Below are 57671 nucleotides of genomic sequence, written 5' to 3'. Positions count from 1 at the left end.
GTCAATTTCGAAAACAACACCATTATAAGCTCCAGAATGAATAGCTTGATCTGTGGCATCACCAATTAACGAATTTGAACTCTCTGGCAATAATAACGGTAATTTTGCAGTTTGATTATACATTGCCTTATAACGCATTCTTAACCCTGGTGAAATTGCGCCTCCTAAATACTCATTATTTGCGTTTATAAAATCGTAAGTAATACAGGTTCCCGCATCTATAATTAACACGTTTTTATTCGGGTATTTTTCAACTGAAGCACAGACTAAAGCGATTCGATCTATACCCAATGTTTTTGGAGTCCTGTATAAATTTTTAAAAGGCAGTGGTGTTTCGTGATCTAAAATTAAAAGATCGAGGTCTTTTTTTAACGATTCGAAGTCGTTTAAATCCGTTTTTCCGACCGATGAAACGATTGCTTTGCTGATGTTTTTAAATTTTTTCTGAATTTCTTTAATTTTTTTAAAAATATTTTCAGATTCAACCTGAACCCGGAACAGTATTTTACCACCCTCAAAAACAGCGAGTTTAGTCTGAGTATTTCCTATATCGACAATTAAATTCATAGTGTAATTTGATAAAACACAAACTTACAAAACGAAATTTTATAAAATTTGTTTTGTAGATATTAAAATAGCTCTTATATTTGCAACCGCAATTAGCACTGGTGCCTTAGCTCAGTTGGTAGAGCAAAGGACTGAAAATCCTTGTGTCCCTGGTTCGATTCCTGGAGGCACCACCAGAAAACCCTGAAAACTTTGTTTTCGGGGTTTTTTAATTTTAAGCACTTTCAAACTTCTACTTTAATTCAACACCTCCCTTTCTTTAGGAACACGGAGCATCAACAGGAACGCCTTTAAATTTTAAGAAAATCATAACATAGTATCTACGTAAATAGTGATGGAGATAAGACTAATTGTAGTAGTTTTACTAAATTACATTTGATTTTTGAATTCATTAAATAACATAGAGCCCCCAACATCTAAAAAACGACGATTCCGATTTGTTCGCATCACGTTTCGTATACTTTTAGGCCTTATACTAGCACTATTTTTAATTATTTTATTTATAAGAAGCCCTTGGGGCCAACGCATAATCGTTGATAAAGCGGTAAATTACGTGTCCAACAAAACCGATACTGAAATCGCCATAAAAAAACTATTTATAACTTTCGATGGTAATATACAGCTAGACGGTTTGTATTTGGAAGACACCAAAGGAGATACCTTAGTGTATTCAAAAACTTTAGAAGCAAACATCCCGCTGTTTTCCATGATTAAAGGAGGCGCTTATGGAGTGGACCAATTACGTTGGGAAGGCTTACGCGCAAATATTATCAGAAGAGACACCGTAACTGGTTATAATTTTCAGTTTTTAATCGATGCATTTGCTCCTTCAGAAGAAACAGGCACTAAATCAGACTCTTTAAACTCCCAACCTTTAAATCTTACCTTAGGACAGTTTAAATTTAAAGCTATTGATATTGTTTTTGATGATGAAGTTGCTGGTATAAATAGCCATTTTACAATTGGTAGTCTCGATGCTACATTAAAAAAGACCTCTATTGAAACCATGTCTTTTGACGTCAAAGACATTACTTTAAAAGACGCTAATATTAAATTTACCCAGAAGCCTATTGCCATAGATACTACCACATCAAAAGTACCTTTACCTAAATTTTCTGTCGAAACCCTTCGTCTTCAAAATGTACTTGCGTATTACGAATCACACCCCGATCGCATTATAGCAAACCTTGCTATAGATGAGTTTTACACCGAAATCCCTCAAATTAATTTAGCAGATAACGCTATTCAGTTAAAAACTATTCAACTAAAAAACTCTTCAATTCTTATAAATACAGAGACTACAACTAACGGAATAACAGAATCTCTTAAAAACACGAAAGAAGACGCTAAAGCAGATATATTAACTTTTAATTGGCCACAACTAACGGTAAATATTGATACGATTGATTTAGAAAACAACAGTATCGATTACCGAGTTGGTAACGCAAAACCTACTAAAAACAACCTAAACCTTGATGCCGTTTCACTTAGTGATTTCACCCTAAAAGGGAATTCCATCTTCTTAAAGAACAAAAAGGCTGGAGCAAGCATCAAACAGTTGACAAGTAAAACATATTCTGGACTTAACTTAAAGCAGCTCGATTTTAATTTGCATGTAACAGACACGCAGTTACAATTAGAAGATTTTAATTTCAAACTTAATAACACAACTGTTTCAGGACTAGGAAGTCTATCTTACACTTCCCTTTCTCAGCTTATAACTACGCCAGAACCTACACAAATAAAAGTAGATATACCCGCGTATAGCATTGCTTTAAAGGACATATTCAAACTTCAGCCTGAGCTTAGAAAAAACCCATACCTCGACTCCTTAAGTAAAAAACAAATTAGCGGACACTTAAGAGCAAACGGCACTTTAGCAACCATCAAATTATCTAAAGCTAGATTAAACTGGGGAAAAAACACACAACTCTCGGCTAATGGCATTATAAAAAACAGCACGAGACCGGAATTACTACATTTGGATATCCCGAGTTTTTCGGTACAAACCAAACGTTCGGATATTACAACGTTTATAAATGAAAAAGAACTAGGGGTTAATTTACCTGAAGACGTGCTCTTAACAGGAAACGCTAAAGGCACTTTACAGGCTGTTCAAACCCAAATAAAACTTACTACCTCACAGGGGATTGCAAACCTTAGAGGGCAGATTGCCAACACAGACACGATTTCTTTTGATACAGATATCTCTATAGAACACTATAAAATCAACGAGCTCCTTAACAATCCTAATTTCGGTCCTTTAAGCTTAACCCTACAGTCTTCAGGAAACGGAAAAACCATAAACGCCTTAAATGGAAATCTAGACCTTACAATTTCTAGTTTCGCACTTAATAATTATACGATTGAAAACTTTAATATCAATTCAATAATTAAAGATGGTAAAGGTAAAATCGCTTCTAAATACAAGGATAAAAACTTAGACATCACCTTGGATTCATCGATAATTTTAGATTCTATATCCCCTGAAGCTACAGTTGAATTAGATATTAAAGGTGCTAATTTACAAGCCCTAGGCTTCATGGATCGCAACGTAAAAACGGGCATGAAAGTTTTTGCTAATTTTAAAGGAAACAGTACTAATTATGACGTTTCCACACACATAGATAATGGGGTTGTTATTTATGATAATAGAACGTATTTATTAGGTGACCTAAAAGCCATGGCACATGTAGACAAAGACACGACATCGGTTACTATAAACAATAAAATGCTGAATCTTATTTTACAATCAAACACCGACCCTAAAACATTTAGCACCTCATTAAGACGTCACGTGCTAAGTTATTTTTACGACGACGAACGAGCTCCAGATAGCATTTCACGTCCCGTAAATTTAAAACTTGAAGGACGAATTTCTGAATCCCCAGTGCTTAACGACGTGTTTTTAGTAAATGTCAAAGATTTAGACACTATCAATGTTTCTGTCCGCTATAACGAAAAAGCACGAACGCTTAACGCTAATATTACAGCGCCGCATATTAATTATAGCGACAATAAGTTAGACAGTTTAGCTTTTTCGATGTCTACAGACCCAAACAACTTTAAGTTTGACCTCGGGTTTAAAAACATCTCAGCCGGACCTTTAGAAGTGCCAAAAACCATAATTACTGGAGACCAAACTGACACCGGTTTCTTACTTAATTTTTTAGGCTATCACAACAAGAAAACGCTAATGAATGTTAATACTAAAATAACATCATATTCTAAAGGCTTGCGATTTACTGTGCTTCCAGACAGTCTGATATTAAATAAAAAGAAATGGATTATTCCCGATTCCAATGAAGTTATTATAACCGATAAAAATTTCGAATACAAGGATTTTAAAATTACTCACGGAGAGCAATCTATTGAAATCACAGATAAGCTAAACACCATTTCTAAAAGCCATATGGCGGTAGCATTTAATAATTTTAGCATCAGTGAATTTTTTAGTTATTTCAATCCCGAAGCACGTATTGCAAACGGACAATTAAACGGTGATTTTATTATTGTAGACCCTTTTAGAGATACCGGAATTATTGCCGATTTAAACATTCAGCAACTAGAAGTACTGCAAACGGATTTAGGCACCTTAAAAATTGACGCTAAATCGTTAGGAGACAGTAATTACGATTTTAATGCGACATTAAAAGAAGGAGACATCGACTTAGATTTGGTTGGTGATTATACGGTATCGAACAAAATCGCCAACTTAGATCTTAATCTAGACATTAACACCTTTAAAATGAAAGCCCTTAACACACTTTCAATGGGCGAAATAAAAGATACCGAGGGGCATTTTTCCGGCAATTTCAAGCTTACCGGAACGACATCTGATCCGCAATACAACGGTAATTTAACTTTTAAGGACGCCGGATTTAACATATCAAAATTAAATACCAAATTCACATTAGCGAATGAAAATTTAAAGGTCGATAACCACGGTCTTTCCATGTCCAACTTCACCATTTTGGACGCCAACAAAAACGCGCTCATAGTATCGGGGGAAATACTTACTGAGAACACACTAAACCCTTCATTTAATTTAGATATAAAAGCAAACAACTTCCAAGTTATAAACGCCACTAAGGAGGACAACAATATTTTATACGGCAAGGCTAATTTTGATGCCAATGCTAAATTAACTGGCGATTTACAAATCCCTAAACTAAGTGCAGATTTAACCTTAAGCTCAGACACAAACATCATCTATGTTATGCCTTCTGCATTGGCTAATATTGAAGAGCGCGATGGTGTTGTTGTATTTGTGAATCGTGAAAATCCAGACGATATTCTTTCTCAAACTGAAAAGCAAACAGCTACTGTTCGCGGCTTTAATATTGAAACACTTTTAAAAGTAGGTAAAAATGCTGCCGTTACTATAGTAATCGATGAGCAAACTGGAGATAACTTTAAAGTGTCTGGAGAAGGTGATTTTATATTTACTATGAAACCAAACGGAAGGATGACCCTTACCGGAGGCTATGAAATCACTAGCGGACATTATGAGTTAAACTTATACAACCTTGTAAACAGAAAGTTTTTAATCGCTCCAGGGAGCCGTGTCACGTGGTCGGGCGATCCTTTTGACGCGAAATTAAATGTTAGAGCTATCTATAATTTAGAAACCTCAGCGTCTGCTTTAATGGCTCCACAAATTTCTGGTGCCGACCCTTCAGTAAAAAACAAATACCGTCAAGTACTTCCCTTTAGCGTATATTTAAATATTGATGGCGAATTGCTACAACCAAAAATATCATTTGGCTTAGACATGCCCGAAGAACAGCAGGGCGCAATTAGCGGCCAAGTTTACGGGCGTGTGCAACAAGTCAACCAACAAGAGGGCGAGTTAAATCGCCAGGTATTCTCACTATTGGTTTTAAATCGTTTTTACCCAGACTCGCGAAGTGACGGTAGTTCTGGGGGATTTGCGACTATTGCTAGAGACAACCTTAACGATGCTGTTTCTGGACAGTTAAATGCATTTTCAGACAAAATCTTAGGAGGCTCGGGTATAGAGGTTGACTTCGGATTAAATAGTTATACCGATTACCAAGGAGACACACCTACCGATCGTACGCAGTTGGATATTGCTGCTCAAAAGAAATTATTTAACGACCGCCTAACCGTTCGAGTAGGAAGTGAAGTAGACCTTCAAGGTAGCAGTCCGGCAGGAGAGGAAGCTCCGATTATTGGGAATCTAAGCTTAGAATACACCTTAACGGAAGACGGAAGATACCGCTTTAAAGGGTTTAGGAAAAGTGAATTTGAAAATGTTATCGACGGACAAACCATAGTCAGTGGAATAGGGTTAATATTTACTCAAGAATTTAATCAGTTTAGTGAGCTTTGGGATGCTATTTTGCGGTCTCGAGAAGCAAGAAAAAGCAAACGCAACGCTAATAAAGACACCACGAAGAAACAGAACGAAGACGACGCTAAAACTTCAAAAAGTAAAGACCAAAAAAAATAAAATTTGAAAGCAGTTATAAAACATATCTCTTACATAGGACTATTAACTTTATTATTATACTCGTGCAGTATTAAAAAACACCTACCCGAAAACGAGCGCTTATACACTGGAGCTACTGTAGAAATAGAATCTAAAGAAGCGATTAAAGATAGAGAGCTCCTCGAGTCGGAGTTGGAAGGTGTAATACGACCTGAACCTAATTCTAAATTTTTAGGCATGTATTCAGGATTATATTACTACTACAAAATGCAAAAAGAAAACCCGGGTTTTATAAACAGATGGCTGTACAAGCGCATAGGTGAAAAGCCTGTATACCAGTCTGACGTAAAACCTTTCGAAGTTGAGGACATCTTAAGAAACCGCTTAGAAAATCACGGCTTTTTTTATAGTACAACAGCTTCAACTTTTCAGGAAAAAGATATTGAAGCCTCAGTAACCTACACCTTAAAAGTTCCTAAACCTTATACTCTAGCCCGCTATCAACTCGACTCGATGCCATCACCTGTCTATCAAGATGTTCAACGCGCATCAAAAAACACATCTCTTATAGAAGGGGTGCGTTTTAATCTAGAGCAGCTAAAGCTAGAACGCCAACGTATAGATTCTCAATTAAAAAAAATAGGGTATTATAATTTAAATCCAGATTTTTTCATTTTTGAATCTGATACCACGCAATATAATGACAAACGTTTTGATTTATTTTTAAAATTAAAAGAAAAAGTACCTAGCAAAGCCATAATTCCGTACGTTATACGAAAAGTTAACATCTATCCAGATTACGATTTACAGGACTCTATAACAAGACGTTCAGAACGATTTAATAATAAAACGTATTATCAGGATGATTTATTTTTTAAGCCACGGCATTTAGATAAGTTTATTACCATTAAAGAAAACGCTTATTATAGCCCAGAAACCTCAAGAAACACAGCTAGGCGACTTTCTAGCATTGGCGCTTATAAATACGTTAATATTCAGTATAAAGAAATAGACTCAACAACTACCGATCATTTAGGAGCCTTAGCGGCTAATATATATTTATCACCTTTAACAAAACGTGCGTTTCGTGCAGAATTGCAAGCCGTTACAAAGTCCAATAATTTTGCAGGCCCAAATTTAGCTTTAACCTATAGCAACCGGAATATTTTTAAAGGAGGAGAAACCTTTAATGTAAGTTCTAACATAGGTTACGAAACACAATTAGCTAGAGGAGACTACGCAGGTTTAAGCAGTCTTGAATTAGGACTTAAAGCCGAAATGATTTTTCCACGAGTGATTAGTCCTTTTAAAATAGATGAAGATTTCTTTGAATACTCTGTGCCAAAAACTAAAATGAGTTTAGGCACAAATTATTTAAACAGAAGCAAACTATACACCTTAATTTCTGGAACAGGTTTATTTGGTTATACATGGGACTCTAACCGCTACGTTACCTACCAATTCAATCCGATTTCTATTAGCTACACAAGCCTATCTAATACCACGCCTGAGTTTCAAGAGATTTTAGACAATAATCCGTTTTTAAAACGCAGTTTCGACCAACAGTTTATTTCGGGTCTCACATTTTCTTTCACCTATAATGGTATGGTTGACCCCGATAATTCTAGTCCGTTTTTCGCAAATACAACATTAGACATTGCAGGGAACTCTATAAGTCTTTTTGACAAAGAAACAGAAGCTGGCGAGCCCAATGCCTTTTTGGGCTTGCAATATGCGCAATACGCAAAAGCAGACATTGACTTAAGATTACATTTAAAGTTCGGGGAGCAAAGAGAGCAAACCTTAGCGACACGACTCTTTGCTGGTTACGGACTTCCTTATGGCAACTCGGACGTTATCCCATTTGTAAAGCAATATTTTTCCGGCGGCCCCTATAGTGTTCGCGCATTCCGAATCCGATCGCTAGGCCCAGGAACCTATAACGAAGGTAACGATACACAAAGTGACGGCACTTATTTTGACCAAACAGGAAATATTCGTTTGGAGGCTAATATAGAATACCGTTTTCCGATAGTCTCATTCTTTAAAGGCGCTGTATTTGCCGATGCTGGAAACGTATGGAATTCAAAGCCAAATCCTACTTTTGGAGGAAGTGATAAATTTACCTCTAACTTTATTAATGAATTAGGCATGGGAGCTGGTATTGGTTTACGTATCGATGTGCAAGGGTTTGTTATCCGATTTGACTTAGCAGCACCTTTTCACGACCCGTCTTTACCAGAAGCCGAACGCTATAATTTTAATATTGATGAAACGGTACTCAATTTTGCAATTGGCTATTCATTCTAAGGGTAATCTAACCGTCTTAATCTTTTCACAATTATCGAGAAAAGTTTTACAACTCCATACTAATTTATACTTTCGTTTAAAACCGAAACACAACACGTATAGATATATTATTTTATTGAATTTGAAACCCTATTTAAGCGCAATTACACGGTGGTTTTAAAATAATGCCAAATATATAACCTGTATTGTGTTAAGTATTATTTATCTTTTCGACTTACAACCTAGCAGCCTAGCAAGGCTCACATTTAAATACTCTTAAAATGCAAAAAACATATTACGATCCGGCAGACTTAAAAAAGTTTGGAAAAATTAGTGAATGGAATCAAGAACTTGGTGATAAATTTTTTGATTATTACAGTAAAGTTTTTGAAGAAGGCCACCTAACCGCTCGCGAGAAATCACTTATCGCTCTTGCTGTAGCACATACAGAGCAATGCCCTTACTGCATTGACGCTTATACAAAAGACGGTTTACAACGCGGTATCACCAAAGAGGAAATGATGGAAGCCTTACACGTAGGAGCAGCAATAAAAAGCGGAGCAACCTTAGTTCATGGGGTTCAAATGATGAATAAAGTAAATAAACTAGAAATGTAATTCCTGATTTTTTAAACATCGTTTTAAAAAATCAGCTTACATAACACACTATAAACACCCTTTTAATGAGCACACAATCCTTACAGAAAAGAGAAAGTGATTTAGCAAATAGCAACAGGCAACTTGATATTTTATCCGGTGGCATTTTTAAGACTGGCGAACTACCAACTTTTAAAGATAAAATCGCCGAAACCAATCAGTTTCCTTTAAAACCTAAGAAGCTAGAAATCCTTCAAATAAACTTAGGATATATGTGCAACCAAGTCTGCGAACATTGCCATGTCGATGCTGGTCCCGATCGCAAAGAGATTATGACGCGCGAAACGATGTTACAATGTCTTGAAGTTATTAAAAATACTGGGGCTCACACCTTGGACTTAACAGGTGGCGCCCCTGAAATGAACCCTGATTTTAAGTGGTTTGTTCACGAGGCCTCAAAAGCAGGTATTAAAGATTTTATCGTCCGTTCCAACCTAACAATTATTAGAGCTAATAAAAAATATCACGATCTGCCTGATTTCTTTAAAGAGCATAACGTTCACGTCATATCATCTATGCCTCATTATACCCGAGGAAAAACCGATAAACAACGTGGTAGTGGCGTTTTTGATAAATCAATTAAAGCCTTACAAGAACTTAACGCTCGTGGTTATGGTATGCCCGGAAGCGACTTGCGCTTGGATTTAGTTTACAACCCGTCGGGTGCATTTTTACCTGGAGATCAAACCGCTCTTGAAAAAGACTTTAAAAAGGCATTAAAAGAAGATTTTGATATCGAGTTCCATAATTTATTCGCGATAACCAATTTACCAATTGCGCGTTTCTTAGATTATCTTATCGCTTCAGAAAATTATGAAGATTATATGTACTCGCTAGTGGAAGCCTACAATCCTGCAGCCGTTAGTAATGTGATGTGTACCAATACCATTTCGATAAGTTGGGATGGTTGGTTATACGACTGCGACTTTAACCAAATGTTAGATTTAAAAGTAGCCAGTAAAGTGCAACACATTAGTGACTACAACGAAGCCTTACTAAACGACAGAAAAATTATCATTTCACAACATTGTTATGGTTGCACCGCAGGAGCAGGAAGCAGCTGTCAAGGTAGTGTTGCTTAGGGAAATTATAGCCAAGTTAGGACATGGAAGACTCAGCGTAGTTTATCTCATATTATGAAAAACAAAATTATATACCTACTACTAGGTCTTTCTAGTATAAGTTTTTCCCAAGAGTCACTTTCGGACGTATTGAATACATACAATTCGCATAGTGTACCGTATATTACAGTACACGAATTAGCAGAATCTGAAACATCAGCTCTAATTATGGATGCCAGGGAGTTTGAAGAATACGCCGTAAGTCATCTAAAAGACGCCATTCACATTGGATATAAGGAGTTCAATATCGCAAACATTCATCAAAAAATAACGAATAAAAACCAAGAGGTGGTTGTGTATTGCTCGTTAGGGGTACGCTCAGAAAAGATAGCTGAAAAACTAAAAAAATCAGGATATACAAACGTTAGAAACCTGTATGGTGGTATTTTCGAATGGAAAAACAACAATTATGATGTCTATAATAGAACTCACCAAACGACAGACAGTATCCATGCGTACAGCAAATCGTGGAGTCGCTACTTAAAAGCAGGTATTAAAGTCTACGGTACCCTTCAAAACGAAAACGAATAAAAACAGGACCTTTTGAAAACTAAGAATATCATTATTACCTTTACAAGAAATCCGAAATTAGGCCATTGTAAAACCCGATTAGCAAAAACTATAGGCGACGAAGCGGCGCTACGAGTGTACCGTTTTTTATTAGCACATACCGAATCGGTTTTACGGCAAGTGGAATGTGATAAGGCCGTATATTATTCTGAGGCTATTAGAAATAATGACCTTTGGGAGGCAAAACACTATCAAAAATACTTACAGAAGGGTTCGGATTTAGGTTTTAGAATGTTTAACGCTTTCGAAACTGCTTTTAAAGCGAATTATATGAAAGTAATTATTGTTGGTAGCGACTTATATGATCTTAAGCCCAAACACATTAATACCGCTTTTCAGGCCTTAGATTCTCATGATGCCGTAATAGGGCCGGCAGAAGACGGCGGCTATTATTTATTGGGACTAAAAACACTCATCCCTAAGCTGTTCAAAAATAAGGCATGGGGAACAGAAACCGTGTTTAATGACACAATAAAAGACTTAAAAAATCATAGTGTCCATCTCTTGGAATCCTTAAATGACATTGATGTTTACGAAGATTTGGCTCACAATAAAATATTAAAAAACATAATTGCACAAGATGATTAAACAGATAGAAAAAACAGTTGCTTACCTCCAAGAACGCGGTTTTAAAACACCCGAAGTAGGCATCATTTTAGGAACCGGATTAGGCCAGCTAATTGATGAGATAGAAATTATTGAAGAAGCCCCGTATAATCAAATTCCGAATTTCCCTACTGCAACCGTAGAGTTTCATAAAGGAAAATTAATCTATGGTCATTTAGAGGGCAAAAAAGTGATAGTCATGCAAGGCCGTTTTCATTTGTATGAAGGCTACTCTTTACAAGATGTAACTTACCCTGTACGAGTAATGGAGAAACTCGGCATAAAAACGCTATTAGTTTCTAATGCTTCGGGAGCCATTAACACCAATTTTAAAAAAGGAGAGCTCATGCTAATAGACGACCATATAAATCTTCAAGGGAGTTCTCCTTTGGCATTTAATGGCGTTGAAAAATTAGGAGAACGCTTTACAGACATGAGTGCCCCTTACGACCATACAATTAATGCAACTTTCGAAAACATAGCTAAAAAACACAACATCACTCTACATAAAGGCGTCTATGCCAGTGTTGTTGGTCCGCAATTAGAAACTCGTGCCGAATATAGAATGCTAAAAATTATTGGAGCCGATGCCGTTGGTATGAGCACTGTTCCTGAAATTATTGTTGCTAATCATTTAAAATTAAAAACAGCAGCCGTTTCTGTATTAACCGATGAGTGCGACCCCGACGATTTAAAACCGGTAAACATTAGTGAAATCATTGCTATGGCAGAAAAAGCAGAACCCCAAATGATCACCCTATTTAGGGAGTTAATAAGAACACTATAACGAGGTTTATAACCACAATCGTTTCCTAGTAATAGGTTAGTCACAGTTAATTTAAGATAAGGTTTTAAAGATTTAAATTTAAGCCTTAAATTCAATGTAGAGCTTTCAGTGTTTTTTGGTTCGATTCTTATCACTACCAAATGAACGGAAAGAAAAAAGATAATATTAAATAAAAAGATTCCTGCCCATGCAGGCATAAAAATATGAGTTACTTAGACACCACACACAACGTTTATAAAGATGCAGCACTTACACCAGATGTTGGTTTATGTTGCACAACAAATCCTATTTGGGAATTACCTGGTTTAAAAATTCCAAAAATCATGCAAGAAATGAACTACGGCTGTGGTTCTACGGTTCATGCTCGCGATTTAACCAATAATCCTAAAATGCTATATGTTGGTGTTGGCGGCGGTATGGAATTATTACAATTCGCTTATTTTAATCGTCAAAAAGGGGGCGTTATTGGTATTGATGTGGTCGACGAAATGCTTGATGCCTCACGTAAAAACTTTAAAGTAGCTGAAGAATTAAATCCTTGGTTTAAATCGGATTTTGTCGATTTAAAAAAAGGAGATGCTATGAATCTTCCTGTTGAAGACAACAGTATTGATGTTGCTGCACAAAATTGCTTATTCAACATTTTTAAAGCGGATGATTTAAAAAAGGCTATTGCTGAAATGTATCGCGTACTAAAGCCTCACGGACGTTTAGTTATGAGCGACCCAACTTGCGAACAACCAATGAATGAAGCACTTCGTAACGACGAAAGATTGCGTGCTTTATGTTTAAGTGGAAGCTTACCTATTGAAGAATATGTAAAGGCTTTAACTGATGCGGGATTTGGAACGATAGAAATTAGAGCAAGAAAGCCTTATAGAATCCTAGATCCAAAAAACTACCCTACAGATGAATTAATTTATATTGAATCAATAGAAGTTGCAGCAATCAAGGATCCTATGCCTGCAGATGGCCCGTGTATTTTCACAGGAAAAGCAGCTATATATTTTGGAGACAGCGACTATTTTGATGATAAGGCCGGACACGTTTTATTGAAAAATCAACCTTTAGCTATTTGCGATAAAACAGCTGGCGATTTAAAAGCATTAGGTAGAGATGATATTTTCATTTCAGAAAGCACCTATCACTATGATGGAGGTGGATGTTGTTAAACAATGCGCTTAATTAAATATTTAGAAAGAAATTGAACGCATTTCATTACTAATTAATAGTTCCGTTTTAATGGACACAATGATGGAAAAGTATATTGACATTATAAAAACTGCCTATTCCGATTATTGGAATTACATTAAACAATCTGTTTTAATGGAATTAAACTGGGAGAATTACTTCTATGGTTTAATTGCCATCTCACTAATTGTATGGGCTTTGGAAGCCATTTTTCCTTGGCGAAAAAACCAATCTTTATTCCGTAAAGATTTTTGGCTAGACACTTTTTATATGTTTTTTAATTTCTTTTTATTAAACCTTATTGTTTTAATAGCCTTATCGAATACTGCAGCCGCTCTGTTTAATGATATTTTAGGGTTAATAAATCTATCGGTTTCAAATTTTCAATTAATAGATATCAATACTCTGCCTTTCGGACTTCGTATTTTAATCTTTTTTATAGTTGTTGATTTTGTTCAATGGTGGACACATAGATTACTGCACAAGTCTGAATTTTTATGGAATTTCCACAAAGTGCATCACTCGGTTAAGGAAATGGGTTTTGCGGCTCATTTACGATATCATTGGATGGAGCCCGTAGTATACAACTCATTAAAATATATCCCTCTAGCCATTATTGGAGGGTTTTCAGCTCAAGATGTTGCTTTAGTACATTTTTTTAATATTACCATTGGTCATTTAAACCATGCGAATATTAGCTGGGATTACGGGTGGTTAAAATACATTTTAAACAACCCAAAAATGCATATATGGCATCACTCAAAAGCTTTACCTGAAGAAAGAAAATATGGTGTAAACTTCGGAATTACGCTAAGCCTATGGGATTATATATTTAAAACAAATTATATTCCTTACGACGGGAGAGATATCGAACTTGGTTTTGAAGGTGATGAAACTTTTCCTGAAGACTTTATTAGTCAAGAACTCTATCCCTTAAAAAAATGAAAACACTCACAACATGTATACTGTCCCTAATCGTTTTACTATCTTTTAAAGGTATAGAACCTGAAAAAAGCCAGAGGATTGCTACAGTACCTACCCAAACTTTCAATCACTCTATTTTTAATAATCTGCTTCAAAAGCATGTATCACAAGAGGGGAATGTCGATTATAAAGGGTTTAAAACGGATGCAAAAAAACTTAACGATTATATAAACGTACTACAAAGTAATCATCCTACAAACTCATGGGCTAAAAAAGACAAACTTGCCTATTGGATCAATGCATACAATGCCTTAACTATAGATTTAATTATCAGGAATTATCCTATAAAAAGTATAAAAGACCTTAAAAATCCATGGGGTCAACGGCTATGGAAATTGGGTGATACGTGGTACAACCTAGAGGATATAGAACATGAAATTTTACGAAAAATGAACGAACCGCGCATTCATTTTGCTATTGTATGCGCATCGTACTCTTGCCCTAAACTTCAAAACGAAGCCTTTACTACCGCTAGAATCGAAGACCAACTCACCAAAGCAACGAAGGAATTTTTATCAGATAAAACAAAGAACGAACTTTCCAAAGACGATATCAAAATATCTAAAATATTCAGATGGTTTAAAAAAGACTTTGAACACCATGGCAGTTTAATTGATTTTTTAAATCAGTATTCTGACATTAACATCTCAGCCAAGGCACGAATAGACTATTCTGATTATAATTGGAATTTAAATGATTAATTTTCAACTTTCGTAAACTCTCAATAAGAACAAATAAGACTATGCCTTACCAAATTTCAATAATAATTCCTGTATTGAATGAAGTCGAAATTATTGGAAATCTTTTGAGTTATTTATCAAACAATTCAACCGCAACAAATAGTACAGAAATCATAGTGGTTGATGGAGGAAGTACAGATGGAACTTTAGACCTTGTTCGAACTTTCAGTGTAATAGAAAACACTAAAAAAGCCGATTCTATTACAAAACCAGAATTTAAGCATCAACCAAACATTTTTCTAATTAATTCTCCAAAAGGGCGAGCAAAACAAATGAATCTTGGAGCGCAAGCGGCCACAGGAAACGTTTTATATTTTCTACATGCAGACTCTTTTCCGCCTAAAGATTTTGACCAATTAATAATTAATGAAGTTAATAGAGGAAATAACGCGGGCTGCTTTAGAATGCAATTTGATTCTAATCACTGGTGGTTGCGATTAGCAGGATGGCTAACGCAATTCTCTTGGCGCGCATCACGTGGTGGCGATCAAAGTCAATTTATTTCAAAAGAATTGTTTTTTGAATTGGGCGGATTCGACGAAAACTATACTATTTACGAAGACAACGATCTTATTAATAAGTTATATGCGAGAAAGCAATTTGTTGTTATTCAAGAATGGTTAACCACCTCAGCACGGCGCTATCAAGAGCATGGCATTTGGAAACTTCAATTTCACTTTTGGGCAATCTATGTCAAAAAATGGTTTGGTGCTTCAGCCAAGGACTTATTGGCTTATTATAATAAACATATTCGTTAGGTCAAGTCAAACATTATTTTCTATTCCGTCCCTGTTCATTCGGATACAAATCTATCAACTTATCACTCTGAAAAACCGCTTTGGTTCTCAAGTCAATTGCCGACAATGCTCCGGTAAAAGCGGCTCCAGTATCAATATTCCATACATTCAACGCGTTCATAGGTTGGTCTTGTTTATAGTTAATCGTCGGCGTATGTCCAATATAAATTTCCGAATACTGTTTCAATCGTTTAGGATAACTAGCGGCATCTTTCTTATTTCGTTTATCAGCGGTTAAGGCCATTTCCCAAAGGGTTCTATCAAAATAAAAGCTTCTTCTATCAACCTCTCTTTCAACCCCATGAATAGACGTAAATCCTGCATGAATAAAAAGGCGATTTTCAGAATCGATATAATAAGGCTCCATAGTTTCAAAGAAATCAATATGCTTGGATTTTTCCTCTTTGGTATAACCTTTATAACTTTCTATTGCACCCAATCCGCCATGTTCTAACCAAATTTCACTTTCAATTCCCGAGGCCAACCAATCCTCACACCAATAATCGTGATTGCCTTTTATAAAAACGCAGGAGTTAGTCTTTGAAAGTTCAATTAAATATGAAATTACCTGAGCCGACTCACTCCAACCATCGACATAATCCCCAAGAAAAATGAGATTATCACTAGCAGTCATACCCGCTCTTTCCAAAAGTTGAACCAAGCCTTTTAATCCGCCATGAATATCTCCAATTACTAATGTTCGCATTATTTAAATAGTTTATAATAAGTTCTAATCACCTCTTCCACAGGTTTATTTTGAGGTGTAAATTGCGTGTTTCCATTCCCTCCAGCACCTTTATGGTTATGAAACCACTTCCAAATAAATCCTCCAGCAAACCAGTCTTCATCCCAGAACGTCTCAAACAAAGCTTTAGTGGTTGCTATTTGTGCTTCATAATTAATAGCCGACTTACTCCTATCGGAAACCCAAGGAGTTTTTCCCGAAAAACCGACACTCCTATAGCCGAATTCGGTAAATAAAACAGGTTTATTATTTGCATTGGAAAGCGATTGTATTTCCTTCTTATAAGGCAGCCAATTTTGCAAGCAGTCTTCTACTGTCGGCGTTTTCAAATCACTCACCGGAAAATAGGCATCAATACCGATATAATCTAAAGCGCCCCAAAAAGGTGTTCGTTTGTACTCATCCCAATTTGCTGCATAGGTTAACTTCCCTGAATACGCCTTTCTAATCTCTGGAATTAATCGGTTCCAAAATTCCGGACGCTCCACAACAAAGTGTTCCAATTCCGTACCTATACAAAACAGGTCGGCTTCTATGGTTTCTGCAACACGCGCATACTCTAAAATAAAATGACGATAAGACGCCTCTAAAAGCAACCAATCGGCTTCTGTTTGCATAGCGATATCCCCAGTAAACTGCCCTCTAGACACCCAAAGTTGCGGTTTTACCATTAACTTGATATGCTTCGCTTTTAAAATTTCAGCATATTGTTCCATCCCTTCAGAAGTCTCCCCGTACCACTGTTGGTCACTATTAAAAATAATAGTCGGCGAGACTAAAGCTTTAATAAAACCAAATGGCATCAAAGCCGCATAATTGGCATGCAGTTTCACTAAAGGTGTTACGTGCTCCTCGGCAATAGAGGAATTAGCAGCAACAAAACTAACACCGTTAATTTTATTATCGCCTGTAAAACAAGATTGTAACACAAAACAACTCACTAATATATACACTATACCGTATTTCATCTTTTAGATTTCTATCAGATTAGGATTCTAAAAATAAGGTTAAAACTAAAACCATAACACTTATCACAAACTATTCTTCGTTATCTTTCCAATTCCTATTAAAAAATATCAAATTCTAAATTAAGGTTTGTCTGCATTTAACGACTTAAGACCAACACTACTAAATTATGGAGCACATTGTAATCATTGGCAACGGAATATCTGGCGTTACGGCAGCTAGACATATTAGAAAACAATCTGACAAAAAGATTACAATTGTTTCTGACGAAACCGACTACTTTTTCTCACGAACGGCATTGATGTACATTTATATGGGACACATGAAATTCGAGCATACACAGCCTTACGAAAACCATTTTTGGGAAAAAAATAGAATCGACTTAAAAAGAGGACGAGTAAAGACAGTAGAAACCACATCAAAAACACTAATTTTTGAAAATAACGAAAGCCTTACTTACGATACTTTAATTATTGCTACCGGTAGTAAGCCCAATAAATTTGGTTGGCCTGGGCAAGACTTAAAGGGTGCCCAAGGTTTGTATAGCAAACAAGATTTAGACACTTTAGAAGAGATGGCTCCAAATAATAAAAGTTGCCAAAGAGCAGTTATTGTTGGTGGCGGTCTCATCGGAATTGAATTAGCCGAAATGCTAAACTCCCGTGGCATTCCAGTAACATTTTTGGTTAGAGAAAACAGTTTTTGGAATGGTGTTTTACCACAAGGGGATAGTGAAATGATAAACAGGCATATTAAAAGTCACCATATAGACTTAAGATTAGCAACCAATTTAAAGTCGATACAAGACGATGGCAACGGTCGCGTAAAGTCGGTAATTATCGAAGAGACGGGAGAAGAAATACCGTGTAATGTGGTAGGTTTAACAGCAGGAGTTACGCCGAATATCGATTTCCTAAAATCATCAGCTATTGAGACTGATAAAGGTGTCCTTGTTAATCGGCAATTAGAAACAAACATAAAAGGCATTTATGCTATTGGCGATTGTGCTCAACAACGTGAAGCCATCGGTCAACGCAGATCCATTGAAGCCGTTTGGTATACTGGGCGGATGATGGGAGAAGTCGTGGCGCAAACCATTTGTGGAAACCCCAGAACTTATAATCCTGGACATTGGTTTAATTCGGCTAAGTTTTTAGATATCGAATATCAAACCTACGGCTGGGTATTTAGCGAAAAAAACAAGCCCGTTTACGAGGCGCATTTTCATTGGAAACATGACGATGATACCAAGTGTATTACAGTTGCTTTCCATAAAGAAAACCAACAATTCCTAGGCATTAACACCTTTGGAATACGCATGAGACACGAGGTGTTTGATCGCTGGCTTACCGAAAAACGAGATATCGATTTTGTTATTCAACATCTATCGGAAGCCAATTTTGATCCAGAATTTTATAAACGCTTCGAAAAAGACATCCTAAAAACATACCAAAATCAATTTCAAAACGCCTAATTATAATTATATGAGTACGCAATCCCATCAAAACTTATCGTTAGCCGATTCTAAACAGCTATCTACCCAACAGAAAGTAGCCTCTGGAATTGGTATACTGGGCTTATTTATCTTGGTCTTAGCATTGTTTAATGTTAATTTCCCGAATCGCGGACTGGTATTAGCCAGTGCCCTAGGCTTAATAGCAACAGGAGCCATTTGGTTTGCAAATAACGCTTACCTCTCAAAAAGCAAAGGCATTAAAAACGATGGTGTTTGGTTTAAATCGATATCCTCTCGCGGACTAACGGGCTGGATAACGGGAATTGCATTAACATCTTTTTATATTGTTCTTTATTTTAAACCGGTATGGTTGGGAATGGGAATAGACGGTGCCAAAAACACCGGATTAATAGCACTTTTCGACCCCTTAAGTAAACTCTTAAGCGGCAATCCGGCTAGTCAATGGTTTGTTTACGGTACACTTTACACTTTGGCCATTTTAATATTTGGTTACAAGTTTATATTAAAATACCGCCACAATAAATACGAGCAATTGCGAACCGCTTCGGTGATGTTTTTTCAATTGGCATTTGCCTTTTTAATTCCAGAGTTTATGGCGCGCCTAAATTCTGATAGCTTTTCATTACCGTATTATGATCTAAAAAATATCTGGCCACTTAACTACTATAACTTCGAGCAATATCGTGTAGACGATTTTATTAGTGCTGGAGATGTGGGGCTTGGCTTACTAATTTTCGGACTGGTTTCTATTTTTGTGATTACACCCATTTTAACTTATAAATACGGAAAACGTTGGTATTGCTCATGGGTTTGCGGCTGTGGCGGACTGGCAGAAACGGCGGGAGACGCCTTTAGGCATCTCAGTGATAAAAGTACATTTGCATGGAAAGTTGAGCGCTGGGTGGTACATAGTGTATTAGTTTTTGTGGTACTAATGACCACTGCGGTGGTGTATTCCTATTTAGGTGACGACTCTAGTCAATACTGGTTAACTAAAAACGTATTTTTATATAGTGTTGCAGGTTTGCTAACCATTGTATTCGCAGGCGTACTATTTTTTAAACGCCAAGAGCTCGCTAAAGATGCGAAACTCGGAGCCATAGGTTATTTTGTAATTATTATAACATTAATCGCCATGCATCAGTTTGGTATGCGTTTATTCTATTTCGAGGCCGAAACCTTGCGTTCATCTTATGGTTTTTTAATCGGTTCTATATTTTCTGGCGTTATTGGCACAGGGTTCTATCCTATTTTTGGTAACCGTGTGTGGTGCCGATTTGGATGTCCAATGGCTGCTATATTAGGTTTTCAGCAACGTTTATTTTCAAAATTTAGAATTACAACCAATGGCGGTCAGTGTATTTCGTGTGGGAATTGTTCTACCTATTGCGAAATGGGAATCGACGTAAGGGCCTATGCTCAAAAAGGAGAAAACATTGTACGTTCTAGCTGTGTAGGTTGTGGTGTTTGTAGCGCTGTTTGTCCGCGTGGTGTTCTAAAATTAGAAAATGATTCTATGAATGGACGAATTAATTCTCAGTCGGTGCTATTAGGAAATGATGTGGATTTAATGGATTTGCTAAATCAGAAATAATATCTCAAAAACAATTGTACTTTTGCAAACCCTAATAAAAACGAAATGCCTACAATAAAAGTCATTATCCCCGCTTTTAACGAGCAAGAGTCGATTGCACACGTTATTAACGATATTCCTAGTACGGTAAGCGAGATTATTGTAGTCAACAACAACTCTACAGACCAAACAGCATTTAACGCAGAGCAAGCTGGGGCTACTGTTTTAACCGAAACCAATAAAGGTTACGGCTGGGCCTGCTTAAAAGGAATGGATTATATTGCAAAACAAGAGCAGAAACCAGACATTATTGTTTTTATGGATGGTGATTATAGTGATTATCCTGAGGAGCTCACAAAATTGGTAGCACCAATTATTTCCAACGGTATTGATTTTGTTGTTGGTGCCCGAGTAAAAGCGCATAGAGAAAGTAATGCTATGACACCTCAACAAGTGTTTGGTAACTGGTTAGCAACAACTTTAATGTCCTTGTTTTTTGGTGCTACATTTACAGATTTAGGCCCCTTTAGAGCCATAAAATATGACAAACTACTTACTCTAAATATGGAAGACAAAACATATGGTTGGACCGTAGAAATGCAACTTAAAGTTTTAAAACAAAAACTATCCTACGTAGAAATACCTGTCCGTTATAAAGAACGCATAGGGACATCTAAAGTTTCAGGAACTCTAAAAGGCACTATTCTTGCCGGTTATAAAATACTTGGATGGATCTTTAAATACAGCCTAAAAAAATGATTTTAAACACCGTTATTATAATTATCTACTCTGTTGCACTGCTACTTATTTTCATGTATGCTTTAGCGCAACTCAACCTGTTATTTAATTATATATCAGCACAAAAAAAACAAACGGCAAGTCCGAAATTTAATTTAGACAACCCCGACGAGATTCCTTTTGTAACCATACAATTACCCGTGTTTAACGAACTGTATGTTATGGAGCGCCTATTAACTAATATCGCTTTAATAGACTATCCAAAAGACAAATTAGAAATTCAAGTTTTAGACGATTCTACAGACGAGACTGTAAGCACGACTGCTACTAGGGTACAGGAATTAAAAGATACAGGATTAGACATATCTCATATCACAAGAACAAACAGAAAAGGCTTTAAGGCTGGTGCGTTAAAAGAGGGCTTAAAAATAGCAAAAGGTGAATATATCGCCATTTTCGACGCCGATTTCTTACCTCAAAAAGACTGGTTAAAACGTACAATTCCTTATTTTAAAGATGAACATATTGGCGTGGTTCAAACCCGTTGGGCACACCTTAATCGCAACTATTCTATCCTTACAAAAATTCAAGCCTTTGCTCTAGACGCCCATTTTACCTTAGAGCAAGTAGGTCGTAATAGCAAGGGGCATTTTATCAATTTTAATGGTACTGCTGGGGTGTGGCGTAAAACCTGTATTCTAGATGCTGGAAATTGGGAAGGAGACACCTTAACCGAAGATTTAGATTTAAGCTATCGCGCACAACTAAAAAATTGGAAATTCAAGTACCTTGAAGATGTAGAAACCCCTGCAGAATTACCCGTTGTTATTAGTGCCGCACGATCTCAGCAATTCCGTTGGAATAAAGGAGGTGCCGAAAATTTTAGAAAAATGATGTGGCGTGTTTTAAAAAGCAAGACCATTTCTAAAAAAACAAAGCTCCACGGCTTACTGCATTTATTAAACAGCACTATGTTTCTAAACGTACTAATAGTGGCTGTTTTAAGCATTCCCATGCTGTATATTAAAAACGAATACGCACACTTAAAACCTTATTTTTATGTCATGAGCTTTTTTGTTGTGAGTACTGTAATCTTTTTTATCTGCTATTGGGTCATGTACAAAAACTCGTATGGCAAAGGGCTAAAAAGCTTCGTTAAGTATACCGCACTTTTTTTTACCTTTTTCTCTATAGCAATGGGCTTTTCTCTACATAACTCTATAGCCGTAATCGAAGGTCACATGGGTAAGCGCAGTGATTTTGTTCGGACACCAAAGTTTAATATAAGTGCTTTAACCGACACGTGGAAAGGTAATAAATACCTTAAAAAGAACCTTTCAATTCATGTCGTATTCGAAGGAATATTAATGCTATATTTTGGATTTGGAATGTACAGCGCCTTTGTAGTAGGCGACCAAGGAGGTGATTTCGGGTTATTTCCTTTCCATTTAATGCTATTTTTAGGATTTGGTTTCGTATTTTTTAAGTCCCTAACATCTAAAGTATAATATAAAATAAAGATTTCACGTTCAAATATTATTTTGTTTTGGGCGTTACCTAAAGGTCGCGCTTGCACTACTCGCTTCCCGCTAAATATCGGGAGAGCTCAAACACACCGTTTAATCGCTAACGCTTATGCTTAAGAGACTACAGTTACAAGATTATAAAATCCCCTTGTTATTTATAATTATTAGCACACTGTTCTATATCTCTTTTGCTTATAATTTAGAACGTACAGATTCTACAAAGTTAATCACCTTATACACAGCATTATTTATTTTCTTTTACAAGCTAACCCGAATTAGCAGAAATCATTTCAAGCTGTTAGTTGCCGCCGCTATAGCTTTCAGGCTTATTTTTAGTGTTGCAATACCAAACTTGTCACAAGATTTTTATCGTTTTATATGGGATGGCCGCATGCTATTACAAGGGTTAAATCCGTACTTATACACTCCCGAATCTTTTATTAGTTTAGGACAATTTCCTGTGGCCCAAGGCCAAGAACTCATTGCCGGAATGGGTACTTTAAACGCAAGCCATTTCACTAACTACCCACCCATTAATCAGTTGTGTTTTGCTATTGCAGCTTTGTTTTCCGGACACAGCATATTAGGCTCTGTAGTGGTTTTGCGCGTCTTAATTATAGCAGCAGATATTGGCACCCTATATTTTGGTGTCAAACTATTAAAACGTTTAAAAATACCTGTTAGCAACATTTTCTGGTTCATTTTAAATCCATTCATCATTATTGAACTGACAGGAAATTTACATTTTGAAGGGGTTATGGTGTTTTTCTTGGTCTGGAGTTTATATGTATTGCATCAAAACAAATGGAAATACGCTGCCGTTCTATTTGCTTTTTCCATTTCGGTTAAACTAATCCCATTACTTTTACTCCCTTTGTTTTTTAAGCGATTTAACACCAATGGCGTATTTACAACCTATAGTTTTAAAAAATTAATCGGGTTTTATGCCATTGTAGGCGGGGTAACACTATTACTATTTGCTCCCTTTTTCTCGTTCGAATTTATATCTAATTATTCTAAAACCGTAGGACTGTGGTTTAGTAATTTTGAATTTAATGCGAGTATCTATTATCTATTAAGAGAAATTGGTTTTTGGTATTCGGGATACAATCAAATTGCAGTAATCGGAAAGCTCCTTCCAATACTTGTTATAATCTATGTCTTGTACCTAGCGGTTTTTACCCAACAAAAATCATACATCACCTTTATTAAAACCATGCTCTTCGCTTTTACAGCGTATCTATTATTAAGCACTACAGTACACCCGTGGTACCTTACAACCCTATTGTTCTTAAGTGTATTTACCAATTATAAATTTCCTTTGGTGTGGACCTACGTCATAATATTAAGCTATATCGCTTATGCATCACCTACAACTAGTGAGAATTTATGGTTAATAAGTTTAGAATACACGGTGGTATTTTGCGTTATGGTATGGGAAACCACAGCAAAAAAAAGACATATGCTTTTTAATTAAGCTGCAATACTTATTATAATCTCCTATTTTAGGCACTGGTATTTATTAAATAAAAAAGGCAAATGGACTGTTTTCCATCTGCCTTTTCTTTCTCTTTATGAGTTTGCAATGCAATCTACAAGGCTTTTAATGCCGTAATTGTTTTAGTTTCAATTTCCTCTTCATCATTATTCTCATCTAAAACCGTTTCATAATCTATAGTGTATGTCACTTTAAAAGATTTACCGACTAAGGCTTGAGAATCTAAATCGAAAGCTTTAGAAACCTTTTCATCTACATTCTGAAACGTAACGGTTCTTTCATCACCATCACTATTAACGACTATAAAGTTATAGCCATAGGTTTCATGACCATCATATTCTCCCTGTACCGTATTTACCTCATTAATGCGCGCTTTATTTAAAATAATGTGATGCTTGTAGTTTGCAAAACTTGTCAGCCCCATAAATGAAAGACCTAATACAACCAATACTAAAATGTGCTTTGTTTTCATAATTGATATTATTTAGAATATATTAAAAATAATTATCGGATAACAGACCTACCTAAAGCTCCGAACACTTAAGCCATTCCATCCCAGAAACAACTAGTAGCTAACAACTTACTATATATACGCTTTTATAATTGTTTTAGATTACATCACTTTGGCGATAAACATATCGATCACTTCAATTACAACTAGAATGATAATAATCCATTCTAACCGACTACTCTCTTTATGATCCATAATGTCCTTAAAAAGCTCCAGATTTTCCTTTATAATTTCTATGCGATCATAAATTAAACGGTAGCGATCCTTTAAATCAAACACCTGTTTCAGGCCTTGATTTAACTTATTTAAATCTTCATTATCCCAGGTAATATCTGGGGAATCAAAAATGTATAAGTTCTCAGAAATTTTATTTTTAATGTTGAGGGTCTTACCTATAAATCGCTTTAACTTATGCCCTGAAATATCAAGCTTTCCTTTTTTCTCAAGAAAGGACGTATGTGCATGTGTTTCAATTAACAAATCCTCAGTAATTTGAGTATAACGATCTAGAGCTACAGATTGCGAAAGATTAAGCATAACCAAACGAATCATCTCGTCATTCAATGCTGGTAATATCACGTTGTCGTAAGTTACCATCATTTTATTAGGGGTGACAAACACCTCTATAACGTCATGAAGTTTATGGGTAATGGGATGGTTACAAAATGGCTGTATGGTTTTTAGAGCGCCTTCAATAGCTTCTGCTTTAAAGTTAAAAAAACTAATTATGCCATAATGAAAAATATATACATAAGTATCTTGAGATACTTTGTAAAATAATTCGTCACTATCTTGAAAAAGCAACTGCCACGGCAGTTGCTTTTTACTTTCTTTTATAGTGATAGTGCCTGCTACTTGATAAGCAACAACGTTGTACATTTTAGAATGTAAACATACGTTTAACGGTATTAATAGATGTCATAGTCATTTAGAAACGGTACTATTCAAAATCATCGTCTTCACCTTCAATTAGTTCAGGGTCTTGTACAGCTTCCGGATCGTTATCGTCGAAGTCTTCATAATCATCTTCATCGTAATTCTCCATTGTTTTTACAAGCTTTGTACTTACTTTAACGAGGTATTTTGTGTCTTCCGTAGTTACTTCAACAGCTTCAACTAATTCATTTTTAGCATTTCTAAATGAAATGATATGATCTTCGTCGTAACCGTATGGGTATTTGTCTACTAACAAAGCTAAAATCTCTGGTGTTAGCTTTTTAAAGTCGACTATAACGCGTTTTAAATTGTCTCTTTTCTTTTCCATAATTACATATCTAATAAGTAGGCAAATATAAGAGGTGCAACAATTGTAGCATCACTTTCTATTATAAATTTTGGCGTATTTATATCTAATTTACCCCAAGTAATTTTTTCGTTTGGAACTGCCCCTGAATATGAACCATAACTGGTTGTTGAATCACTTATTTGACAGAAGTAACTCCAAAATGGTGTTTCTGGTCGCTCCATATCTTGGTATAACATAGGAACAACACATATTGGAAAATCTCCAGCAATACCTCCTCCAATTTGGAAGAATCCTATACCGTTCTGTGAGTTGTTTGTGTACCAGTCTGCAAGGAAGGTCATATATTCAATTCCTGATTTCATAGTACTCGCCTTTAATTCGCCTTTTAAAACGTAGCTCGCAAAAATATTACCCATTGTACTATCTTCCCATCCTGGACAAATAATAGGTAAGTTTTTTTCGGCAGCAGCATACATCCAAGAGTCTTTTAAATCGATTTCATAATACTCTTCTAAAACGCCTGATAATAACATTTTGTACATGTACTCATGTGGTAAGTAACGTTCTCCTTTAGCTTCAGCATCTTTCCAGATTTTTACAATATGTTTTTGTAAACGTCTAAAAGCTTCTTCTTCTGGAATACAAGTATCGGTAACACGGTTTAATCCTTTTTCTAATAAATCCCACTCGTCTTGCGGTGTTAAATCTCTATAGTTAGGCACTCGTTTGTAATGCGAATGCGCGACTAAGTTCATGATATCCTCTTCCAAGTTCGCTCCAGTACATGAAATAATTTGCACCTTATCTTGACGAATCATTTCGGCAAAGCTTTTACCTAATTCGGCAGTACTCATAGCACCTGCAAGCGACACTAACATTTTTGCTCCAGATTCTAATTGCGCCTCATACCCTTTAGCTGCGTCTACTAGTGCCGCCGCGTTAAAGTGTAAATAATGTTTTTCTATAAATTGTGATATTGGTCCTTTAGTACTCATCGTCTTCGGTAAATTTAGAAGGGTTATTTTTAGTTTTTACTATTTCGTATTGGTTGTCATAAAGGTCTCCTACCTCATCATTACGAAACTTATAGCTTAGCATTTTATAATATAATTTCGCTGCTAAGAAATCTGAAGATTTTTCTGCTTTATTAGGACAAAGCTCTACGATATCGAAACCGACAACATTTTTCTCTTCAAAAACCTGTTTTAAGAATTCTAAGGTTTCATACCATAATAATCCACCTGGCTCAGGAGTTCCTGTACTCGGCATTATTGAAGGGTCAAAAGCGTCTAAATCGAATGTAATAAACACATTATCTGTCATTTGATCGATAGCTGAATCCATCCAAGAATCGTCTAAAGCCATTTCATGAGCAAAGTATGTTTTTTCTTTGTCCATTACAGTTGTTTCTATATAATCCATAGAGCGAATACCTACTTGAATAAGGTTTGTAGTCTGACTCGCTTCATAAACGGCACAGGCATGATTACACGATGTGCCATCGTATTCCTTACGTAAATCGGCATGCGCGTCAATATGCAAAACCGTTAAACTATTGTAATAGTCTTTAAAAGCTCGGATAGTCCCTATAGACACCGAGTGCTCACCACCAAAAATAGTAACAAACTTGTTTTTCTTAATGTATTTTTTAGTTGCTTCGTGTACGGCCTCCACCATTGCTTCTGGCGAACTGTTTTCGGTAACTGGATCCGCCAAGTAAACCCCTTGTTTATAGACTTCAGTTTCCGTTTCAATATCGTATAATTCCATATTAGCCGAAGCGTCTAAAAAAGCTTCAGGACCTTGGTCCGCACCTTTTTGCCACGTACTTGTACCATCATAAGGTACTGGTATTAAGACAATTTTTGCTGTTTCTAATTTCGAAAATTCTTCTGGAATTCCAGCATACGTTTTACTTTGCATAACCTAAAATTTTAAGTAAGTCTTCACTCTTTTGTTGTTCACTAAATAGTTCTGTAGTTATAGTACCATCGGCATCTTTATCTATAAGAATATGTTTTGGCGATGGAATCAAACAGTGCTGCAATCCGCCAAAACCACCTATAGACTCTTGGTAAGCTCCGGTATTAAAGAAACCAATATATAAAGGTTTCTCTTTGTTGTATTTTGGTAAATAAATAGCATTCATATGTTGTTCGCTATTGTAATAATCGTCACTATCGCAAGTTAGTCCGCCTAATAAAACGCGCTCATAACCTTGATCCCAGCGGTTAATAGGCAACATAATAAAACGCTTATTGATAGCCCATGTATCTGGTAATGTTGTAATAAAAGAAGAGTTAATCATATTCCACTTCTCTCTATCATTTTGTTGCTTTTGGTAAAGCACCTCATATACTGCTCCACCACTTTCTCCTACCGTAAAACTTCCGAATTCAGTAAAGATATTTGGTACATCAACCCCTTCTTCAGCACAAGTTAATTTAATTTGATTAATGATTTCATCAATCATATACTCGTAATCAAATTCAAAAGCTAAAGAGTTTTTAATTGGGAAACCGCCGCCAATATTCAAGCTATCTAAACTAGGACAAATCTTTTTAAGGCTTGTATATACTTTTAAACATTTATGTAATTCGTTCCAGTAGTATGCGTTATCTCTTATTCCTGTATTAATAAAAAAGTGAAGCATTTTTAAGGTCACTTTATCATTATCTTTTATCTGCTTATTATAAAACGGTACAATGTTTTTATATCCAATACCTAAACGTGACGTGTAAAACTCGAATTTCGGCTCTTCTTCAGATGCAATACGAATTCCGATATTATACTTACCGTCAATTTCTTCAGAAAGCAATTCGATTTCTTCATAGTTATCGATAATTGGAATACAGTTTTTCTGACCATTATTAATTAGTCGCGCAATATTAGTAACATATTGTGCACGTTTAAAACCGTTACTAATCACATACGTTTCATCGGTAATTTTACCTTCGGCCTTTAGATTTTCTACAATATCAATATCGAAAGCCGAAGAGGTTTCTATATGAATATCATTTTTTAAGGCTTCGTTTAAAACGTGTTTAAAGTGCGAGCTCTTTGTACAGTAGCAATAGTTGTATTTACCTTTATAATCATTTTTTTCTATCGCATCGGCAAACCATTTTTTTGCGCGATTAATATTGTTAGAAATCTGAGGTAAATAGGTAAATTTTAATGGTGTACCGTACTGTTCTACCAGCCCCATTAAATCAATATCATGGAAACTAAGTTTATTATCACTTAGTGTAAATTCGTCTTGTGGAAAATCGAAGGTTTGATTTATTAAATCAATATATTTAGTGTTCATTAATTTTTATTAAAATTTTTGAATTAATTGGTGATGTAATGTATAAATGTATGAAACTGAGGCTTCAATAAAAAGTAGAATGGAATCAAATTTGGATTTGATTTTCGGTAGTAGGTACAAAGCCATAGTTGTGCTGGCTTGCAACAATAGAGATAAAAGCGGAAGTTAGCTTTAAAATTCGGTTGCTTAAACGATAAGCGGCTTTTGAATATGACTTCCTAATTTCCAAAAGCCCGAACACAGAAACACGATTCAATTTGTTCAGCTAAATGCATTGCAAATGAAATACATTTTTTTCAAAAAAAAACTTTTTTCGATATTTTTTTTCAAAAAAAACAAAACACGATAACCTATTGTTATTCAAAACCTTAAATCACAGACTTTCAAATCATCTTAATAATTGAGGCATAAAAAAAGCCACAACGTTTTGTTGCGGCTTTCTCTATATATTCTAGTGTAGATTACATCATTTTTAATGTGTTTATCTCTTGAATAGTTAAATGCTTCCAATGCCCTCTCGGGATATCTTTTTTCGTTAAATGACCGATTTGAACACAATCGATTCTTACGATCTCATATTTTAAGCTATCAAAAATAGTATGTAAAATAGTATTACCTGTATTTTTAATCTTTATACCGATTTCGTTTTTATTTTTATTATCAACGTAATCCACTTCTTCAACAGAAACTAACTTACCTTCTACTTTAAAGCCTGCTCTAATTTTTTTAAGATCATCTAATTTTAAAGGTTTATCTAATTCCACTTGAAAAAGGCGTTCTACACCTTTGTTAGAGTTTGTAAAGCGACTCATAACAACATCGTCGTTAGTAAACAACAATAAGCCTGTAGAGTTTCTCCCTAAACGTCCAATAGGCTTAATTCGAGCTGATGTTGCATTAGCTACTAAGTCCATTACTGTACGCCCTTTATTTTCACTAACTGTTGTTGCAAATCCTTTTGGCTTATTCAATAGCACATACGCTTTTGGCTCCGGATTAATTCTAGCACCATCGTAACGTACTTCGTCTTCCAATTTTACTTTGTAACCCATTTCGGTTACTACTTTACCATTTACAGAAACCAGTCCCGTAGAGATATGTAAATCGGCCTCACGACGCGAGCATATTCCAGAATTGGAAATGTATTTATTTAATCTAATCTCGTTAGGGTTAGACGCTTTTTTATTTGGTGCTTTAGCCGCAGCTTTAGCTGTTGGTTTTGTCGATGTTTTTTTGTTAATAGGCGCGTTTCCTCTTGCAAAACTTTTTGATTTGCTCGTGTTACTTCCTCGACCAGAAGTCTTTCCTTTTCCATGTCCACCTTGTCTACTCATCTTGTATAATTTTTTGCAAAGATATATCTAAAAAATTTGATAACAGATTTAAGTGCCGCTTTTTTAAAATAGTCTGTTAAGAACTAGGTCGATATCGATTAGCAGAATACTAAAAACACCTGCTACAATAATCAATTTCAAGACATTATGAAGTAAAAGATAATGTATTCTAGACTGAGATCGCCACAATAACATTAGAAATACAATAAGCAACACAATACAGGTATTAAAGTAAAAATACATGTATCCCACTTCAAACTTATACACCAATAAATAACCTGGAACTAAGGTAAGAATCACTAAAAAGCTAACCATTTTTTTTGCTGTGCGCTCGCCATATTTTACTGGAATAGTATGGTAGCCCAATGCTAAATCTCCTTTTAGGTTTTCTAAATCTTTAGTAATTTCTCGAATTGCAATAATTAGAAACAAGAAAGAAGCGTGCACAAAAATAACAGTGTCAAAATTTTTATAGTAGGTAAATATGGCAAAAAAGGGTGTTATAGTTAATATAGCCGAAGTTAGATTACCTATTACAAGCATTTTTTTCAGCTTATGAGAATAGAACCATATAGCAAAAATATAAATGGAGAAGAAAATAACCGCCCTAAAGGACACATAACTCGCCATTATAATTGCTGAAAAATTGAGCACAAAATAAAAAGACAACTTGGTATTCTGACTCACCAATTTATCCAACATAGATTTGTTGGGTTTGTTGATAAGGTCTTTTTCTGAATCGTAAAAATTATTAATAATATATCCCCCAGCGATAACGGCCGACGACGCCAACACCAGCATTAATAGGTTAACATCAAAGAGCACCTCTTTAACGGGTTTATCGTGTGCAAAAATATACACAGACGCCAAGTACTGTGCTAAGACAACAATTAAGATATTGTAACCTCGAACAACAGAAAAGAGACTAAAAATTTTTAATATAATGTGCTTCTGTTTACGAGAAAACATACACTGTATTTAGAAGTTATAAACCACTTCTAACTTGTAGTCTTTAAGTGCATTTTTAGCTTTTTCAATATCTTCGGTAAATCCTAAGATATATCCACCTCCACCAGAACCACATAGTTTTAAATAGTAGTCATTAGTGTCTAAACCATTCTTCCAAAGCTCATGAAACTGTTTTGGAATCATCGGTTTAAAATGATTTAATACCACTTTAGACAATTGTTTTGTGTTTGAAAACAGGGATTTAATATCACCCTTTAAGAAATCATCCACACAGGCATCGGTATGTTTAATAAACTGATTTTTCAACATATTACGAAACCCTTCTTGCTTCATACTCTCCATAAAGATACTCACCATAGGTGCGGTTTCACCAATAATACCACTATCTATTAAAAACACAGCGCCTTTACCAGAGGTACTTTGCGTAGGAATACCGGTTGCTTCAATATTATCTTTAGAGTTTATAAGAATAGGTAGGCTTAAATAACTGTTTAAAGGATCTAAACCAGAAGATTTTCCATGGAAAAAAGACTCCATTTCTGAAAATATTGATTTTAGGACCAATAACTTTTCACGCGTCAAGTTCTCAAGTACGGTAATTTTTTTAATCGCATACTTATCATAAATCGCCGCTACTAGAGCTCCACTACTCCCCACGCCATAACCCTGAGGTATAGACGAGTCAAAATACATACCGGCATCTACATCAGCCTTTAGCCTGTCGTTATCAAACGCCACTAATTCAGGATCTAAAGTCTCCAAATAGTTAGCAAAACGTTTTAAATTCTTATTAGACAACTGGGCATTATCAGACGTATTATGATCTGTTTTTAATGCGCCATTATAAAAATTATAAGGTATCGATAGTCCTTTAGAATCTTTTATGATTCCATATTCTCCAAAAAGAAGGATTTTTGAGTAAAAAAGTGGTCCTTTCATATGCTAATAAAAGATTTGGTTTAATAAAATTACAATTGTTTTGCGCCAAATCCTATTTTATCGCAAATATAATGACCGTTTTGACAATATGCAACCAACTCGCTGTTAATGAATTCGTTAATTTTTTCGGCCTCATTCTCAGGAAAAAGGACATGCACATTGGCTCCAGCATCTAAAGTAAAACCAACATGCAAGCCGGTTTTAGCTCTAAACTCCCAGATTTTGTTAATAATTTCCAGGGTATTAGGTTTCATTAAAATAAAATAAGGCATACTGGTCATCATCATCGCATGAAGTGTTAAAGCCTCACTTTCCATTAAGGCTATAAACCCTTTTAAATCTCCTGATGCTAAAATCGTTTTCATAGCGGTTATATGCTCTACAGCCTGATCAAACCGGTTTTGAGCAAAAGGATGCTTATGCATTAAATTATGTCCTACAGTACTACTCACTTGTTTTTCTCCCTTATCCACTAATAGAATCGTATCGTGGTAATTTTTAAAAACAGGATGTACAAGATCATTATATTTAACTCCAAATAAATCGGAGCTCCCAGTAATCTCTTCATGTGCTCCCCAAACCACCAAATCACCTTCAATACTTCTACACGCACTACCAGAACCTAAACGCGCTAAAAACGAGGCTTTTTGATTAAAATACGCTGTATTTAGTTCAGGATTTAGCAATTTCTCGACACTCATTAAACACAAGGCTAACGCACTCATTCCTGATGCAGAAGAAGCTATTCCAGAACTATGTGGAAAAGTATTTGCCGTATTAATAGTAAAGTGATACTGTTTTAAAAACGGCAAAAACGCTTCGATGCGTTTAAAAAAAGTTTCTATTTTAGGCTTAAAAGCTTCATTTTTCTCTCCCTCAAAAAACACATCAAAAGAGAAGCCTTCCTGATTACCACTGCGTAACTCATAAGTCAGTTGAGTTTCTGTTTTACAAGCCTCTAAGGTGAAACTTATAGATGGGTTTTCAGGTATTTGATTTTGTTTTTTTCCCCAATATTTAACCAATGCAATATTACTTGGTGATTCCCAAGATACAGTGCCATTTTTTAAAGGGGTAGAGGTATAATTAGGCAGAAAATGTGATGTGGTCATTAAAAAAGGTTTTTGCAAATATAGTTTTTAATTCTATTTAATAATTTAGTACATTGCTTAAATTTCCAAAACTGATTTAGCATTCTAACCTATTTAAGATAATCTTTTTTTATCTTATTTATACGCTTTTAGTACAAGGAAAAAAAATTAAATAACTAATAGATTACGAACTAGACATCAAGTCTCCCCTTTAGGCTTGCCAACTTTCCTGGTATCGTTTAAAAGATATAACAATGGACAAAAAAAAGAGAATTATTCTTACAATGTTAGAGCTCGTTGTGGAACAAGGTGTTCATGCTACACCAATGTCTCAAGTAGCTAAAGAAGCCAATGTCGCTGTAGGAACAATATATCATTATTTTAACAACAAAAATGAAATTATTGAAGAGATTTACTCTATGATTTGTCAAGATTTTGGAGTAGTACTAATTACTAATATGCCGGAAGACGATTACAAGAAACAGTACGAAACAATGTGGCTTAATATGTATCATTATTTTAGCGAAAACCCCCTCGCTTTCGAATTTATGGAGCACGTTGCTGTACCACCACTTATCACACCCGAAATCCGATTAAAAAATGTTAAGCATTTTATAAACATTAGAAACTTTATTCTTGCTGGCATATTAAAGAAAAAACTGAAAGACGTACATTTACGTATGATGGTACAATTAGCATTTGGTACCGTCATTTCGGCAGCGCGATTAAAATTTAAAAACCAACTTCCCATGACCGATGCACAAGTTCGCGAAGCTTTAAATATGTCTTGGGATTGTGTAAAATATTAACACGCTGCAATAATCTAAAAAGTAATTATACTTTTTATCCCTTACTCTAAATGAAGCATTTTTTGCAATGCTTTCATAGTCCTATAGTTTCGAGTGGTTGTTTCTATTCCGAAATACTTCTCGACATAACTACCTGTGCACTTTACTTTACTGTAAGGCTTATTAAAATAAGAATACACGCAAACACCTATTCCTTGCGCCCACTCCTTATCCCATCTTAAATTATTAAAGGCTAACACAGTGTCTGCTGGCGGCTTTGAAGCCAAAAGAGAGAAGTAACTCTTTTCAACACACTCAGCATCTATAGGATTGAAATTAACAACCGTATTAAACGCCTTCTTAGTCAAAATAACAAGTGGCACATCATAACCAAAGCCCTTTAAAATAGCCTGCTTTAACACTGATTCTATGTGGGTTTTGGACGGCAACGCACTTTCGAAAATAATATTCCCACTCTGAATATAGCTTTGCACGTTTTTAAAGCCTACATTTTCTATAGAAGCTCGCAAATCGGCCATCAAAATCTTTTTATGTCCGCCAACATTTATTCCGCGAAGTAGGGCCACATACTGAATCATCATGCTATAAGTTTTGAGCTAATATATAAGCACCCGTCCATGCATTTTGAAAATTAAACCCGCCGGTAACGGCATCAATATTTAAAATCTCACCAGAAAAATACAGATTGGAATGCTTCTTACTCTCATAAGTTTTAAAGTCAATTTCCTTTAAGTCTACTCCTCCAGCAGTCACAAACTCTTCTTTAAAAGTACTCTTACCATCTACCGAAAACACGGCTTCCGTTAATTGTTTTGCTAAGGCCTCTAATTGTTGTTTGTTTAAATCTGCCCATCTCATGGTTTCAGCTAAATTGGCTGCTAAGACCAATTCACGCCATAAGCGTTTTGGCAAATCAAACTGAGGAAATTTATAGACTGTTTTTTTATTAAGCTCCTGTTTAAACGTTTTTAAGCTAACAATAGCATCCAAAAAAGACAGACCAATAAAGTTCACTTCAATATCAAATTTATAATTCATTTTCGCGAGCTCTAGAGCACCGTAAGCAGACAGTTTTAAAATAGAAGGCGCACTCATACCCCAATGTGTTATTAATAATGGTCCACTGGACTCCAATGTGGTATTTAGAACTTTTACATCCACATGTTTCACAACCACCCCTGGAATATTTTTAATACGATTATCCTTGATATTAAAGGTAAATAATGAGGGTACCGGAGCAGCAACCGCATGTCCCAGTTGCTCTAACACCTTCCACATTTTAGGATTACTTCCTGTGGCAAGAACTACTTTTTCACAGGAAAACAACTCGTGTTTTGTTTGTATTTCCCACCCCTTACCTACAGGTTTCAGGCTCGTTACCGGTTGATTTGTTAACACTTCAACCCCATGTTTTTGGGCTTCATTTAAAAAGCAGTCGATAATGGTTTGTGAAGAATCGGAAACAGGAAACATCCTACCATCATCTTCAATTTTCAAGGCTACTCCACGTTTTTCAAACCATTCGATAGTATCTCCAGTCATAAAGGTATGAAAGGGCCCTAAAAGCTCTTTTTCACCTCGCGGATAATTCAACACCAACTCCTGAGGAATAAACTCGGCATGAGTCACATTACAGCGACCGCCACCAGAGATTTTTACTTTGGTAAGTACATCCTTTCCTCGTTCTAAAATTGCAATCTTTAGCTGCGGGTTCTTTTCTGCTGCATTGATGGCTGTAAAAAAACCAGCAGCCCCACCACCCACTATAATAATATCTTTTTCTATCATAATCTATCTGGAAAATCACCTATAATACCATCTACATTATACGATTTCATTCGCGCTATAGATTCAAGTTCGTTTACTGTCCACGTATTTACAGTATACCCTTCTTCTTGCACTCGTTTAACATTATGTCTCGATAATAGAGTGAAGTTGGGATGAATAATTTTTGCCCCTATGGTTTTAGCTATCTCAATAGCTTCGTCCAAATTGGCCTTTGTTAAGACCGCTAGCGGAATCTTTTTATCTAATTGTGCTACGGTTTCCAATTCGTGTTTTTGGAAACTAGACACTATAAAATGGGCATAACTCCAATTATGCTCATGAATAAAATGCTGAATCATTTTCACGGTTTCAGTCGCCGTATTTTTACCTTTTAATTCAATATTTACTAGACATTTTTTATCAATAAGCGCTAACACTTCTTTTAAAGTGGGAATAACATGACCGTCCAAAACATCTACAGATTGCAATTGTCCCAAGGTACATCTTGAAATTTCTCCTGTCGCATCGGTATTTCTATCTAAAGTAAAATCGTGAAAGACTACCAACTCTCCTGAAGCACACAAATGCACATCGAGCTCTATCCCATCGACATTAAAGTCTAACGCTTTTTTAAAAGACGCTATCGTATTTTCAGCACAGTAACCAGCGGCACCACGATGCCCAATTTTAATGATTTGTGACATAGTAAATTGTATTTAATTGTGGTATTTAAGGTCTTTCAAAGTTAAAATTATAATAGGAGATAGCTTCAAAAAATATTGAAAAGTTATAATTACACCCTTAACTTTGAAAGCATAAAAAAAACCTCTTTATCATCTTACTAGAGTGATAAAGAGGTCTTGAACTCTGTTTATTTTAATATTTAGAAAGCAACACCAAAGCCAAAAGAGAATCGCAGTCCTTCTTCACTATTAAAGAAATTAAATGTTCCCTGTATAGAATCGGCTGCAGACACCCAGAAACCACCACCATAATCGTTATGCCATTTATCAGAGAAATCGTTTTTAAGCCATACACGCCCAACATCTCCTCCAACAAATACTCCTAATTGCATAGGCAATGTTTTTGTTCTAAAGGATTTAAAACTATAACGCACATCGGCACTACCAACTAAAGAATTCTTTCCTGTAAAACGTTCGGTTCTATACCCTCTTAATCCGTTTTTACCACCAATATTCGAAGCTTGATAAAACACTAAATCATCACCAAAACGCAATTGTGAGCGCACATCTGTTTTTAAAACAAGCTTTCTGTTTTTTGATAGGGAGTTAAAAAACCCTAAATCGGTATTTAAGTAGCCATAGGTAAATTTTGTGTCTTTTGGTTCGGTTTTAACTCCAGAATTCACATTAAAAGTCATCCCTCGAGTAGGCGTAATTTTATTATCAAAACTCGCATAATTATAATTCCCTTCTACTCCAACAAAATAGCGTCTGTTATAAAACTCACTGTTGCTGTCTTTAGGCATTATTTCGTCGATAAAACGATCTGCGGAGTTTCCGATTTCTATACCTTCAGCAATTAAATGTATACCATAATCACTACCAAAGTTACCTCTTCTAAGCACACCTACACTAGCCTTATATATACTTTTCTTTACGCGGTTATAGTCTAAATCTTTCTCATCGTCACTATTTTCAGTTTCGTTACCATAACCAAAGAAGTTATTAGTAAAATTCTCGGTAGTTAAAGTACCACCAACATGGAAGTTCCATTCCCCAAAAACATTTGCAAACTCACCTTCATAATCTAAACTAAATCCATTGGTAGCAAAGAAATACCCTCCATAAAAACGGTGTTGTTGAGAGAAGGGATTACGCTGAAACCCTTTAACAGTATATATATTAGACAGTCCTATCAAAACACCATCGTCAGGGTTATACCCCACGTTTGGAGTAATAATATTAGATCGGACTATATTTTTCTTAAAATCGAATAGGTTGTTATTATAAATATCGGTAAAGTGAATACGCGCCCCTTTGTTTTCTTCTATGGTGTTAGGTTTTGATTTATGATCGTAAACACGTACGCGTCTTCCGTTTTTAATCTTATAAACATCATTATTTTGACCGCCAATAATTCTTGTAAATATTAAGTTATTAGCTTTTCCGGTAACCTCAAACACATCATCATCATCCAAACCGTAAATCCATAATTCTTTAGTGGTGTCTTTATTAAAAGTTCTATCAACCAATACCTCTCCTTTTTCACCACCTATTATACGGGACACTTTTACATTAGTCTCTTTATTTCCTGTTCTAGTAATTTCGAAGTAGTCGTCTTTATCGGTCCCTGAAATTATCACTAATTCATTTAAATAATCTGCATAACGCTCAGCAATATCAACTAAATTCTCACGTCTTCCCTTTAGGTGTTTTTGCACATCCAATAAACTCGAATCTCTTGCTTCTTCGGGAATGTGGGTAAAGGCTTTTTCAATAACCTCATCGGTCACATTTTCTTGAAGGAATTTGGCTTGCTTAATCCAAACGTCTTTACCTGATTGTTGAATAAGCACTTTATCGAGTTTAATTCCAGCGCTATTCATCCACTTGATATCTTTTAATTCCGAATCGTAAACCTGAAGTTGTCTAGAAGCACCAGATAGGAAACGTACAATATCCAGTAAAGCCCCATCGAAATTAGAAAATACTTGGTCGCGATCTCTTGGAATTGGCTTGAACAACTTATCACCATTTTCTTGATCAAATTGCGCCCAACGCCATTGATCTTGGTGCCTGTCCCAGTCCCCAATTAACATATCAAACAAACGCGCTCTTATAAATGCATTTTCGTCTATTTTGTACTTTTCGTCTTCTCTTACTTTTTCAATTATATCATGCGTACTTTCAATATCGTCTGCATAGCCAAAATTACGTTCGTGGGAATAATTTTTTTCCGGGCGCTCTTCAATCATATACAATTCACCACCATAATTGGTGTTATAATCCCCCATATATTTATGCTTAGGAATAAAGAACACTTTTGGATTAGTGTGGTATATTTTAGCAGCATCAGACAAATCTGGAACGGCTAAAAACGCATAGGGATGTGCGGCAGTATAGAAATCTAACACCAGGTTTTCAACTTCGGTTTTCTCGAATTCATTAGCGATATAATTCTCTTTAAAAAGCACATTTTGCAAGTATTGCGTAGCACTTTTTCTAAGGGCACGCATATTTAATTGTCTTCCATCTTTAGTTTCTAAACGCAATGATCGCGTTTGGTTACCACCACCTGCTCTTACAATATTTAAGCCACCGTACAAGGTGTCTAAAGTAGCTACTGGAAATTCTATTTTAGTACTGTACAACTTTCTATAGCGTTCGCCTAAAAGCATTTTATGAATGCCCGATTTATTGGTTTCATCAGAGGTATACACCGATGCTTTTACGGTTTGAGGAAACGTATCAGGTAAGGTTTCAATATCGAAAACATCTCTAGATTTTGGCAGCACTTCTTTATTAAACAAGGCTATAGGATTACCATTTTGCTCCTTATAGAAAGACACCCAAACACTTCCATCCTTGTAGACCGTAAGTTTAGCAAACCCTTCTTTTCCGTAAGCGAAAAGCCCGTTATTTCCTAAGGCAACAGCCGACGATTTCGATCCTGACCCAGACACCACTTGCTTAATACCCTTATTTTCTATGTACTGTAAATTGTGCTCGTGACCAGAAGCAAATACAATATTATTATACTCTAAAGCTATGGTTTCAATTCTATTCATTAACTCATTATAGCGTTCGTTAAAACGATCTTGAATCGACACACCGCCCTGAGTTCGTACTTGTGTGATTAAAGAAGATAATATAGGTAATGGAAAATTACTTTGTGTAGGAAATAAATGTTTACTTGCCCCGTAATACCCTCCATGACTCCCATTAGTATACATCGGGTGATGCATGGCAAAAATAACCCGTTTGTTCTGTGCTTTTTTAAGTTCTCCCGCTAGTTCTTGAAAAAAGCGATCACGCGTTTTTATTTCACACTCGTCATTTATGGTAGGATTTCTATTCCAATTCTCTAAATACCATTGCGTATCAATAACAATAAGCTGAACCTCGTCGCTAACATCGATACTTTCTAGGGGACAACCATTTTCTGGTTGAAAAGCATCTTTTCCAACCACCTTCTCCACATATTTCTCTTCTTTTTTTAAGCCTTCTACTCCGCCGGCATACCAATCGTGGTTTCCAGGAATAAACAACTTTGTACCTTTAAAATCTTCAATCGCTTTAGCTTGTGCATTAATAGCATTCTCAGCATGCGCTTCTTTACCCTTACTAGATTGATCAAATCCGCTAGGGTAAATATTATCTCCTAAAAACAAAACATAATCATCTTTAGTGTCTTTATTCTCGATCTGTTTTTTAAACGCTTGCAGGCCTAACGACATTTCGCCTAATGGAGAATTACCAGCATCACCAATAAGATAGAAAGTGTTTTTTATCGCTTTATTAGGGAGTTCTGTTAATTTAACATCGTCATTTTTGTATTTCTCTTGGAGGGTAGCACAACCGGAAAGAATTATTAAAGCTAGAAATGTTAGAATAAAGTTATTTTTTATCATATAGTATTTTTAGTTTTATTTTTTTAGTACTTTGGAATAAATTTAGCGAAATATATGTCAACACTTATTGAAAACACAGAAAAATTTGTATTAAATCTTTTTAAGGAAGAACTCCCTAATACATTCGTGTATCATAATTTTTCACATACGCACCGTGTCTTTAAAAGTACAAAAGAAATAATTGAAAATTCTGAAATAAATGTTAAGGATGCCGAAGTATTAATGCTTGCCGCATTACTACACGACACGGGATATACCAAAAGACGCGAAGGCCATGAGGAAGAAAGTGTAAAAATAGCAACCGCTTATTTAAAATCTCAAAATGTAGATAAGGACACAATAGACGCCGTTAACCAATGTATTATGGCGACTAAATTTAAAGACTCTCCAAAGACGAAATTAGGAGAAATCATTAGAGATGCCGACTCCTCGCATTTTGGCAAAGATTATTTTAATGAAGCGAGTGAATTTTTAAGAAAAGAACTTGAATTACAAAGTGTAAAAAAATACAGTCCTAACGAATGGCTAGAAGAAAACATTGAGGTCCTTTCTAAAAGGCATCGCTATTATTCTGATTATGCGATAAAACAATGGGAACCTATTAAAAGCCAAAACCTTATCAAGTTATTAAAAACTAAAAAGAAAAAGAAAAAGAAAGCGAATAAAGAGAAGCTTAAAGCAAAGTACAAAGCACAATATAAAAACGAAAGTCCAGAACGTGGCATTCAAACTTTTTACCGCGTAGCTTTAAGAAACCATATTAAGCTTAGTGATATAGCCGACACCAAAGCCAACATCTTATTGTCTGTGAACGCTATTATTATTTCGGTAGTTTTAGCTAATTTAATTTCTAAACTAGACACCAACCCCTATTTAACAACACCTACAGTAATTTTCACTTTATTTAGTGTGGTATCCATGATACTATCTATAATTGCCACGCGTCCCAATGTAACTAGCGGTGAGTTCACCAAAGAAGATGTTGAAAATCAAGATGTAAACTTAACTTTTTTTGGAAACTTCCATAAAATGGAACTAAAGGAGTTTGAATGGGCGATTTCAGAACTACTAAAAGACAAAAATTATGTTTACACGTCCTTAACTAAGGATTTATATTTTCTAGGTAAAGTATTAGACAGAAAATACCGTTTACTGCGTATAACCTACACGGTTTTTATGATAGGTATTATAATTTCGTTAATCTCTTTCGGTATTGCCGTATATAACAATCCTGGAAAAAGCTTACAAGATGTTTTAGAACCTGAAAATAATTCTACCTCTATACTTTCAAAAGAAATTACAGAATCTAATTATTACTGGAGTTAAGACGATGCGATCTCTTTCATAAGATCGTCATAAGTGTAAAAAGTTTTATTGCTTTCTGTTGTCTTACTGTACAAAATATTTACTCTAATTGCCTTTAGTCCCGTTACACCTTGTAAATCTTCAAGTTCTACAATTTCAATTTCGGAATCTAAAATTTTCTTAGACTGTAAAAATTTCACGTATTCAACATACTCCTGTTCGACATCCCGTGTAGAATATACGATAGTTAATTTTCCTTTCTCGGTAGCTCGAACATCGGTGCCTTTAATATTCGCTTTGTCTACACGCTTTTTTACGACTTCATAACGCGCATTATAAGTGCCATCTACATCAAACTGGCGCTCATCGGTTCTAAATCGTATAGATAAAGGCTGATTAAACACTAAAACCATTGACGCGACATCTAATTGAATAGGATATTGATGCTTTTTATTATAAAATGCATTTTCCATTTCACACATGACTTGCAATTGCCACAGCCTTAAATTCTTTAAAAATATAGTATTAAAAGAGTCCTCTTTGGTTATCGATTCCCCGATGTACATATTGTGCTCTACACCATCCGTTTTAAAGCGCTCAAAAAAGTGTGGATACATTTTTTGGGCTTCAACTTGCTTGTCGTCTAGGATAGATGACATGTTTTTATTAATCAACATCACCGTATCGTCATAATTTTTGCGATAGTAGTAAACAAGCCCTAAACTGTCGTCGACCTTACTATAATAATCTGTTATTTCATCTTCTAAGGCTTTATTATGTTGCAATTGAAAACGTAATAAAGGATCAATATTTTTGCTAAAAAAGTCAGTAATCTCCTGTTCCGTATCAACCTTAAAATCTGTATCTAATTGCTTCTCACAGCGGTAAATTTGAAATAATAACTGACTGTAAATTGGGAGTTGATTAATAGCGTTAGCTTTTTCAATAATTTTCCTTACTAAAGTCAACTGCAGAGACAAATCTTTCTTTGTTGCCATATTTCTAGCACCAGAAGACCCTTTAATATCTATTTGACCAAATAAAGGATACACTTCTTTAAAACTAATAGCTTTAAAAACAGCACTCTCTTTTTTCTCATAGCCATCAATAATAAACTGCCTAGCGGCTTCCTCAAATTTCCATTGTACACTAGGATGAATACCCGTACATTCCCTTTGGATAATAGCGTGAATTAAATTCTCTTCATCTAATTTAGAACGTTTAACGGCCGATAATATACACGGCATCACATCGATAAGTTTATTAGCAGAAATACTATTTAAAGCTTTTGGCACTGTCGAAACGAGCTCTAATACTCCCAACAACTCATCTCCATCTGCAATTGGTGCGAAAATGGCACTTTTCACCCCTTGAGCTTTCAAGTTATTTATTTGTGGTGCTTTACCATTTGCTTTTTCAAAGGCAGCATCTACATCTGAAATAGAATAAAAGGACTTGTCTTTTAATAGAGACGTAAACGAATGATGGCAAAATACAGTTTCACAATTTACTTTCTTATTCGATTTCAACAAATAACTACTCACACTAGAGTCGGCTATTTGCGTTAAAAACCCATCCTCTTTATTATAAATTGAAAACCCTACATTTAGTTTTTTCATATTAAAAAGCAATCGGAATATGGACTCAAAATCGCCCATAAAATTATGCTTTTTAGTTTCGGAGGTCCCAATTAATTTCGACTTAATATTCGAAATCGACTGATCTTCAGTCACATCAAAAAGACTAGAAATCACAAAACCTTTAAACACATAACTATTAACCGGAAACTTCTCTTTCCAAAGTGAAATATCATCAAAATTATCTAATAATTCATCAAAATCACTCTGCGATAAACGCGGAGCTTTATCCGTTTTAAGTATTTCTACAAAATCGGCATTATACAATATTTTGTAAATTCTAATCACTCCATTTTTATCTGGAATTTCATAATATAATGGACGTCGGAAATTAATATCTATCTGATAATATTCTTTTAAAATGATTACACAAGCTAAAATATAAGTATAGTTCTCAGGATTATTTTTTACATTCAGTTTAAACCCTTCTCCAGCATCTTTGATGATTTTCTGAAAGCGCTTCGAGGAATTAAAAACAAAATCATGCATAGGTAAAGACGCTGTTTTTATTTCGTTTTTAGTAAGCACCTCACTAAAGGAATCCTGAAGAATAACATCAATTTGGTCTTTGTGTTCGTTAAGCAAACTCACATCTGTAAACCCCTCTCTTAAAACAGGAAATGGCTCCTGCACCTTTAAAATACGCTTTGCTTTTTCTGCAGTGTAACCATCTTCACTAGCTGCTAATTCCTCATAGTAATTAAGCAATGTATTGAAGCTAATTTGCAACAAAAAAGGCAAATTTATATTTTCGTTTAAATCTTTCATCTTACAAGTAAAGTTACGTATAATTTAAGGGTTTTATATTTAATAAATTACAGACTACTTTTTGAGCTGTTTACGCTTTGGTCGCATTTTAATGTGGTTAATAACAACACGAACCTAAAATTTAATTTTTCCGGAACAATGACCTCGCTTAGATCTAACGCATTGGTCGCATTAAGCCTTCTTGAGCCACAGAAGCTACCAATTTACCATCTCTAGTAAATATATTTCCTTTTGTAAATGCTCTTGCATTGGCGGCACTTGGTGACTCTATAGAGAACAACAACCAATCGTTAAAATCGAAATCTCTAAAAAACCACATTGAGTGATCTAAGCTCGCCATTTGCGTATTGCCAAAATGAGCTTTACTGGCATGCGGATTAATAGCTGTTGTTAACACGCTATAGTCTGATATATATGCCAAAACCTGTTGTTTTAAAGCATAATCAAGATTTCCTACATCGCCTTTTACTTTAAACCAAACATCGTTATAAGGGGGAAGGTCTTTTTTCTCCAAAGGGTTAATTAACACGGTAGGCTTAAACTCTATTGGTCGATTAATTTCTAAGAATTCTCTTGTTTTTGAAGGCAATGCACTACCAAACTGCAGCAATAAATCATCCCAACTCAATAGATCTTCAGGTTGCTTTATGGTCTTTTTCATATCAATTTGATGATCGTATCCTGATTCCTCCTTATGAAAAGAAGCAGCCATTATAAAAATGGTCTTATCGCGTTGAATAGCAGTAATACGTCGTGTAGAAAAACTCCCTCCATCGCGAACATGATCTACAGAATAAGTAATAGGAATATCTAAATTACCTGCCTCTAAAAAATAAGCGTGTAGCGAATTTAAGTACCTATGATCGACCGTATCGATTGCCGCATTTAAAGCCTGAGCGATAACCTGACCTCCAAATACGTTTGGACTTCCAACCGTATAGCTTTGCCCTAAATACTGGTTTTCACCATCTTTTTTAAGGTTTAATAGTTCTAATAAATCGGTTAAAGTATTCATAATTTTTCCGTTTTTCTCCAGTCGGCAAAGGTCTAAAAAAGGGTCTTAGGAACCAAACAACTAGAATTGATATTTTGAGTTATTCTTGGGTATTGGAAGCTTGAGCACCCTTATCTTTTGGGTTCTTAATCACTAAAGTTCTATATGGGAATGGGATCTCTATACCCTCAGCATCAAATCGTTTTTTAATACTTTCAAACACATCACATTTTAAAGTAAACGAATCGCCATAAGTACTCGCCCAAGCCCATGCTCTAATCGTCATCGAGGAATCGTTTAATTTTGTTAAAGCGACCCTAACCATTGGCTTTCCGTCTTTGATATCCAATTCCGTGCGGTTGTCAAAAATTAAGGGATGGTTTTCACATTCTTCACGCATAATTTGTTTCGCTAAATCGATATCACTATCATAAGAAATTCCAATTTCGATATGCTCACAACATTTGAGTTCTCCCAAATCGTAATTAATTAGTTTTTCTTTATTGATAATAGCATTAGGAATAACAATCATCTTATTCTCATAATTCCTTATCACCGTATGTCTCAAGGTAATATCGATAACCGTTCCCACCATGGTGTCTGATATTTTTACTACATCGCCTATTTTAAACGGTTTAAAAGAAATGATAAACAAACCACCAACTAAATTAGACAATGCTTCTTGCGAGGCTACACCTGCGATTAAAGCGATAACTCCAGCACCACCAAGAGCGGTCTGAGAAACACTGCGAAGAGAAGGAAATGCTAGCAAAGCAAAAAAGAACCCAATAAAATAAACCGTAAAAATAGCAACATACCTTAAAAACTTAAAAGACGTGGGATCTTCATGGTTTAGTATTTTATTATTAATACTACTTTTAAACCACAAATTAGTAAGAGTTCCTCCAAAGATGGTAAGTACGGTAACCACACCAATATAGAGCACTAATTTTAAATTTCTAAGTATAAAATTATGATAATTTTCCCCCATAAAAATAAAGCCTAGAGCCAATATACCAAGTACTAACCAAAGACCATTAAGAATATATTTTATCAAAACAAAGGAGCGAACCGAGCCTCCAGAAAAGCGTTCAATTTCCTTTTTTACTATCCATTTATGTAACATATTTGTAACTACAAACAGTACAAACATAGCTACTACGACTACTAACACACTTACAGCATTAGCCTTAAATATTTCAATTATGTCATTCATTGATTTCCTATTAACACATCATTATGGATTTTACCTAAACATTTCGTTCTAAGCACAATACGTCGCCATACAACCTGCAAAGAGACCTATAGTTTGATACCGAAGCTACACTTCAAAATTATCAATTTTAAAATACAAAATCCTTATTTGATTTCACTAAAAACACCGGCAATTTTAAAGAAAAAAAAGCATCCTTTTAATTTCTAAAATCAAAAGGATGCGTGTACTTTAAATAAAAAAACTAATGTGTTTTATAAAAACTTATAGGTTTTGAGTTAAGATATCTCTGTATTGTTGCATATTAACCTCAACGGGTTTTACCGAATCAAATTCGTTTGTTGCACAGTTATAGTTGTAATCGGCAGACCATTCTTTTTGATTAGCAATCATTTCGCTAATAGAGTCTACAACATATTTAATCTCCTCATTAGACATTGTCGGATGAATTGATAAACGCACCCATCCTGGCTTATCTACTAAATTTTTAGCTTCAATTTGTTTTATAATCTCACTCGAGTCCACGTCATTAATACCACATAAGTAATGCGCATATGTGCTTGCACAAGACCAACCTCCTCGAACTTGAATTCCGAAACGGTCATTTAATAATCGAACAACTAAATTATAGTGCATATTCTCAATGTTAAATGACACACAACCTATTTGCTTCTGATTTCTCGTTCCTAACACTGTTAATTCGTTAATATGTTCTACAGCATCATAGAAGTACTTTAAAAGCTCCTCTTCGCGTGCTTTCATTTTATCGACATTCATTTTCTCTTTCAAGTTTATCGCTAAGGCTGCTCTGACAACTTGAATAATACCAGGTGTCCCTCCATCTTCTCTGGTCTCCGTATCTTCAAAATAATTAAATTCTCCTGAAGGCTTTGTCCATTTCACATTTCCTCCACCAGGATTATCGGGAATCTCTCTTTTGTGAATATTTTTGTTATACACTAATACACCACAGCTTCCAGGGCCACCTAAAAACTTATGAGGTGAAAAGAAAATAGCATCTAAGCGCTCATCTTCATTTTCAGGGTGCATATCTATGTTTACATAGGGCGCCGAAGCTGCAAAATCCACAAAACACAAGCCGCCATATTTATGCATTATTTTAGCCATCTCGTGATACGGAGAAATAATACCTGTAACATTGGAGCACGCAGTAAACGACCCGATTAGGTGTTTGCGATGACTATATTTTTTGATTTCATTTTCTAAAGCGTCGCAAGCTACTAGACCTTTCTCGCATGGTGGAAGAATAACAACATCGGCTTCAGTTTCGAACCAGCACACTTGATTAGAATGGTGCTCCATATGTGTTAAAAACACAACTGGTCTTTCCTCTTCAGATACCTCGCCTCCATTAAGTTTTGCCGGTAATAATTTAAGAATACGAAGCAATTTATTCAAAGCCCCTGTCATTCCTGTTCCTGTAGTTACTAAGATATCATCTTCTGAAGCATTAACATGTTGTTTAATAACCTGACGTGCTTCGCGATATAAATAGGTCGTAGCTTTTCCACTTTCACTAGAAAAAGAGTGTGTATTAGCCATCATAGGGCCCACCTTTTCACAGATTATTTTTTCAATAGGTTGATACAACCTTCCGCTAGCAATCCAATCGGTATACAACATATTTTGTTTCCCATATAACGAGTTAAAAGTAGCATCGTTACCAATAACCCCAGTTCTAAAAGGCTTAAAATACATTTCTAAATCCGACATAACATCTTGCTTATTAAGTAAATCTGTTTTCATTTGGTATAATTCTGTAATTTTTAATAATCGCAGTCTGGCCGCGGTACTATATAATAAAAAACCACTATCTAAAATTAAATAGATAATGGTCTTTGTTTTTCATTTTAAAATTTACTGACGCCATCTTGCAGCCAAGCATGATACTCATCGGCATCAAACATAAAGCCTACAGGCTCATTAATCGTTTCACCTTCATGATCAATAATCGCGTAAAATGGCTGTGTATTGGTTTTAAACTTTATGGTTTGAAATTCACTCCATTTTTGTCCGATATATTTTAATTGCTTACCCGGTCTTAATTGAGATTCCACAATTTCATCATCTTCTAATTTTCTTTTATCATCTACATACAAAGAAATCAATACAATATCATTCTTTAAGACACTAAGCACACGATCGTCTACCCAAACATTTTGCTCCATCTTACGGCAATTTACACAGGCCCACCCTGTAAAATCTAACATAATAGGCTTATTAACTTTCTTTGCATACGCCACACCTTTGTCGTAGTCGTTAAACGCTAAAATTTGATGCGGTGCTAACAGGTGTCCGCCATCAGGCAGCTCCTCTTGTACTGCTGCCGAACCGCCACCGGTTTTAGAATTCCCAACGCCATAAGGAGATTCTGAATAATCCAATGGAGGAGGAAAAGCACTAATAATCTTTAATGGCGCACCCCATAATCCTGGAATTAGATAAATAGTAAAGGTCAGTACGATTAAACCTAAACTTAAACGACCTACAGAAATATGAGTTAACGGCGAATCGTGAGGCAATTGTATTTTCCCGAAAAGATATAAAGCTAGTGTACCAAAAATAGCAATCCAAATAGCGATAAAGACTTCACGCTCTAAAATATGAAGCTGCAATACTAAATCGGCTTGCGATAAGAATTTAAAAGCTAGAGCTAACTCTAGGAATCCAAGGACTACTTTCACTGTATTTAACCAACCACCAGATTTTGGCAATGAATTTAACCAGCCTGGAAAAGCTGCAAACAAAGCAAATGGTAACGCGATAGCTAATGAAAAGCCTAACATACCTACTATTGGAGCAATACCACCTTTTGAAGCCGCTTCGACCAACAAGGTTCCGACAATTGGACCTGTACATGAAAAAGAGACTAAAGCTAGTGCCAACGCCATAAAAAAGATTCCTATTAAACCTCCTCTATCGGCTTGTTTATCTACTTTATTTAACCATTTATTTGGAAGTACAATTTCAAAAGCCCCCAAAAATGACAATGCGAATACTATTAAAAGTACAAAGAAAATTAAATTAAACCATACATTGGTTGCCATAGCATTCAAAGCATCAGCACCAAAAATAGCTGTTACTGCAATACCTAAAACAAGGTAAATTACTATAATACTAATACCATAAATGATTGCATTTTGAACCCCTTTAGCTTTATTTTTACTTTGTTTTGTAAAGAAACTAACCGTCATAGGAATCATAGGGAACACACAAGGTGTTAACAAGGCTGCAAACCCAGATAAAAAGGCTATAAAGAAAATTCCGAATAGGCCTTTTGATTCCGTTTCTGTCTCTGAATTCACATTAGATTTATCCGCATCATCACTCACCATTTTTGAAGCTGATTCATCGTTTTTTGGTTCTGTAATATTTCCAAATGCTGGAGTCGCCACTGCTGCTTCATCAGTATTTCCAACCACTGAAACGGCTTGTGTTAAGTCAAATTCTAAATCCACATAATCTGGAGGTAAACAACGCTGATCATCACATACCATGAACTCTACTTCTCCTTTTACTATAGAAAGTTCTTGATTTAAAACTTTTATACGCTGTTTAAACGCTGTTTTATTATCGAAAAATTTAATACGCATATTAAAAACAGGATCATCTATAGTCATCCCTTCTTCTTCCGAAACCGCACCTATTAATTCTGCCGAGTCCTTAGTTTCAAAAGTAAATGTTGTTGGTATCGGACCATCTTCGGGCACGTTTTGCGAATAAAGATGCCATCCTTTCTCTATAGTTGCATTAACAACCAAAATATAATCGGTTTCTGAAATTTTCTCAACAGAAGTCTCCCAATCTACAGGATCATATATTTGCGAGTAGGCATTGAAACCTATAGCTAATGCTAAAATTAAAATAAGGTTTTTCATTTTTCTTTTATTTTTGAAGGCTAACACCTTCTTCTTTTTATTCTACTAATCCACTTAATAGCAACACAAACCCAAGCTTAAAACAGCTTGTTACTAGGTATTCAAGACCTTTAACTTCAAGTCTTTTTAAACCCACACCCTTTTGTTATGTCTATGCTATTTTTTTTATGAGGCCGCCGACCAATGAAGGTGACCATCATCTAATTCCGTGAAAATTAAATTTTACGAGTCGCAAATATAACATTTGTTATAGAGTTTCCATACCTTTTAACACCTACAGATGTAAATTAAACGCCATTTACAAACCCAAAAACAAGCCATACTAATAATCGAAACAATAAATAAAAATTTAGCACGCTCACTTTGGCTTTAACATTTAATCAAAATTTTAAAAATATTAACATCTATTCCGCCTATATTTAACATGAGAATCATCATTTAAAACCCTTTCTTTATTCTCATGAAAAACCGGCAAATAATGAGGCATGACAACGCTATGCGATAAAGTTTTAACAATTTTATAAGAGCTCTCATTTCATCAAACCATAAATATTCTTCTATTTTGTGGTGTTTTTTTAGCAATTGAAACCATGTCACGACTCCATTTTAGAATTACACTTAGGGCAACACTATTTTTAAGTTTCCTATTTATCATAACAAACTCTTGGATTGTATCTTCCCAAACTCAGGAGCGGTCATATCCACCATTTATGTTTTCCTTAGCTCCCGAAAAGCTTCCTAAAACCAGTACCTCACAAAAAGAGGACGTCGATATCATAATAACTGCTCAGCAGCACAGTCCTGCATCGCTACAAGACTCACGCTATTGGAATGCCTCTTACCCTTCATACAGATGGCACCAAATAATGGTGGAAGCTGGAAACCGCAGTAAAAACCGTAAAAACGGAGGCCGAATGGCTATTTTACACTTAGCTATTTACGATGCCCTAGCTGAAGTTTGGAAGCTCAAAGCAACCACATACCAGCAAGCTCCATTTGAAACACATTCGGGAGTTGAAAAACGTGAGGCGCCCCAAGCGTACTCTACTTACATCTGTGAGTACAGCGCTACAGCGGCTGCCGCGCATAGTATTATTGGTTACTATTTCCCTGATCAAAAAGAATTTTTAAACGCTAAACTAGACGCTTTTAAACGTGCCCGACTACAAACCGGGCTTCAATACCCGAACGACATTGCTAGAGGGCTTTTTATAGGAGAGGAAATCGCTAAAAAATACATGACTTATGCTAAAACGGACCGCACCGATAAATTATGGACGGGCAGCGTACCAAAAGACCATTCCTTATGGCGTGGAAAGCCAAGTAAATGGGACCCTATGAAAGCACAATGGCGCCCTTTCACTCTAAATGCAAGCCATCAATTTCGACCGGGACCACCACCAACAGATTGGACTGCTGATATGGAAGAATTACGTGAGTTTAATAAAAATAATAAACACAGTGCTATAGCTTGGAAATGGCGCAGCGAACCCGTTTGGGACCTACTTTTAGAACGTAAAATTTTAGAATACGACTTGGATCCTTTTCAGGCTGCTTTTGCCAGTGCACTTTTTCACACCTCGAGATTTGACGCCACCATTACAGCATGGGATGGTAAATACCATTATTGGGGCATTCGTCCGTTTCAATACGACCCTAATTTTAAACCTTTACTTATTGACACTCCAAATTTCCCTGGCTATCCAGCAGGACACACTACTGTTGCTGGCGCATTAGCGACCGCATTAAGCCATCTGTTCCCTATAGATGCAGACTATTTTTATGCCTTAGCACGGGAATGTTCAGAATCTCGTTTTGAAGGCGGTGTACATTTTAGAACAGATAACGAAGTTGGTCTTGAAGTCGGTGAAAAAGTTGGTCGACATGTTATTGATAACTTTTTTAGAAACTAGTTGGTTTCAATTCATCATAACTACAACACACCCTGCAACAACAAGGATTACAACTCCCAAAAACAATTCACATAAAAAAATTACTGATCACTAACCCTTCACTATTTAGAAAGTGACTTCGGTCATTTTCTTATCGTATTCGCTAAGCTATCTTTGTGACTCATAAAACAGAATGCATAATTAAATTGAAATCTGTTCTAAAAAGATATGTACTATTTATAGAATACCACAAATCATAAAAAAAACATCCCCTTTTAAGTCACAGACTAACCGCCTTGATTTTATAAATCACAGCAGAGGTTTGTACACCAAATATTTCTTATTTTTGATAAAATTTTAAAACATGAATAAAGCCATTTATATTGCTACTACCGAACCAAATAGCGGCAAATCCATTATATCCTTAGGGTTGATGCAATCACTATTAGGAAAGGCGGCAAAAGTCGGTTATTTCAGACCCATAATTGATGATGTCCAACCAGGACAAAAGGACAACCACATCAATACCATTTCGACTTATTTTAATTTAGACATTACTTTCGAAGATGCTTATGCATTTACCAGAAGTGAAGTGATTCGTATGAAAAACGAAAATAAGGACGGAGAGGTAATGAGTAAGATTATAGAAAAATTTAAAACGCTTGAAGATCGATTTGATTTTGTGCTCGTAGAAGGCACTAGTTTTACTGGAGAAGGTTCTATTATCGAGTTTGATATTAATGTTTTAATTGCAAAAAATCTTGGCGTTCCTGCCATTATTTTAGCCAGTGGTGTTGGCAAAACTTTAGAAGAGTTTGTTGGAAGACTACACATGGCTTATGACTCCTTTAAGGATAAAAGCGTAGAAGTCTTATCGGTAATAGCCAATAAAGTACAACCAGAAAACCAGGCATTAGTCATTGCTGAATTAGAAAAATATTTACCATCTCATGTGCTTGTTAATGCCATTCCTACAATTCCTATTTTAGCCTATCCGTCTATCAAAGAAATTGTAAATACTTTAGAAGCAAAAGTTCTTTTTGGCTCAAATCACATTAACAACCAAGCTGGTAATTTTAGTGTAGGAGCTATGCAATTGCACAACTACCTAAGTCATTTAAAAGAAAATGCCTTGGTGATCACACCTGGAGATCGCGCAGATATAATTTTAGGTGCCTTACAAGCAAACATTTCTGATAACTACCCCTCAATTTCCGGAATAGTGCTGACTGGCGGATTAATCCCTGAAGATTCTATTATAAAACTTATTGAAGGGCTTTCAGATGTTGTCCCTATTATTTCAGTTAAAGGTGGGACATTTTCAGTAACCAATTGTATTGGAAATATAAAATCTCAGATTTACGCCGAAAACACAGAGAAGATAACAACTTCCATTAAGTATTTTGAAAAACACGTAAATGTTGATGCCTTAATAGAGCGCCTTATAACTTTTAAAACCAACGGCATTACGCCTAGAATGTTTCAGTACAACTTACTAAAAAAGGCGAAATCTCAAAAAAAGCATATCGTTTTACCAGAAGGTTTAGACGAACGCATTTTAAGAGCTACAAAACGACTGATTGATTTAGAAATTGTAAACATTACATTACTAGGCGATAAAATCAAAATCGCAGAAAAGTTAGCAACCCTTGATATCAGTTTAGATTTAAATAAAATAAATATTATAAACCCTAGTGAATCTATTCATTTTAATGATTATGCCGAAACACTTTTTGAGTTACGCAAACACAAAAACGTGAATCTAGCGATGGCCAAAGATTTAATGATAGACGTGTCTTATTTTGGAACTATGATGGTTTATAAAGGACATGCCGATGGTATGGTATCGGGTGCCGTTCATACCACGCAACACACGATTGTTCCAGCACTTCAGTTTATAAAAACCAAGCCTGATGCTTCTATAGTCTCTTCTGTGTTTTTTATGCTTTTAGAAGACCGTGTTTCCGTTTATGGAGATTGTGCTATAAACCCAAACCCGACATCAGCGCAATTAGCTGAAATTGCTATATCTTCAGCTGCAACGAGTTTAGCTTTTGAGATTGATCCGAAAATTGCTATGCTATCGTATTCATCTGGAGCTTCCGGAGTAGGAGAAGATGTAGAAAGAGTTAGAGAAGCCACAAAAATTGTTAGAGAAAAAAGACCTGATTTAAAAGTTGAAGGTCCTATTCAGTATGATGCCGCAGTAGATCTTGCCGTTGGGCAATCAAAAATGCCAAATTCTGAAGTTGCTGGTCAGGCCAATGTATTTATTTTCCCTGATCTTAATACTGGAAACAACACGTACAAAGCTGTACAGCGAGAAACAAAAGCATTAGCTATCGGTCCAATAATTCAAGGATTAAACAAACCTGTAAACGATTTAAGCCGAGGTTGTACTACTGACGATATTTTTAACACCGTTGTCGTTACTGCCATACAAGCGCAAGATATTTAAAACTATAAAAAGACTATGAACATATTAATCATTAATTCTGGAAGCTCCTCTATCAAATTTCAGTTAATAGAAATGCCTTCCGAAACCTTGATATGTAGTGGATTAGTAGAGCGCATTGGCCAACAAGACGCCATCCTTAATTATAAAACCGAAAGGGTGTCGCTTAAACTAACAGAAACGATAGAGACACACGACCAAGGACTAAATAAAATTGTTAGTTTATTACTCGATTCTAAAAATGGAGTGATAAAAAGTACAGATGATATTGCTGTCGTAGGGCATCGCGTAGTTCATGGAGGAGATACATTCTCTGACACGGCTTTAATTACAAGCGACGTTAAAAAAGACATTGAGCAATTTAGTGCTTTAGCTCCCCTACACAACCCTAGTAACCTTAAGGGGATTTTGGTAGCTGAAGCTTTTTTTCCTTTAGCTAAACAGGTTGCTGTTTTCGATACGGCTTTCCATCAAAGTATTCCTGAAAAAGCTAAACGCTATGCTATTCCCTCTGCGCTTTATAAAGAGCACAAAATACAGGTCTATGGCTTTCATGGCACAAGTCACCAATATGTATCTAAAAAAGCCACGGACTACCTAGGGCTTAAATCATCAAAAATCATCACGATTCATTTGGGTAATGGCTGCAGCATGACCGCTATTAAGGATGGTAAAAGTATAGACCATAGTTTAGGGTTTACGCCATCTAACGGGTTAATTATGGGCACACGAAGTGGGGATATCGATCACGGTGTTATTTTTCATCTAACAAACACCTTAGGATATGATATTAATGACGTCAAAAAACTACTGACTAACGAAAGTGGCATGTTAGGACTTACGGGATACGCGGATTTAAGAGATATTCAGTCAGAAGCCGAAAAAGGCAACCAAGACTGCATCCTTGCGCTAGAAATGAACACCTACCGTATTAAAAAATACATTGGTGCTTATGTCGCTGCTATGAATGGTTTAGACGCCATTGTTTTCACTGCCGGAATCGGAGAAAACTCAAATTTAATTAGAACACTGACCTGTTCGGATATGGATTACTTTGGGATCGATTTAGATCAAACTAAAAACGATTCTAAATCTGACGCCTTACGAGAAATAAATAGCGCTAAGTCGAAAGTCAAAATCCTTGTAATCCCTACTAATGAAGAACTAGAGATTGCAAAACAAGCTTATAAGCTAATAGTGGAATAACTCTTTTTATAAGAATAAATAAGTACTTGGAATAATAAATCAAACAGGATAAAAACTATTATATGTGCAACTTAAAAGGAAAAAAAACAAAAGGTTATCTTGTTTTTTTTGGACCTTATATTTTTATCTAGCGAAATAACTAAATTTATTCACAAGGCTTATAAACCTAGTAATATTCACTGTCTCTTGTTGGCCAACAAACTTAACCAATAAAACTACCTCCTATCTAGTTAGTCCTTTGTTTCACTATTCACAATTACGAAGGCTATTACATCGGAGACACCCTAAAACTTTCTTTCTCATAGTTAATGACAAAAACCAAACAAAATATTTAAACACAACTTTTAAATAGCACTCAGAAATCACTTACGCAACACACTGAAAACAAGTATTTTATCTGATAAAAATTAAACATTAACGAGTTTTACAACAAAAATTAGTTTTATCATTTTTTTAGTTGCAAATTTAATGTGCTATTAATCAATATATGTTTACCATGGATGTCTTATACTCAACCGAGCATACGCTCAGTCGCCTGTGCGACAATTTTCGATTCTTTCTTTGCTCTATAAAAATAAATAGGATATCCGTTATTGGACTTCCTATATTTTTTTTATATCTATTTTCAGTCAGTTTAAATGCTAATAATAGCAACCCTCCTATTAACGATTTACCCTCTCCAGAAATAGTGCACCATGAAGAACATTTATCATTTTTAAATCACAACAAAACCCCAAACTTAATCACTGACATCGAGCTTCCCGAATTATCAGTTTCTCACACCTATTGTTGTTCGGGTTCTCAAGTTACACTTTCAATAAATGGAAACCTTAACGGTAATATGTTTTGGTATATTTACAAAGACAGTTGTGGCAGCAATCTGGTCGGAATAACCTCTGGAAACTCTTATCTTCTCACGGTCTATTCGACCACGACTTATTATGTAAGCGCTGGTCAAAGTACCAGCAGTAATTGTGCTAACATTACTGTGAATGTTAATTCTTCGCAGACCCAACCAACAACAGCATGTTACGAAACAGCAACGTTTGATGATGCTTCTTGCTCATGGGTAGTTACTGGAGATCAACCTGACGAACCAACAACAGCATGTTATGAAACGGCAACTTTTGATGATGCCTCATGCTCGTGGGTAGTTACGGGAACACAACCTACCTGTCCAGCAACGGCGTGCTACGAGACCGCAACATTCGATGATGCAACTTGCTCTTGGATAATCACTGGAACACAACCTGACGAACCAACAACAGCTTGTTATGAAACGGCAACTTTTGATGATGCTTCATGCTCATGGGTAGTTACGGGAACACAACCTGATGAACCAACAACAGCTTGTTATGAAACAGCAACTTTTGATGATGCTTCATGCTCGTGGGTAGTTACAGGCACACAACCTGATGAACCAACGACCGCATGTTATGAAACAGC

The 57671-nt window shown here is 35.6% G+C and carries 44 protein-coding genes and 1 tRNA gene (1 of these 45 running past the window's edge); 23 read left to right on the top strand and 22 right to left on the bottom strand.

Translation table 11 applies throughout. The annotated features are described in order from the left end of the window. On the bottom strand, positions 1-567 hold the 5' portion of the coding sequence (locus BLV64_RS09415; protein WP_092134461.1) for a type III pantothenate kinase. 162 nt of this gene lie to the left of the window's left edge; the window shows 567 of its 729 coding nt (coding positions 1-567); it begins with the start codon at positions 565-567; the stop codon falls past the left edge of the window. A gap of 100 nt (positions 568-667) precedes the next feature. Here BLV64_RS09415 and BLV64_RS09410 point away from each other — a divergent pair. From BLV64_RS09410 to BLV64_RS09355, 12 genes are all read left to right on the top strand, one after another. Beyond that, a tRNA-Phe gene (locus BLV64_RS09410) sits at positions 668-743 on the top strand. A 206-nt stretch (positions 744-949) separates the two neighbouring features. Beyond that, complete coding sequence (locus BLV64_RS09405) at positions 950-6043, top strand: translocation/assembly module TamB domain-containing protein (RefSeq protein ID WP_245705891.1); 5094 nt, start codon at positions 950-952, stop codon at positions 6041-6043. A 3-nt stretch (positions 6044-6046) separates the two neighbouring features. Then, on the top strand, positions 6047-8332 hold the full coding sequence (gene tamL / locus BLV64_RS09400) for a translocation and assembly module lipoprotein TamL (RefSeq protein WP_092134458.1): 2286 nt from the start codon (positions 6047-6049) through the stop codon (positions 8330-8332). A gap of 260 nt (positions 8333-8592) precedes the next feature. Next, positions 8593-8928, top strand: a complete 336-nt coding sequence (locus BLV64_RS09395; protein WP_092134456.1) for an arsenosugar biosynthesis-associated peroxidase-like protein — start codon at positions 8593-8595, stop codon at positions 8926-8928. Between the two features lie 65 nt (positions 8929-8993). Further along, entirely contained in the window at positions 8994-10049 is a 1056-nt protein-coding gene (arsS, locus tag BLV64_RS09390) for an arsenosugar biosynthesis radical SAM (seleno)protein ArsS (RefSeq protein ID WP_092134453.1), read from the top strand. A gap of 54 nt (positions 10050-10103) precedes the next feature. Then, a complete protein-coding gene (locus BLV64_RS09385) occupies positions 10104-10619 on the top strand; it encodes a rhodanese-like domain-containing protein (protein WP_092134450.1) in 516 nt (171 codons plus the stop codon). A 12-nt stretch (positions 10620-10631) separates the two neighbouring features. Further along, complete coding sequence (locus tag BLV64_RS09380) at positions 10632-11246, top strand: TIGR04282 family arsenosugar biosynthesis glycosyltransferase (RefSeq protein ID WP_092134447.1); 615 nt, start codon at positions 10632-10634, stop codon at positions 11244-11246. Beyond that, positions 11239-12051, top strand: coding sequence for a purine-nucleoside phosphorylase (locus tag BLV64_RS09375; RefSeq protein WP_092134442.1), 813 nt, complete (start codon positions 11239-11241; stop codon positions 12049-12051). Before BLV64_RS09380 ends, BLV64_RS09375 begins: the two co-directional genes overlap by 8 nt. Before the next feature lie 203 nt (positions 12052-12254). Continuing rightward, positions 12255-13223 carry an arsenosugar biosynthesis arsenite methyltransferase ArsM gene (arsM, locus tag BLV64_RS09370; RefSeq protein WP_092134439.1) on the top strand — a complete coding sequence of 323 codons (969 nt, stop codon included), beginning with the start codon at positions 12255-12257 and terminating at the stop codon, positions 13221-13223. 82 nt (positions 13224-13305) lie between these two features. Beyond that, positions 13306-14187: a sterol desaturase family protein gene (locus BLV64_RS09365; protein WP_092134563.1), complete on the top strand. Its 882-nt coding sequence runs from the start codon at positions 13306-13308 to the stop codon at positions 14185-14187. Then, entirely contained in the window at positions 14184-14927 is a 744-nt protein-coding gene (locus BLV64_RS09360; protein ID WP_092134436.1) for a DUF547 domain-containing protein, read from the top strand. Before BLV64_RS09365 ends, BLV64_RS09360 begins: the two co-directional genes overlap by 4 nt. Before the next feature lie 41 nt (positions 14928-14968). Continuing rightward, complete coding sequence (locus BLV64_RS09355; RefSeq protein ID WP_092134434.1) at positions 14969-15724, top strand: TIGR04283 family arsenosugar biosynthesis glycosyltransferase; 756 nt, start codon at positions 14969-14971, stop codon at positions 15722-15724. A gap of 13 nt (positions 15725-15737) precedes the next feature. On the opposite strand, the gene BLV64_RS09350 is transcribed toward BLV64_RS09355, so the two are convergent. Beyond that, the gene (locus tag BLV64_RS09350; RefSeq protein WP_177165315.1) at positions 15738-16469 is read right to left on the bottom strand and encodes a metallophosphoesterase family protein; all 732 of its coding nucleotides are present in this window, start codon (positions 16467-16469) and stop codon (positions 15738-15740) included. Next, on the bottom strand, positions 16469-17476 hold the full coding sequence (locus tag BLV64_RS09345; protein ID WP_092134429.1) for a glycoside hydrolase family 113: 1008 nt from the start codon (positions 17474-17476) through the stop codon (positions 16469-16471). The genes BLV64_RS09350 and BLV64_RS09345 overlap by 1 nt, the downstream gene beginning before the upstream one ends. 167 nt (positions 17477-17643) lie before the next feature. On the opposite strand from BLV64_RS09345, the gene BLV64_RS09340 reads away from it, so the two are divergent. The 5 genes from BLV64_RS09340 to BLV64_RS09320 all read left to right on the top strand — a co-directional run bounded on the left by BLV64_RS09340 (position 17644) and on the right by BLV64_RS09320 (position 24265). Next, positions 17644-18948 (top strand): NAD(P)/FAD-dependent oxidoreductase, encoded by a 1305-nt coding sequence (locus tag BLV64_RS09340; protein ID WP_092134427.1) that lies wholly within the window; start codon positions 17644-17646, stop codon positions 18946-18948. 10 nt (positions 18949-18958) lie between these two features. Further along, positions 18959-20545 carry a 4Fe-4S binding protein gene (locus BLV64_RS09335; RefSeq protein WP_092134425.1) on the top strand — a complete coding sequence of 529 codons (1587 nt, stop codon included), beginning with the start codon at positions 18959-18961 and terminating at the stop codon, positions 20543-20545. A 45-nt stretch (positions 20546-20590) separates the two neighbouring features. Continuing rightward, on the top strand, positions 20591-21283 hold the full coding sequence (locus tag BLV64_RS09330) for a glycosyltransferase family 2 protein (RefSeq protein ID WP_092134423.1): 693 nt from the start codon (positions 20591-20593) through the stop codon (positions 21281-21283). Next, positions 21280-22770 (top strand): cellulose synthase family protein, encoded by a 1491-nt coding sequence (locus tag BLV64_RS09325; protein WP_092134420.1) that lies wholly within the window; start codon positions 21280-21282, stop codon positions 22768-22770. Before BLV64_RS09330 ends, BLV64_RS09325 begins: the two co-directional genes overlap by 4 nt. Before the next feature lie 127 nt (positions 22771-22897). Beyond that, positions 22898-24265 (top strand): MptA/MptB family glycosyltransferase, encoded by a 1368-nt coding sequence (locus BLV64_RS09320; RefSeq protein WP_092134417.1) that lies wholly within the window; start codon positions 22898-22900, stop codon positions 24263-24265. 115 nt (positions 24266-24380) lie between these two features. On the opposite strand, the gene BLV64_RS09315 is transcribed toward BLV64_RS09320, so the two are convergent. From BLV64_RS09315 to BLV64_RS09270, 10 genes are all read right to left on the bottom strand, one after another. Next, on the bottom strand, positions 24381-24758 hold the full coding sequence (locus BLV64_RS09315) for a hypothetical protein (RefSeq protein ID WP_092134414.1): 378 nt from the start codon (positions 24756-24758) through the stop codon (positions 24381-24383). 141 nt (positions 24759-24899) lie between these two features. Next, the gene (locus tag BLV64_RS09310) at positions 24900-25676 is read right to left on the bottom strand and encodes an RMD1 family protein (RefSeq protein ID WP_092134411.1); all 777 of its coding nucleotides are present in this window, start codon (positions 25674-25676) and stop codon (positions 24900-24902) included. 61 nt (positions 25677-25737) lie between these two features. Further along, positions 25738-26061, bottom strand: coding sequence for a hypothetical protein (locus tag BLV64_RS09305; protein WP_092134408.1), 324 nt, complete (start codon positions 26059-26061; stop codon positions 25738-25740). 2 nt (positions 26062-26063) lie between these two features. After that, on the bottom strand, positions 26064-27038 hold the full coding sequence (locus BLV64_RS09300) for a deoxyhypusine synthase family protein (protein WP_092134404.1): 975 nt from the start codon (positions 27036-27038) through the stop codon (positions 26064-26066). Then, on the bottom strand, positions 27028-27966 hold the full coding sequence (gene speB / locus BLV64_RS09295) for an agmatinase (protein WP_092134402.1): 939 nt from the start codon (positions 27964-27966) through the stop codon (positions 27028-27030). The genes BLV64_RS09300 and speB overlap by 11 nt, the downstream gene beginning before the upstream one ends. After that, on the bottom strand, positions 27956-29353 hold the full coding sequence (locus tag BLV64_RS09290; protein ID WP_092134399.1) for a type III PLP-dependent enzyme domain-containing protein: 1398 nt from the start codon (positions 29351-29353) through the stop codon (positions 27956-27958). The genes speB and BLV64_RS09290 overlap by 11 nt, the downstream gene beginning before the upstream one ends. A gap of 461 nt (positions 29354-29814) precedes the next feature. Beyond that, the gene (locus BLV64_RS09285; RefSeq protein ID WP_092134397.1) at positions 29815-30687 is read right to left on the bottom strand and encodes a pseudouridine synthase; all 873 of its coding nucleotides are present in this window, start codon (positions 30685-30687) and stop codon (positions 29815-29817) included. A 63-nt stretch (positions 30688-30750) separates the two neighbouring features. After that, positions 30751-31656 (bottom strand): geranylgeranylglycerol-phosphate geranylgeranyltransferase, encoded by a 906-nt coding sequence (locus tag BLV64_RS09280; protein WP_092134394.1) that lies wholly within the window; start codon positions 31654-31656, stop codon positions 30751-30753. Positions 31657-31665: 9 nt separating this feature from the next. Beyond that, positions 31666-32595 carry a mevalonate kinase family protein gene (locus BLV64_RS09275; RefSeq protein ID WP_092134391.1) on the bottom strand — a complete coding sequence of 310 codons (930 nt, stop codon included), beginning with the start codon at positions 32593-32595 and terminating at the stop codon, positions 31666-31668. A 29-nt stretch (positions 32596-32624) separates the two neighbouring features. After that, complete coding sequence (locus BLV64_RS09270) at positions 32625-33707, bottom strand: diphosphomevalonate decarboxylase (protein WP_092134388.1); 1083 nt, start codon at positions 33705-33707, stop codon at positions 32625-32627. A gap of 233 nt (positions 33708-33940) precedes the next feature. On the opposite strand from BLV64_RS09270, the gene BLV64_RS09265 reads away from it, so the two are divergent. Continuing rightward, positions 33941-34495 (top strand): TetR/AcrR family transcriptional regulator, encoded by a 555-nt coding sequence (locus BLV64_RS09265; RefSeq protein WP_092134385.1) that lies wholly within the window; start codon positions 33941-33943, stop codon positions 34493-34495. A gap of 41 nt (positions 34496-34536) precedes the next feature. Here the strand turns inward: BLV64_RS09265 and BLV64_RS09260 are convergent, their stop codons facing one another. From BLV64_RS09260 to BLV64_RS09245, 4 genes are all read right to left on the bottom strand, one after another. Continuing rightward, positions 34537-35076 (bottom strand): DUF1697 domain-containing protein, encoded by a 540-nt coding sequence (locus BLV64_RS09260; RefSeq protein WP_092134382.1) that lies wholly within the window; start codon positions 35074-35076, stop codon positions 34537-34539. Between the two features lies 1 nt (position 35077). Continuing rightward, the gene (locus BLV64_RS09255) at positions 35078-36283 is read right to left on the bottom strand and encodes a BaiN/RdsA family NAD(P)/FAD-dependent oxidoreductase (protein WP_092134379.1); all 1206 of its coding nucleotides are present in this window, start codon (positions 36281-36283) and stop codon (positions 35078-35080) included. Next, complete coding sequence (locus BLV64_RS09250; RefSeq protein ID WP_092134376.1) at positions 36280-36966, bottom strand: glycerophosphodiester phosphodiesterase; 687 nt, start codon at positions 36964-36966, stop codon at positions 36280-36282. The genes BLV64_RS09255 and BLV64_RS09250 overlap by 4 nt, the downstream gene beginning before the upstream one ends. 179 nt (positions 36967-37145) lie before the next feature. Continuing rightward, positions 37146-40856 carry a metallophosphoesterase gene (locus BLV64_RS09245; RefSeq protein ID WP_092134373.1) on the bottom strand — a complete coding sequence of 1237 codons (3711 nt, stop codon included), beginning with the start codon at positions 40854-40856 and terminating at the stop codon, positions 37146-37148. Between the two features lie 54 nt (positions 40857-40910). On the opposite strand from BLV64_RS09245, the gene BLV64_RS09240 reads away from it, so the two are divergent. Continuing rightward, positions 40911-42182, top strand: coding sequence for a Pycsar system effector family protein (locus BLV64_RS09240; RefSeq protein ID WP_092134371.1), 1272 nt, complete (start codon positions 40911-40913; stop codon positions 42180-42182). Here the strand turns inward: BLV64_RS09240 and BLV64_RS09235 are convergent. The 5 genes from BLV64_RS09235 to BLV64_RS09215 all read right to left on the bottom strand — a co-directional run bounded on the left by BLV64_RS09235 (position 42179) and on the right by BLV64_RS09215 (position 50672). After that, positions 42179-44566, bottom strand: coding sequence for a GAF domain-containing protein (locus BLV64_RS09235; protein WP_092134368.1), 2388 nt, complete (start codon positions 44564-44566; stop codon positions 42179-42181). The genes BLV64_RS09240 and BLV64_RS09235 overlap by 4 nt on opposite strands. A gap of 154 nt (positions 44567-44720) precedes the next feature. Further along, the gene (locus BLV64_RS09230; RefSeq protein WP_092134365.1) at positions 44721-45581 is read right to left on the bottom strand and encodes an acyl-CoA thioesterase; all 861 of its coding nucleotides are present in this window, start codon (positions 45579-45581) and stop codon (positions 44721-44723) included. Between the two features lie 79 nt (positions 45582-45660). Next, a complete protein-coding gene (locus BLV64_RS09225) occupies positions 45661-46776 on the bottom strand; it encodes a mechanosensitive ion channel family protein (RefSeq protein WP_092134362.1) in 1116 nt (371 codons plus the stop codon). Positions 46777-47037: 261 nt separating this feature from the next. Continuing rightward, the gene (locus BLV64_RS09220) at positions 47038-48540 is read right to left on the bottom strand and encodes an aminotransferase class V-fold PLP-dependent enzyme (RefSeq protein WP_092134359.1); all 1503 of its coding nucleotides are present in this window, start codon (positions 48538-48540) and stop codon (positions 47038-47040) included. 104 nt (positions 48541-48644) lie between these two features. Then, on the bottom strand, positions 48645-50672 hold the full coding sequence (locus BLV64_RS09215; protein ID WP_092134356.1) for a protein-disulfide reductase DsbD family protein: 2028 nt from the start codon (positions 50670-50672) through the stop codon (positions 48645-48647). A gap of 710 nt (positions 50673-51382) precedes the next feature. Between BLV64_RS09215 and BLV64_RS09210 the strand changes: the two genes are divergently transcribed. The 4 genes from BLV64_RS09210 to BLV64_RS09195 all read left to right on the top strand — a co-directional run. Further along, positions 51383-52585 (top strand): vanadium-dependent haloperoxidase, encoded by a 1203-nt coding sequence (locus BLV64_RS09210; RefSeq protein ID WP_092134353.1) that lies wholly within the window; start codon positions 51383-51385, stop codon positions 52583-52585. A 343-nt stretch (positions 52586-52928) separates the two neighbouring features. Further along, positions 52929-55022, top strand: a complete 2094-nt coding sequence (gene pta, locus BLV64_RS09205) for a phosphate acetyltransferase (RefSeq protein ID WP_092134350.1) — start codon at positions 52929-52931, stop codon at positions 55020-55022. A gap of 15 nt (positions 55023-55037) precedes the next feature. Next, entirely contained in the window at positions 55038-56225 is a 1188-nt protein-coding gene (locus BLV64_RS09200) for an acetate/propionate family kinase (protein WP_092134348.1), read from the top strand. 688 nt (positions 56226-56913) lie between these two features. Further along, a partial coding sequence (locus tag BLV64_RS09195; protein ID WP_143034143.1) for a hypothetical protein occupies positions 56914-57671 on the top strand: 758 nt, incomplete at its 3' end.

The organism is Bizionia paragorgiae, from assembly GCF_900107625.1.
Classification (GTDB): domain Bacteria; phylum Bacteroidota; class Bacteroidia; order Flavobacteriales; family Flavobacteriaceae; genus Bizionia; species Bizionia paragorgiae.
This window is presented reverse-complemented; position numbering and strand designations above follow the sequence as displayed.

Coding starts and splice junctions, on each gene's coding strand:
- BLV64_RS09395 (WP_092134456.1), top strand. CDS start 8,593: ATGCAAAAAACATATTACGATCCGGCAGACTTAAAAAAGTTTGGAAAA.
- arsS (WP_092134453.1), top strand. CDS start 8,994: ATGAGCACACAATCCTTACAGAAAAGAGAAAGTGATTTAGCAAATAGC.
- BLV64_RS09385 (WP_092134450.1), top strand. CDS start 10,104: ATGAAAAACAAAATTATATACCTACTACTAGGTCTTTCTAGTATAAGT.
- BLV64_RS09375 (WP_092134442.1), top strand. CDS start 11,239: ATGATTAAACAGATAGAAAAAACAGTTGCTTACCTCCAAGAACGCGGT.
- arsM (WP_092134439.1), top strand. CDS start 12,255: ATGAGTTACTTAGACACCACACACAACGTTTATAAAGATGCAGCACTT.
- BLV64_RS09365 (WP_092134563.1), top strand. CDS start 13,306: ATGGAAAAGTATATTGACATTATAAAAACTGCCTATTCCGATTATTGG.
- BLV64_RS09360 (WP_092134436.1), top strand. CDS start 14,184: ATGAAAACACTCACAACATGTATACTGTCCCTAATCGTTTTACTATCT.
- BLV64_RS09355 (WP_092134434.1), top strand. CDS start 14,969: ATGCCTTACCAAATTTCAATAATAATTCCTGTATTGAATGAAGTCGAA.
- BLV64_RS09350 (WP_177165315.1), bottom strand. CDS start 16,469: ATGCGAACATTAGTAATTGGAGATATTCATGGCGGATTAAAAGGCTTG.
- BLV64_RS09345 (WP_092134429.1), bottom strand. CDS start 17,476: ATGAAATACGGTATAGTGTATATATTAGTGAGTTGTTTTGTGTTACAA.
- BLV64_RS09340 (WP_092134427.1), top strand. CDS start 17,644: ATGGAGCACATTGTAATCATTGGCAACGGAATATCTGGCGTTACGGCA.
- BLV64_RS09335 (WP_092134425.1), top strand. CDS start 18,959: ATGAGTACGCAATCCCATCAAAACTTATCGTTAGCCGATTCTAAACAG.
- BLV64_RS09330 (WP_092134423.1), top strand. CDS start 20,591: ATGCCTACAATAAAAGTCATTATCCCCGCTTTTAACGAGCAAGAGTCG.
- BLV64_RS09325 (WP_092134420.1), top strand. CDS start 21,280: ATGATTTTAAACACCGTTATTATAATTATCTACTCTGTTGCACTGCTA.
- BLV64_RS09320 (WP_092134417.1), top strand. CDS start 22,898: ATGCTTAAGAGACTACAGTTACAAGATTATAAAATCCCCTTGTTATTT.
- BLV64_RS09315 (WP_092134414.1), bottom strand. CDS start 24,758: ATGAAAACAAAGCACATTTTAGTATTGGTTGTATTAGGTCTTTCATTT.
- BLV64_RS09310 (WP_092134411.1), bottom strand. CDS start 25,676: ATGTACAACGTTGTTGCTTATCAAGTAGCAGGCACTATCACTATAAAA.
- BLV64_RS09305 (WP_092134408.1), bottom strand. CDS start 26,061: ATGGAAAAGAAAAGAGACAATTTAAAACGCGTTATAGTCGACTTTAAA.
- BLV64_RS09300 (WP_092134404.1), bottom strand. CDS start 27,038: ATGAGTACTAAAGGACCAATATCACAATTTATAGAAAAACATTATTTA.
- speB (WP_092134402.1), bottom strand. CDS start 27,966: ATGCAAAGTAAAACGTATGCTGGAATTCCAGAAGAATTTTCGAAATTA.
- BLV64_RS09290 (WP_092134399.1), bottom strand. CDS start 29,353: ATGAACACTAAATATATTGATTTAATAAATCAAACCTTCGATTTTCCA.
- BLV64_RS09285 (WP_092134397.1), bottom strand. CDS start 30,687: ATGAGTAGACAAGGTGGACATGGAAAAGGAAAGACTTCTGGTCGAGGA.
- BLV64_RS09280 (WP_092134394.1), bottom strand. CDS start 31,656: ATGTTTTCTCGTAAACAGAAGCACATTATATTAAAAATTTTTAGTCTC.
- BLV64_RS09275 (WP_092134391.1), bottom strand. CDS start 32,595: ATGAAAGGACCACTTTTTTACTCAAAAATCCTTCTTTTTGGAGAATAT.
- BLV64_RS09270 (WP_092134388.1), bottom strand. CDS start 33,707: ATGACCACATCACATTTTCTGCCTAATTATACCTCTACCCCTTTAAAA.
- BLV64_RS09265 (WP_092134385.1), top strand. CDS start 33,941: ATGGACAAAAAAAAGAGAATTATTCTTACAATGTTAGAGCTCGTTGTG.
- BLV64_RS09260 (WP_092134382.1), bottom strand. CDS start 35,076: ATGATGATTCAGTATGTGGCCCTACTTCGCGGAATAAATGTTGGCGGA.
- BLV64_RS09255 (WP_092134379.1), bottom strand. CDS start 36,283: ATGATAGAAAAAGATATTATTATAGTGGGTGGTGGGGCTGCTGGTTTT.
- BLV64_RS09250 (WP_092134376.1), bottom strand. CDS start 36,966: ATGTCACAAATCATTAAAATTGGGCATCGTGGTGCCGCTGGTTACTGT.
- BLV64_RS09245 (WP_092134373.1), bottom strand. CDS start 40,856: ATGATAAAAAATAACTTTATTCTAACATTTCTAGCTTTAATAATTCTT.
- BLV64_RS09240 (WP_092134371.1), top strand. CDS start 40,911: ATGTCAACACTTATTGAAAACACAGAAAAATTTGTATTAAATCTTTTT.
- BLV64_RS09235 (WP_092134368.1), bottom strand. CDS start 44,566: ATGAAAGATTTAAACGAAAATATAAATTTGCCTTTTTTGTTGCAAATT.
- BLV64_RS09230 (WP_092134365.1), bottom strand. CDS start 45,581: ATGAATACTTTAACCGATTTATTAGAACTATTAAACCTTAAAAAAGAT.
- BLV64_RS09225 (WP_092134362.1), bottom strand. CDS start 46,776: ATGAATGACATAATTGAAATATTTAAGGCTAATGCTGTAAGTGTGTTA.
- BLV64_RS09220 (WP_092134359.1), bottom strand. CDS start 48,540: ATGAAAACAGATTTACTTAATAAGCAAGATGTTATGTCGGATTTAGAA.
- BLV64_RS09215 (WP_092134356.1), bottom strand. CDS start 50,672: ATGAAAAACCTTATTTTAATTTTAGCATTAGCTATAGGTTTCAATGCC.
- BLV64_RS09210 (WP_092134353.1), top strand. CDS start 51,383: ATGTTTTCCTTAGCTCCCGAAAAGCTTCCTAAAACCAGTACCTCACAA.
- pta (WP_092134350.1), top strand. CDS start 52,929: ATGAATAAAGCCATTTATATTGCTACTACCGAACCAAATAGCGGCAAA.
- BLV64_RS09200 (WP_092134348.1), top strand. CDS start 55,038: ATGAACATATTAATCATTAATTCTGGAAGCTCCTCTATCAAATTTCAG.